Origin of the sequence: Bradyrhizobium valentinum, assembly GCF_001440405.1 — a bacterium.
Classification (GTDB): Bacteria; Pseudomonadota; Alphaproteobacteria; order Rhizobiales; family Xanthobacteraceae; genus Bradyrhizobium; species Bradyrhizobium valentinum.
In genome coordinates, this window is record NZ_LLXX01000118.1 from 54,182 (window position 1) to 110,589 (window position 56,408).

Here is a 56,408-nt window from a genome sequence, read left to right on the forward strand (position 1 = left end):
AATCGCGCTGACCGCGAAGGCGAACATCGTGGCATCGATGCCGGCGGGCGCGCTACCCATGAAGAACGGCTTGTCGCCGAGATAGGCCGCCATCGCATCGATCGAGCGGATTCCGATCGCGGTGATCTCGTCGGCGGAGTGACGGCCGATTCCCTGGCCGTGCAACGTTTTGCGCAGGCGGCGGCGGATCATCGAGACGACAACAGGCCGGACCGGCGCAGGCACGCTATTGAAGAAATTGACCGGCCCTTTGCGGAAATTGGCATCGATCATCCAGCGGAAGTAGACGCTGGCCCAGTACAGATTGTCCTCCGCCATTTTCTCGAACGCCCAGGCGATGGCGAGCTGCTCGGCGGTGAGGCCCTGGTCGAAATCGATGCCGTATTTCTTTTCGAGGTGCCAGCGGATCAGCGTGGAGTCGCCGAGCAACTGGCCGTCGTCCTCGATGTAGGGGATCTTCCCCTTCGGCGCCTTGGAAAAGCTCATCAGCGCCTTTTCGAACGGGAGCTTCGACATCCGCAACAAGGTCTCGGCCTTGGTCACGAATGGGCTTGCGTCGGGAAGGCCGAAATTGGGCCCGGAGCCATAGAGCGTGATCATGGAACCTCGATGGATTTTGTGGAGCGCGGTTGTCGCGCTCGGTTCGCGCACACCGGCAGATAATATCAGATCGTCCGCGGTGAAATCAGGGTTCCGTCGCGGTCGGCCCCGTCGGCAAGCTTGCAGATGTCCCCTTCGAGCCGAAGCTTGCCGCTCGCAAGCAACCGCAGCGCCTCGGGATAGATGCGATGCTCGATGCCGAGGATGCGCTGCGACAGCGTCTCGGCCGTGTCGTCATCGGCCACCGTGACCGCGCCCTGCATCACGATCGGGCCGGCGTCGGTTTCGGGAATCACGAAATGCACGGTCGCGCCCGAGATCTTCACCCCGGCCTGCAACGCCTGGCCGTGCGGATCGAGGCCCGGAAAGGACGGCAGCAGCGCGGGATGGATATTAAGCATCCTGCCGTACCAGCGCTGCACGAAATCGGCGGTGAACAGCCGCATGAATCCGCCGAGGCAGATCAGCTCGACGTTTTTTTCCTCCAGCGCCCGCTGCAGGACAACCTCGAAGCCGGCGCGATCCTTGCCGAACGGCTTGCTCTCGATGACCGTCGTCGGGATGCCGCTCGCGGCTGCCTTTTCCAGCCCGAGGGCATCGGGCCGGTTGGAGATGACGGCGACGATCTCGGCCGGAAAATCCGCAGCCTTCGCCGCATCGATCAGCGCGGCCATGTTCGATCCGCGCCCGGAGATCAGGATGGCGACACGGCGCTTCATTGCGCGAGATCGAGATGGCCGTTGTAGACCACGCGATGTTCGCCCGTAGCCGGGATCACTTCGCCGAGCACGGCGACGGTCTCGCCGCTTTCGGTCAAAACTTCCGTCACCTGCTCGATTGCGTCCGGCTTGACGATGGCGACCATGCCGATGCCGCAGTTGAAGGTGCGCAACAATTCGAGTTCGGCGATCCCGCCCAGCTCCGCCAGCCACTTGAACACCGGCAGCACCGGCAGCCGCGCCAGATCGATGCCGACGCCGAGATGCTTTGGCAGCACGCGCGGGATGTTGTCGGTGAAGCCGCCGCCGGTGATGTGGGCGAGCCCCTTGATCGCGCCGGTCTCGCGAATCGCGCGCAGGCAGGACTTCACATAGAGCCGCGTCGGCACCAGCAGCGCGCCGCCCAGCGTCATGACCGGCGAGAACGGCGCCGGCGCATCGAAGCCGAGGCGTGAGTTTTCCACGATCTTGCGGACCAGCGAGAAGCCGTTGGAGTGAACGCCCGAAGATGCCAATCCGATCACGGCGTCACCCACGGCGATATCGGCGCTCGGCAGCAGCGTGCCGCGCTCGGCAGCCCCAACCGCAAAGCCCGCGAGGTCGTAATCGCCGTCCTTGTAGAGCCCCGGCATTTCCGCGGTCTCCCCGCCGATCAAGGCGCAGCCGGACTCCCGGCACCCCTCGGCGACGCCGGCCACGATGGCCGCCGCGGCCTCGGGATCGAGCTTGCCGCAGGCAAAATAGTCGAGGAAGAACAACGGTTCCGCGCCCTGAACCACCAGATCGTTGACCGACATCGCCACCAGATCGATGCCGATGCCGCCATGCAGACCGGTCTCGATCGCGATTTTGACCTTGGTGCCGACGCCGTCGGTCGCCGCCACCAGCACGGGATCCTTGAAACCTGCCGCTTTGAGGTCGAACAGGCCGCCAAAGCCGCCTATTTCGGCGTCCGCGCCCGCCCGGGCGGTGGCGCGGACCATCGGCTTGATGAGATCAACCAGGCGGTTGCCCGCATCGATATCAACGCCCGAATCCGAGTAAGTTAGCCCGTTTTTTCGGTCGATCATGCCCAATTTCCGTATGATGACCGCTGGTTACGAGGAATTCCGCGATCCTGCAATGGCTCGCGAACGCTTCTCGCATATACTATGTAGATAAGGTCCGTAGATAAGGTCCGGCCGAACCCGCCAAGGGCCGGATCTAGGCCGGGAGCCGGGAAGCGACCGAGTTGAGCATTCCGAATATCATTACGCTGGGGCGCATCATTCTGGTGCCGGTCATCGTCTGGGCGATCGTTTCCAGCCAGATGGAAATCGCCTTTGCGATCTTCGTCATCGCAGGGGTCAGCGACGCCGTCGACGGCTTTCTCGCCAAGCGCTTCAACATGTCGAGTGAGCTGGGCGCCCTGCTCGACCCGCTCGCCGACAAGGCGCTCTTGGTTTCGATCTTCGTGGCCCTCGGCATCTGGGGTGCGGTGCCGCGCTGGCTCGTCATCCTCGTGGTGTCGCGCGATATCATGATCGTCACGGCCGTGATCGTGTCATGGCTGTTCGACAAGCCCATTCCGATGAAACCGCTGATGGTCTCGAAGCTCAACACGGTGGCACAGGTGGCGTTCGCGGCGCTGGTGCTGGCTTCGCTCGGTTTCAACTTCAAGCCGGCGCCATATGACGTAATCCTGATGGGTTTCGTAACGGTCTTTACTTTGGTTTCCGTCTCGCTCTATCTCGTCGAGTGGGTGCGGCACATGAGCACGATCGAAGCGCGCTAGATCGTTCTTTTTGTTTTGACGCGTTTTCTTCACGCGAACCGGTACCCACTTCGCTTGAAAACGCTATAAAAGATCCCGGCCTGGAGATTTGCGTGGCAGTCCGCGTTCAACCTCGTCAGCTTGCCTTTGCGCTGCCGCATGCGGAAAGCCTGACCCGCGACAATTTCCTCGAAGGGCCGGCCAATGAAGCCGCTCTCTCGCTGATCGAAAGCTGGCCGGACTGGCCGAACCGCATCATGCTGCTGGTAGGACCGGAGGGCTCCGGCAAGAGCCATCTCGCCGCGATCTGGTCCGAACAGGCTGGCGCGCGCTCGACATCGGCGCATGCGCTTAACCCCGCTGCCGTGCCCGGCGCGCTCGCCACCGGGGCGCTAGTGGTTGAAGACCTGAGGCCGGGCGACTTCGACGAACGCGCGATGTTTCACCTCCTGAACCTGGCGCGCGAGGACGGGGCCTTCGTCCTGATCACGGGGCGGGTTCCGCCGGCGGCGTTCGAGGTCGAACTGCGCGATCTCAGGTCGCGGCTGCGCGCTGCACCCCTCGTATCGCTATCGCCGCCCGACGACCTCTTGTTTCGCGGCCTGATCGTCAAATTCTGCGCGGATCGCCAGTTGAGCATCGACGAGACGGTCGTGAGCTACCTCGCAACCCGGATCGAGCGCTCCTATGCTGCGGCCCGGCGCGCGATCGACCTTCTGGATGCCGAGGCGCTGCGGCTTGGCCGGCCGGTGACCCGGGCACTGGCCGCGGAACTGCTGCGCAACGCCTGATCGGTCGGTGCGTGCTGCTTCCTGCCGCCTTGACGGCGGCCGTGGGCGGACCATCAATGTCATTGAAACGTCATGGGCGTATCACATGCTGTGGGCCGCATTCCCATAAAGTCAGCCCGCACCGCCAGAGATGGATCAAAGCCTTATGGAATTGGTACAAGCTGTTGAAATAAAAGAAAAAGAACCGATTGCCGAGGCTCCGCCCACGATTACCGCGAGTCCGGAGCGATTCATCAATCGGGAACTTTCCTGGCTGCATTTCAACCGCCGGGTGCTCGAAGAATCGGTCAATCCCGGCCATCCGGTGCTGGAACGGGTGCGGTTTCTGTCGATTTCCGCCAATAACCTTGATGAGTTCTTCATGGTCCGCGTCGCCGGCATCAAGGCGCAGGTCCGTGAAGGCATCGCCGAACGTAGCCCCGATGGCCTGACGCCGTCCGAACAGCTCACCTTGATCAACAGGTCGGTTTCGGAACTCGCGTCCGACCAGCAGGCGATCTGGCGCGATCTACGCAATATCCTGTCCGACACCGGCATCATACTGGTCGACGGCCACGACTTCACCAAGGCGGAGCGCGGCTGGCTCGAGGATCACTTCCTCCGCAACATCTTCCCGCTGCTGACGCCGCTGGCGATCGATCCGGCGCACCCGTTCCCGTTCATTCCGAGCCTCGGCTTCACCATCGCCCTGCAATTGTTGCGGACATCGGACGGCAAGGCGATGAACGCGCTGATCCGCATGCCTGGCAAGATCGACCGGTTCATCCGCATGCCCGCGGGCAAGGACGGCGCGGTGCACCTGATTCCGCTGGAACAGGCCACCGGCCTGTTCATCGGCCGTCTGTTCCCCGGCTACACCGTCAAGGGCCAGGGCGCCTTCCGCATCATCAGGGACTCCGAACTCGAAATCGAGGAAGAGGCCGAAGATCTGGTCCGCCTGTTCGAGACCGCGCTGAAGCGACGGCGGCGGGGTTCGGTGATCCGGCTGGAGATGGAAGCCAAGATGCCGGAGGAGCTGCGCGCCTTCGTGCAGCAGGCGCTTTCGGCTGCCGATGACGAGGTGTTTTTGGTCGACGGCGTGCTGGCGATGAACGAGCTCTCACAGCTCACGCGGCTCGACCGGCCCGACCTTGAATTCATGCCCTATGTGCCGCGCCATCCCGAGCGGGTGCGCGACCATGGCGGCGACATCTTCGCCGCGATCCGGCAGAAGGACCTCATCGTCCATCACCCCTACGAATCCTTCGACGTCGTCGTGCAGTTCCTGCAGCAGGCCGCGCGCGATCCCGACGTCGTCGCCATCAAGCAAACGCTCTACCGCACCTCGAACAACTCGCCGATCGTGCGCGCGCTTGCCGAGGCTGCAGAGGCCGGCAAATCGGTGACGGCCCTGATCGAACTGAAAGCGCGATTCGACGAAGAAGCCAATATCCGCTGGGCGCGCGACCTCGAACGCGCCGGCGTGCAGGTCGTGTATGGTTTTCTCGAACTGAAGACGCACGCCAAGCTGTCAATGGTGGTACGGCGCGAGGGCGGTAGCCTGACGACCTATGTGCATACCGGCACCGGCAATTATCATCCGGTCACCGCGCGCATCTATACCGACCTATCCTACTTCACGTCGGACCCGATCATCGGCCGCGATGCGGCACGGGTATTCAACTACATTACCGGCTATGCCGAGCCGAGCGACATCGAGCGGATGGCGGTGTCGCCGCTGACGCTGCGCAAGCGCATCATCGAACATATCAAGGGCGAGAGCAATCACAGCAGGCACGGCAAGCCGGGCGTGATCTGGATGAAGATGAACTCGCTGGTTGACCCCGATGTCATCGACGCGCTGTACGAGGCCTCGCAGGCCGGCGTGTCGATCGAACTGGTGGTGCGCGGCATCTGCTGTCTGCGCCCGGGCATTCCAGGACTTTCCGAGAACATCCGCGTCAAATCCATCATCGGCCGCTTCCTGGAGCACGGCCGTGTCTACTGCTTTGGTATGGGTCAGGGCCTGCCCGGCCCGAAAGCGGCTGTGTATATCTCGTCCGCCGACATGATGCCGCGGAACCTCGACCGCCGCGTCGAAATCCTTTGTCCATTGCAAAATCCCACGGTACATCAGCAGGTTCTCGAACAGATCATGGTCGCGAACCTGAAGGATACCGAGCAGAGCTGGCAGTTATTGCCGGACGGATCGTCAACGCGTATGAAGGCCGCGAAAGGCGAAGAGCCGTTCAATCTGCACAACTATTTCATGACGAATCCGAGTCTGTCAGGCCGTGGAAAGTCTCTCAAGGAATCTTCGCCGCGCCGCCTTACGCGCCGTACCGAACGTCAGCAATCGTCATAAGGGGTTTTGGCTGTGAAGCGGCCGCGCAAGCGCGCTTCCAGCGTCGCCGTCATCGACATCGGTTCGAACTCGGTTCGTCTCGTCGTCTATGAGACGATGGCGCGCAGCCTCGTCACCATCTTCAACGAGAAGGCGCTGTGCGGGCTCGGCCGCGAGGTGCAGAGCACCGGCCTGCTGGCCGAGGACGCGGTTGCCAAGGCGCTGACGGCGCTGCGGCGATTCCGGGCGCTGTGCCGCATCCAGCAAGTGGGGCGCGTCTTCGCCATCGCCACCGCCGCCTGCCGCGACGCCAAGAACGGTCCCGACTTCATCGCCAAGGCCGAGCGCATCTGCGGCGCGCACATTGAAATCCTCTCGGGGCCGCGCGAGGCAAAACTTTCCGCGCTCGGCGTCGTCTCCGGCATCCACAATCCCGACGGCATTGTCGGCGATCTCGGCGGCGGTTCGCTCGAACTGATCGACGTGCAGAAAAACCGGATCCATAGCGGCGTCACCCTGCCGCTGGGAAGCCTGGCGCTGCAGGATCTCTCGGACAAATCGCTGAAGCGCGCCGAGCGCATCGTTCGCGACGATCTATCCGACGTCGCCCAGCTCAAGGCCGGCCGTGGCCGCACCTTCTATGCGGTCGGCGGCACCTGGCGCGCGCTGGCGCGTATCCACATCGTCCAGAGCGGCTATCCACTGCGCGTGATGCACGGCTATTCGATACCTGCCGCCGACGCGCTCGATTTCGCCCGGCGGCTGCGCCGGCTGGCGGCCGCCAACATGCTCGCCGATATCGAGATGGTCGCGGATGCACGGCGTCCGCTCCTGACCTATGCGGCGCTGGTGCTCGAATACATCATCCGCGTCGGCCAGCCAAAGACGATCGTGTTCTCGACCTTTGGCGTGCGCGAAGGCCTGCTCTACGAAATGCTGCCGCCGCAGGAGCGCGCCAAGGACGGCTTCATCTGCGCCGCCCAAACCCTGAATGGGCTGCTGTCGCGGTCCGCGCGCCATGCCGAAGAATTGGTGGCATGGACCGATCGGTTAATGCGAGTCGTGAAGCTGCGCGAGACCGAGGAAGACCGCCGCCTGCGCCACGCCGCCTGCCTGCTGTCCGATATCGGCTGGCGCGTGCATCCCGACCACCGCGGCGAGGAAACGCTGAGCCTGATCACCAACGGCAATTTCGGCTCGATCAGCCACCAGGGCCGCGCCTTTGTCGCGCTGTCGGTATTCTATCGCTACGCAGGCCTCAGCGAAGAAAACGAACCGCCGACGCAGATCCGCGAACTGGTGCCGCCCGCGATGAACGAGCGCGCCCGCATCCTCGGCGCGGCGTTCCGCGTCGCGCATCTGATTTCGGCGGCGCGCACCGGCGTGCTGCCCGCGACGCATTTCCGCACCGGCAGCCGCAAGCTGATGCTGGTGTTCGAGCATCGCATGGTCGATCTCGTCGCCGACCGCGTCGGCAGCCGCTTCAAGCAACTGGCACGGCTGGTCGGGCGCGCCGGCTCGATCGTGCGAAGTTGATCTCATCGAATTGCGGCAAATTCGAACGAGGTATTGACGCCCCAGAACGGGCCAAAACCGTTTTGTAAGGGCCAGCGGACCATGGTTTGGCCGGCCAGTTCAACCTTGCCAACTTCCAGCATTGTGCAAATATGCAACCGTTTGGCGAAACCGGTTGCACTTGCCCGGCTGGCCAGTGCGGCGCACACCTCGCATTCGAAGTGGAGTTCGTCGTGAACAAGTCACTTCATCCAAGCGCGCCCCATCATCTGCCTGGTTTCGTCACCGCTCCCGGTGACACCGATATCCTGATGGTCGTGGTCGGCAATCGTCCTGACCGCTGCCGTTCTGATCGTCGGTAATCTCTGGTGCTGAGCGGAAACTAGACTTCGTGCTTTTGACGATGCAATTCCCAAAAGGGAGAGCGACATGCGTCAGGAATCCGGACATCCTCTCGATTGCAATTGCCTGGGCCGCAGAAATTTCCTCAAGGCGGCGGGCGGAGCGATGGCGATCGGAGTGAGCGGAAGCAGCATCTTCCTTGCAGATCGGGCACGCGCAGACGCTCTTACGAAGGAGTTGCGCGACAAGATGACACCCGAGCAAATCGTCCAGGCGATGAAGAACGGGAACAAGCGCTTTCGTATGGGCGAGAGGAAGGAGCGCAATTACCTTCGCGAGCAAAAAGCGAGCGCCAGGGGACAATATCCCGCGGCCGTTTTGCTGACATGCATCGATTCACGCGCGCCGGCGGAGGTCATCATGGACCTTGGAATCGGCGATATCTTTAACTGCCGGGTTGCGGGTAACGTCAGAAATGCTGACATCGTCGGTAGCATGGAGTTCGCATGTAAATTGGCAGGAGCCAAGGTGGTGCTTGTAATGGGCCACACGGCATGCGGCGCCATCAAGGGCGCAATCGATAATGCCGAGTTGGGCAATCTGACGGGATTGCTGGCCAAGATCAGACCCGCGATCGAGGCGACGGCCTATACGGGCGAGCGCTCGGCGAAGAACTACGGCTTCGTAGATGCTGTCGCGCGAAAGAACGTTGAGATGACCGTTGCCGATATCCGAAAGGACAGCCCCGTACTTGCTGAACTCGAAGCAAAGGGCGGCATCAAGATGGCCGGCGCGATGTACAACCTGGAGACAGGTGCGGTGGAGTTCTTCGACTGACGGCTCCGGTAGGCTGAACTGTGGATACTAGCCGTGTTGCTCTTCTCGATCGTGCGAAGGCGAGACGGACAGGTAGCGCGCCGGTTTTCAACATTGCTGGCCTGGTAGCGAGCGCCCGCGTGAACTCGGCGCTCCTCGAGCTCTCGCCCTCACCGCGTTGCCGGTCATATCAGCGACATCACGCGCGCCGCCAGTAGTGGCTCTCGCAGCGCCGCCTGCGGCTTGAGTAGCTGGGAGACTTCCACAGTCAGCCGATGCACCTCGGGATCCTGCGCGGCGAGCTTGGTCAAGGCCATGCCGTATTCCAGGCGCTGGGCGAGATCGGCAGGCCGAACACCGCGCGTGGCAGGGTAGACGAAATCGTTGACGGCAACGCCCCACGGCGTCGCGATAGTGTCCTGGATGGCAGCGAAGAAGTCGCGCGCCAGCCGCTCCATGGGAACACCTTCCATCAGCAAGCGGTCCAGAATCACGGCTTCCTGCGCGGCCACGCTCATGCCCTGGCCGAACACTGGATTAAAGCGGCAGAGGGCATCGCCTGTCGCGACCAGCCCCGCCGGAAAAAATTCAAGGCGCTCGAAATGCCGCCGTGTGCTGCAAGGCAGTTGGTAGCGGACGATATCAGTCAGCGGTCGGGCGTCCCTGACCGCGTCATAGATGGTCGGGGTGCGTAGGCTCCTGACGAAATCCATGAATCCCGCGCGGTCGCCCGGAGGCGCGTCGCCATGATTGCCTCCGATGGAAAGCAGCCATCGCTGCTTCTCGATCGGAAACAGGAACGCCCCGCGGCTGCTGGCGGGTGCGGACGGCAGCATGATATTGCCCAGCCAGTCGGCATCGTGATCGAGCGGCCGCTCGACGATGGTGCTCGCATATGCCTGATCAATGCCGATCTCGGTTTCTTCAGGCTTCTGCAAAGAAAGCTCTTCGAGCAGTTGTAGCGTCAGGCCGCAGCGGCCGGAGGCTTCAACAACTAGGTCGGCTTCCACCGTGACAGCAGGACCATCCTCGCTCTCATAACGGACCGCCTCGATCCGCATTGTATCGCGCGATGCGACAAGCCTGGTCACGCGGGAGCGCATGCAAATGCCGATATTCGGGGTTTGGAGAACGCGTCCTCGAGTAACGGCTTCGAGCAGCGGGCGCGACATGCTGAAAATATCGAAGCCGAGATCGCGAATTGGGAATGGGTCGAACCCGGGGCGCTCGAACCGGATGTCCTTCCCCGTACGGACCTTCACGGCGCCCGCTTCCGCCAGATCGTTCTCAAATCCCGGAAACAGCGTTTGCAGAGCCTTCAACCCGCCCGCGAGCAGCATGTGGGCATGCTGGGCCTGCGGCGTGCCGCTTCGTGGCGCGGCCTCGGCGGGAAGCATGTCCCGCTCGATGATCGTGACTTTCCCGAAATGCCTGGAGATAGCCTGAGCGGCCGTAAGGCCGGCCATGCCGGCACCAATAACCACGGCATGATTTCTTGCAATATCTGGCACAGCTTCCTCCTGGAAGGGAGTACGTCAAAGGATCGAAAATGAACCAACGGACACGTACGCCGACGGAGCTGCTCCCGGCAAACCAAGCTTATCTGATCTTTTTTGGGGCGTTAGTGAACGGCGTCACAGGTTTGGGTTGGGAGTGACCGGGCCGATCTAGCCCGGCCGAGCGCTGCCCTCGTACATGAACGTCATCGCCTTGGGTCCAGGCATATAGCCGGTCTCCACCCGATCAATCCTGAAGCCGGCACTTTCGATCATCGCGCCGATGGGTCGATTGAGATGACAACCGCCACTGATGCGTTTCCAAGCAGGCGTCAGCCAGTCCTGCCATCGCCGTACATTCTTGTCCGGCGCCATGCCATGCTCCACGAACAGGAGCTTGCCGCTCGGCCGAAGCACGCGCCGCATTTCGGTGAGCGCTATGGCGGCATCTGGAATGCTGCACAAGGTCCAAGTGGTCACAACGGTATCAACGCTGCGATCTTCAAGTGGAATGGCTTCTGCTGACGCTTCGACGAAGTTGACCTGCATGCCCGGATGCAGAGCATGACGAGCCATTGCCGTGAGTTGAGGAGACGGCTCCAGCGCCAGCAATTCGGTTACTTGTGGCCGATAGAAAGGCAGGTTCCGGCCCGAACCGATCCCGATCTCGAGCACGCGGCCTTCGGCCGCGCCGATCACCCTCTCGCGATACGGCCGAAGTTGCTTGTTCCGCATCGCGAGATCGCAAACCCTCGGCAGGATGACGTCGTTGTAGAAGCCCATGGCCCGCTTCCTTCAGCCGAGATTTGTTACTTTCGGAGTGATCGGCGGATGATGTTCACGAAACTCACCATCGCGCCAGCGATCACCACGCGGCTGATCGGCGGCACCGGCTCGATCGTAGAAGCTGAGAATTTTCATCCGCACGCCGCACCTCTTCATCCGCCTGCGCCGGCAACTTATAGTCTACGGCGCGCCCGTACAGATATCAGAAAATGTTGAAAGGGCTTTCAAAACAGAGCCTTGGCGCCACAACCCGACGCCACGATTAGCGGCTTGGTAACGGCGGGCTGGTAGGAACAAAGAGGCCGTCGTCAGGGGCCACCACTGGAAGGTATCCCCATGCATCCGAAGCGCGAGGCCCTTTCGGGCATCCTCACCGTCAAGACCACCCTCGCCCTCATCGTTGGCGTGCTCGCGGCATTGGTCCTGATCTCCTGCGCCATTGCCGGAACAGATGCCTGGCGCAGCTACGCGGCCGCCGTACGCGTCGCCGAGGTGAATGCAAACGCCGATCAACTGCTCAAGGGACTTGAGAGCATTCAGCTTGAGCGCGGCCAGACCAATACTGCGCTGCAGGCCCCTGCCCCGACAAATGCCGAGACGCGCGAGTTGATTCAGAAGCGCCGTTCGCAGGGCGATGCTGTGCTGGCTCCGGCGCTCAGGCAAATTGCCGCCACCGCGACGCCGGAAGGCAAGAAGCTGATTGCCGATCTCGAGCAGGCCTATGAACGTGTGAAGCAGCTTCGCCGCAGCGCGGATTCCGCCCTTCAGTCTCCGAAGGAGCAGCGCGATGCCGAACTGCTGAAGTCCTGGTATCCGACCGTCTCGGAGTTCTTGACCCAAATTCAATCGCTCTGGACCGTAGCCTCGCGCGAGATCAGCAAGGAAGACGCCATCGTCGGCGAGCTTACGATGGTCAAGCAAAGCGCGTTCCTGATGCGCGAATATGCCGGCCGCGAACGCGCCGTCCACGCCGGCAACATCTCGGCGAGCCGCGCGCTATCGACCGAGCAGCAGCGTGACATCGCCAACTGGCGGGGACATGCCCAGTCGAACTGGCAGACCATGCGCGATCTCACCGCCGGCGCGGCGTCGCCGCTGGTATCTGCGGTGGCCGCCGCGGAGCAAAACTTCCTCGGCAATTTCAAGGCTCAAACCGATACGGTCTACAAAGCCGGTGCGGCGGGCACGGCCTATCCGATGACGGTCCAGCAGTGGTACGACGCGTCGAATCCGGCGCTCGGATCCATCGTCCGGATCAAGGACGCCGCGGTCGATATCACCAACGGCCACGCGGGGGCCAAGGCTGCAGCGGCATGGACGCAGCTCATTCTCGTCGCCCTCGTCACGCTGTTTGGTATCGCTGTCGGCGTCGGTTCGATCTGGATCCTGTCGCGCCGCATCATCCGTCCCTTGACCGCGATGACGGCTGCCATGCGGCGCCTGGCCGGCGGCGACATGTCGATCGACGTACCGGCGCTTGCGCGCGCCGACGAGGTCGGCGAGATGGCGCGATCCGTCGCCGTGTTCCGCGACAACGCGATCAGAGCGAACGCACTGACGACCGAGCAACGGGCCGAACAAGAGAAGAAGGAGCATCGCCAGCAGGCGATGGAAACGCTGACGCAAGGCTTCGACCGGAATGCCACAAGCGTGCTCGATGCGGTTGCCGCCTCGATCGTCGAGATGCGCGCCACCGCCGAAAGAATGGCAGCTGTCGCGACCGAGAACACCAACAAAGCGTCGGCCGTGGCGTCGGGCGCGCAGGAAACGTCAAGCAACGTGCAGACGGTGGCAACAGCCACGGAAGAACTGTCCGCTTCCGTCAGCGAAATCAGCCGGCAGGTTACCCAGTCGGCGGCGATCGCGGCAAAAGCCGTGCAGGAAGCGCAAGGCACCAACGCCGAGATTCAGGGACTTGCAGCGATGGCTCAGCGGATCGGCGACATCGTCAAGCTGATCAACAACATCGCTTCGCAGACCAATCTGCTGGCGCTCAACGCAACCATCGAAGCGGCGCGTGCCGGCGACAGCGGCAGGGGCTTTGCCGTCGTCGCGGCCGAGGTCAAGAGCCTGGCCGAGCAGACGTCAAATGCCACGGACGAAATCGCCTCCCAGATCGCCGCGATCCAGGGGGCCACGCAAAAATCCGTCGTCTCGATCGAGGCGATCGGCAAGACGATCGGCGAAATCAGCGAGATCGCAACGACCATCGCGTCGGCCATCGAGCAGCAAGGCGCGGCGACCCAGGAGATCGCGCGCAATGTGCAGCAGGCTGCGGCAGGCACCCAGGAAGTGTCCGCCAATGTCGGCGGTGTGACCGAGGGCGCCGCAGCCACCGGTATCGCGGCAAACCAGGTCGAGGCCGCCGCCGGCAATTTGTCGCGGCAATCGCAGCAATTGCGTGAGCAGGTCGACGCGTTTCTCAGTCAGGTGCGCGCGGCATAACCCGGCTTCGCCGCCGGCACCGATTTCCCGAGTTCCGCGCCCTTCACCAGCGCGTAGATCGCCGGGATCACGATCAGCGTCAGCAGCGTCGAAGAGACCATGCCGCCGATCATCGGCACCGCGATGCGCTGCATGATCTCCGAGCCAGTGCCGGTGCTCCACATGATCGGCAGCAGTCCGGCCATGATGGCGACCACCGTCATCATCTTCGGACGTACGCGCTCGACCGCGCCCTCCATGATGGCATCGTAGAGGTCGCTGCGCGTCAGGGCGCGGCCCTCGGCTTCCCGCCTGCCTTTGATCTCAGCCAATGCATGGTTGAGGTAGATCAGCATCACCACGCCGGTCTCGGCGGCTACTCCAGCCAGCGCAATGAAGCCGACGGCGACCGCCACCGAAAGGTTGAAGCCGAGCCACCACATCAGCCAGAGCCCACCAACCAGCGCGAACGGCAGTGACAGCATCACGATCACCGTCTCGGTGACGGACCGGAAGTTGAGGTACAACAGCAGGAAGATAATGAGCAGCGTCGCGGGAACGACGATCTTCAGCCTTGCAGTGGCGCGCTCGAGGTATTCGTACTGGCCGCTCCACATCACGTAATAGCCAGGCGGGAACTGGATGCTGGCTTGCACGGCGCGTTGGGCGTCCGCGACATAGCCGCCGAGATCGCGGTCGCGGATGTCGACATAGATGTAGGTCGCCAACTGGCCGTTCTCGGTGCGAATCGAGGACGGCCCGCGCGCCGGCGCGACCTTTGCGACTTCGCCGAGCGGGACGGCGCCGCCGGCCGGCATCGGCACCAGCACGTCGCTAGCAATCGCCTCCGGACTGTCGCGCAAATCCCGGGGGTAGCGCATGTTGACGGAGAAGCGCTGGCGTCCCTCAACCGTCGTCGTGACCGTCTGCCCGCCAAGCGCCGTTGCGATGGTATCCTGGACGTCCTGGACCATGATGCCGTAGCGCGCCATCGCTTCGCGGTCCGGCGTGATCTCCAGATAATAGCCGCCGATGCCGCGCTCGGCGTAAGCGGACGAGGTGCCCGGGACCGCCTTCAGGACCTGCTCGATCTGCTTGGCGAGCTTGTCGATCTCGACCAGATCGGTGCCGATCACCTTGACCCCGATCGGGGTGCGGATGCCGGTCGACAGCATGTCGATGCGGGCCTTGATCGGCATGGTCCAGGCGTTGGAGACGCCAGGGAACTGCAATGCCTTGTCCATTTCCGCGATCAGGCTGTCGATCGTTACGCCGGGTCGCCACTCCTGCTTCGGCTTGAGATTGACGATGGTCTCGTACATTTCCGACGGCGCCGGATCGGTTGCGGTCGCGGCGCGGCCTGCCTTGCCGTAGACGGATTCGACTTCCGGAAAAGAACGGATGATCCGATCCTGGGTCTGCATCAGTTCAGCGGACTTGGTGACAGAGATGCCCGGCAATGTCGTCGGCATGTAGAGCAGCGTGCCCTCGTTCAGATTGGGCATGAACTCGGTGCCGAGCTGGCGCGCCGGCCAGACGCTCACGGCCAGAATCGCGAGTGCGAGCAGGACGACCAGTGTTTTGGCGCGCAAAACGCCCTTGATGACGGGACGGTAGATCCAGATCAAGAAGCGGTTGATCGGGTTCCTGTGCTCGGGAACAATTCTGCCGCGGACGAAGATCACCATCAGCGCCGGCACCAGCGTCACCGAAAGCAGTGCCGCGGCCGCCATCGCGAACGTCTTGGTGAAGGCGAGCGGGCTGAACAGCCGTCCCTCCTGCTGCTCCAGCGTGAAGATCGGCATGAACGATACGGTGATGATCAGCAGGCTAAAGAACAGCGCGGGCCCGACCTGCGCGGCGGCCTCGATCAGGATGTCCACCCGAGACTTTCCGGGCTCCGCCCGTTCAAGATGCTTGTGCGCGTTCTCGATCATGACAATCGCCGCATCCACCATGGCGCCGATCGCGATGGCGATGCCGCCGAGGCTCATGATGTTGGAGCCGATGTTGAGCAGCTTCATCGCGCCGAACGCCATCAAGATGCCGACCGGCAGCATCAGAATCGCAACCAGCGCACTGCGAACGTGCAGCAGAAACACGATGCAGACCAATGCTACGACGATGCTCTCCTCGAACAGCGTATGCTTGAGCGTGTCGATGGCGGCGTATATCAGGTTCGAGCGGTCGTAAACCGGCACGATCTCGACCGATTTCGGCAGGCTGCTGGCGATTTCCTTGAAACGCTTCTTGACGTTCTCGATGACGTCGAGCGCGTTGACGCCAAAGCGCTGCAGCACGATACCGCTCGCGACCTCGCCCTCCCCATTCAGTTCAGTGATGCCGCGCCGCTCGTCGGGGCCGAGCTCGACTCTCGCGACGTCGCGCAGCAGAACGGGCGTGCCATTGCTCACCTTGAGCACGACGTTGCCGAGGTCGTTGATGCCTTTCAGATAGCCCTTGCCACGAATGACATATTCGAACTCGGACAGCTCGACGGTTCTGCCGCCGACGTCGGCGTTGCTGGCGCGGATTGCATCGCGCATCTTCTGCATGGTGATGCCGCGGTCGCGCATGCGCTGCGGATCGAGAATCACGTTGTATTGCTTGACGAAGCCGCCGACGCTCGCCACTTCGGCGACGCCTTCGGCCTTGGCGAGCGCGAACTTCAGATTCCAGTCCTGAATCGTGCGCGTGTCGGAAAGGTTCAGCTCTTTCGACACGATAGCGTATTGGTAAACCCAGCCGACGCCGGTCGCATCCGGGCCGATGGTCGGCGTCACACCGGCGGGAATACGCGAGGCCGCGGCGTTTAGGAATTCAAGCACCCGCGAGCGCGCCCAATAGATGTCGGTACCGTCCTCGAAGATCACGTAGACGAACGAGACGCCGAAGAACGAGAAGCCGCGAACGACTTTCGACTTCGGTACCGTCAGCATTGCCGTCGTCAGCGGATAAGTGACCTGGTCCTCGATGACCTGCGGCGCCTGCCCCGGATACTCCGTGTAGACGATCACCTGCGTGTCAGAGAGGTCCGGGATGGCGTCCAACGGCAGATGGATGAGTGCATAGAGGCCGGCCGCGGCAGCGAATCCGGTGCCGAACAGCACCAGCAGCAGATTGCGGGCCGACCAGGCGATCAGGCGGGCGATCATTGCGGCGCTCCCTCGGCAAAGCCTTTGAGAGCCGCCTTCAGGTTACTCTCCGCATCGATCAGAAAATTGGCGGCAACGACGACGGGCTCGCCGTCTTTCAGCCCGCTGCGGATTTCGATTAGCCCGCCTCCCCGGCGGCCGACCTTGACGTCGCGAGGCTCGAACCGGCCCTCGCCCTTGTCGACCAGAACGACCTGCCGGGAGCCGGTATCGAGCACTGAGCTGTCGGGAACCGACACAACGGGCTCCGACCCGCCAATATCGATGTCGGCATCTATGTACATGTCCGGCAGCAACGCGAGGTCTGGATTGTCGAGTTCGACCCGAACGCGGGCTGTCCGTGTCTCGCGGTTGACTTGGGGGTAGATCACCGAGATTTTTCCGGAGAAGTCCCGCATAGGGAAGCTGCGTGCCCGAACGGTCACGCGCTGCCCGACCGCAAGCGAGCCGAGGTCGCGCTCGGCCACGTCGATCATCGCCCAGACAAGCGAGGTGTCGGCGACGCGGAAGAGCACGTCGCCTGGCTGGGCTCGCATGCCCTGGACCGCGTTGCGTTCCAGCACGATGCCGTCGCGCGGGGCCGACCACTCGACGGTCACAGGAACGACCCGCGTCCGCTCGATCGCAGTGATCACCGCGTCGGGCACGTCGAGGTTCATCAACCGTTGCCGCGAGCCACGTCCGTAGGAGGGCTCGCCCGCCGTGGTCCTGGACGTTAGTGTCGTCACATATTCGGCGGCTGCACTGGAAACTGCGGGACTGTAGATCTCCATCAAAGGCTGCCCCTTCTTGACGAAGGTGCCGGTCGTAACGTCGGCGACCGACTGCAGGTAGGTTTCCGCACGCATCGCGATGACGGAGACTCGGCGCTCGTCGAGCTGGATCGCGCCTGGCGCCCGCACGACCGTCCGGATCGGACGGAGGGCCGCTGGCTCTGATTTGACGCCGGTGCGTTGGATTTTTCCGGGCGAGACCTTGACCGAGCCGTCGTCGCTGTCCTCGCCCTCGTAGACGGGGATGTAATCCATCCCCATCGAGTCCTTCTTGGGCGTCGGCGAAACGTCCGGCAGGCCCATCGGATTGCGGTAATACTTGATCTTGCGATCGGCGGATGGCGCAGCCGCCGCATCCGTCGCAGGTTCGTCAAAACTGATGTCGGCGCCTGCGGGGACGGCGCGGTAGTCGCGGCCATCAGGCGTCTTCTTCGGTGTCAGCGAATAGAACGGCTTGCCGTCGGGGTCCTGATAATAGATTGCGGCGGCAGCCGGTTCGGCTTGTGCGACGACGTGAGCGTGCTTGGTCTCTCCACTCGACAGGATGAATGGACGCGCGACAATTCCGGCCACCACCGCAGCCCCGATAGCGGCCGCCGCAATGGCGATCTGGACTGACCGTTTCATTTGTCGGCCTGAATGATGAGTTTGTTTTCGACCGTGCCGGTTTCACCCTGTACCTTGGCGCCGAGCGACAATTGCCACCGGCCGGCCATGCTGAAATTTGCCTTGAACCGGTAGGTGCCCGGCTCCGATGCTGGCAGCGGGGTGAGTTTGGTCGCCATCTCCTGCATGCCATCGGGCGCCATATCGAGGCGGGTGGAGAAGATGACCGCGTCCGGAACGGGCTTGCCTGTCGTCTTGTCGACGAGCTTCACGGCGATGGTCTTATCGGGGCCGGTCTTGACGGTCGGTTCGACAAGTTTGAATTCGTAATTCTTGATATCCGCGAACGCGACGGTTGGACCGCACGTCAAGGCAGCGCCGATCAGCGCGAGCCGCAGACTGCGCGAAAATTGATTGAACTTCATAGTGATAACCTCGATCTCTGGTCAGCCGCCATGGCAGCATGGAGCGGACGCCACAAAGCGCCGCGCGATTTTGGCGTTACGCCAAAAGGTCCAGGGATCGGGGGGGTCTAGGAGGGGGTGAATAGTCGAGGCTTTCCACCTCGGGATCGCTGCCGGGACGTAGCGTTCGCAGAATGACCGGCTGGAGTTCGGCAACGCTCGCCGGCAGCGGCGCCTGCACTGTCGTCGACACGCAGAGCGCCATCAACGGGCAATCGGCGCAATCCACCGGCGCGGATTTCTCCGGGCAGCACGGCATGTCGTCGGACATGGAGGCTGCGTCACCGGCCATGGAGGTCAGCGCCATCGATGCCGACGGATTCGCATTCGCGCGCTGGGCAAGCGGGGCGAACACAAGGCCCGCGATCAAAAAGACCGCCAGCAGCCGGCAAAGGTGGATCGAACGTTTCACGAGGCCAGTCTCGCATAATCCCGCCCGTGATGGGAAGCCAAGTTCCATCACGAAACCGCGGGTTTCGTTAACATAATCCGGTTGCGATAAGTCCCTTTGCGTTGGATCAGCCAAGTCTCTCGGGGACCCGCCCTCATTATTGCGGAAGACCAGAACATTTTCGGCCGCTGCGGCTTGAAATAGCGGCCGCCGCGTTTGCGGCCGGCCGTCAAGCAAGGAGCCCGCCATGCACGCCCGCGAAATGATTGGCACCCACCCGGCCGTCCAGGGGCAGATCAATGATGCCCTGATCCGCTGCATCGAGGAATGCTATTCCTGCGCACAGACCTGCACCTCCTGTGCCGACGCCTGCCTGTCGGAGCGCATGGTGCAGGAGCTGACCCAGTGTATCCGCCTGGACCTTGATTGCGCCGACATCTGCAACATCACCGGCCGTATCATGACCCGCCGGACAGGTTCCGATGACGAAGTGATGCGCCGCATGCTCAGCGTATGCGCTGCCGCCTGCCGGCTTTGCGCGGAGGAGTGCCAGAAGCACGCCGCCATGCATGAACATTGCCGCATCTGTGCGGAAAGCTGCCGCCGCTGCATGGACGCCTGTTACGAAGTGGCACGCGGCATGGCGCACTAGCCGTCCGCAGTGATCGCGGACCCGATCAGCCCTCGCGCCTGAATACGCTGAACTGGAAGTTCTGCCGGGAATCCCAGGGCGTTGTGTGCTCATGCCGCTGCGTGTGGACCAGCTTGAACGTGGCGCCGAGCGTGCGTCCGAGGCTCGCACTGTCATAGCGTGCGACCGGCAGGCCGCTGCACTTTTCAGGGCCGTCGGGCGCGAAGGTGGCGATGATGGCGTGCCCGCCGATTTTCAGGCCGCGCTCGAGGCGGGCGATATAGGCGGCGCGATCGCTTGCGTCTGTGAGAAAGTGAAACGCCGCCCGGTCATGCCAGATGTCGTAAGCCCTGCCCGGCTCCCAGGTGGTGGCGTCCGCGACGATCCAGCTAACCCGTTCGGCGCCGGCACCAAGGCGGCTCTCAAGGCGGCTTTTGGCGGCAGCCAGCGCCGCGCCCGACAGATCGAGCACGGTGACATCCTCAAACCCCTGCTCGATGAGATTGTCGACCAGCCGCGAAGCGCCGCCGCCGATGTCGATGATCGCCGACGCGTGGGTGGCGCCCGCCTGCACGATCAATTCGAGCGAAGGCGCCGGGCTTTGCTGAAACCAGCTAACCTCGTTCTCGCCCTTCGTCGTGTAGACGTTCTCCCAATGGGCCTGACGGCCGGCATCTTCCATGAGCCTCACCCTCCCGGTCTGTACATGGTCATGCCGCCCGTCTTCGACAACGAGCCAACGATCATGGCCCCGGCGTTCGCGCCTGCAGTCCTGCTTCACGGGCGGCCACGGGACTAGATGATGCAACCGGCGGTTCCGTCGATGAGACCCCTTGTTGCGCCTCTTTTCCGGCTTGACTAACCCATATCTTCGCGGTTATGCGTCAATCAATAACCCACTGGTTATGGATTCAGATGCCGAACGCCCACGACATGCTCTTCAGAACACTCGCCGATCCGACCCGTCGGGCGATCTTCGAGCGCCTTTGCCGCGAAGGCGAGCAGACGGTCGGGGCCCTGACGGCCCGGGCCGGAATCTCGCAACCGGCCGTCTCAAAGCACCTTGGCGTTCTGAAGCAGGCCGGGCTGGTGCGCGACCGTCACCAAGGCCGGCAGACGCACTATAGCGCGCAGCTCGGCGCCCTGGCCCCGCTGATCGACTGGACGAGCCAAATGCACGGCTTCTGGCAGAACCGGTTCGATCACCTCGAAGATCTGCTCAAACGGATGGACCAATGACCAATACAGCAACTGAAACACGCACTGTTGTCGTCGAACGCGAGATGTCGCATCCGCCGGAAAAGCTCTGGCGCGCGCTCACGCAACCACACTTGATGGAGGAATGGCTGATGAAGAACGACTTCAAGCCTGTCGTGGGTCACCATTTCAATCTTCGCGGCGACTGGGGCGGCGTGCTGGATTGCGAGGTCCTTGCGATCGAGCCGAACAAAGAGCTGTCCTACACCTGGAATTTCAAGCATGAGGATGCGGCCTTCAATCTGCAGAGCGTGGTTACGTTTACGCTCACGCCAACGCGCACGGGGACCCTCCTGCGCATGGAGCAGTCGGGCTTCCGGCCGGATCAGAAGCAGGCCTATGGCGGCGCCCACGCCGGATGGCAGCAATTCTTCGCGAAGCTGGAAGAGCTCGTGGCGCGGGCGGATTGAACCGCCGCGTTACGCTCCGGCTCGTCTGCAAAAGTCTGCAAAGGAGGAACTGGAGCATGTGGATTCGGCAGATTCACCGCTGGCTGTCGATTGCCTTCACGGTGACCGTCGTCGCCAATTTCATTGCCATGGGACTGGGGGAGCCTTCCCCGTGGGTGGTATACTCCCCATTGCCGCCGCTCTTTTTACTGATGTTCACCGGCCTGTACATGTTCGTGCTGCCCTACGCCGCCAAATGGCGCAGCGGCTGACGTACCGGCGACAGGAGCGAACACAATGGCGCAAACGACGTCGAGAAGGCCGGCGAAGATCGCAAAGAAGGCCGCCGCCAAGCAGGCTACCGCAAAGCCTGTCCTGCTCTCAGGCGGCAATCCGCAGATCGCGAAAGGGTACGGCGACGCCCCCGTGCAGGCCTACATCACGGCCATGCCGGGCTGGAAGCGCGACGTCGGGCGCCACCTCGATGCGCTGATCGTGCGCACCGTTCCTGGCGTATACAAGGCCGTCAAATGGAACACGCCGTTCTATGGCCTTGAGGGTCAGGGCTGGTTCCTCGGTTTTCATTGCTTCACGAAGTACGTTAAAGTGACGTTCTTCCGCGGTACATCGCTGCACCCTATTCCGCCTGGCGAGTCCAAGCACAAGGAAGTGCGCTACCTCGACATTTACGAGGACGTCCCGCTCGACGAAGCACAATTCGTCGCCTGGGTGAAACAAGCCAGCCAGTTGCCCGGCGAACGATTGTGACTGAAATTACAACAGCCACGAAGAAAGCGACGACAAGCATGAAGAAGGCCGACGCAAAGGAAGCAAAAGAAGCGAGCTCTCCCTCTCAGCACATCGATGCGAGAATCAAGGAGCTGGGCGATTGGCGCGGTGAGATGCTCGCGCGCATCCGAAGCATCATCAAGCAGGCCGACCCTGAAGTGGTCGAGGAATGGAAGTGGCGCGGCGTTCCGGTGTGGGAGCACGACGGCATCATCTGCACCGGCGAGACATATAAGGCTGTGGTGAAGATGACCTTCGCCAGGGGCGCCGCGCTGGACGACCCAACAGACCTGTTCAACTCCAGCCTCGAAGGCAACACCAGGCGCGCCATCGATTTCCATCAGGGCGACAAGATCGATGAAAAGGCGTTGAAGGCGCTCATTCGCGAGGCCGTGGCACTGAATACGTCGAAGCGAGCGGCCCGCGCCCAGAAGAGACCGAAGAGCGCATGAAGCATCGGCGGACTTCGTGTCAGCGCACCGAGGCCGTTGTTATTGTGATCGCGATCTCGCCGCCTCAATCGCGTGCCAGATGCGCGAGGGCGTTGCGGGCATGTCGAGATGCCGCACGCCCAGCGGCGTCAGCGCGTTCATCACGGCATTCATGATGGTGGCGGGTGCTGCGATGGCGCCGGCCTGACCGCTTCCCTTGACGCCGAGCCGGTTGGCGCGGCTTGGGAAGTCAGCCGTCAGGCTGCCCTCGAACGCGGGAAGATCGTCAGCCCGCGGCAGCGCATAATCCATCAGCGAGCCCGAGAGGATCTGGCCTGTCTGCGCATCGAACAGCGCCTGCTCGAACAACGCCTGGCCGATGCCTTGCGCGACGCCGCCATGGACCTGCCCCAGCGTCAGGCGCGGATCGAGCAGACGGCCGTAATCATCTGATATCACGTAACGGTCGAGCCTCACCTCACCGGTCTCGGGATCAATCTCGACCTCGGCGATATGGCAGCCGTTGGGAAAGGTGTAGCGGTCGCACAAATGGGTCGCCTTGTGCGCAAGGCCGGGCGCAACATCGTCGCCGGGCGTCTGATAGGAGGCACGCGCCACCTCCTCGAGGCTGATCTCCTGCCCGGTCGCGGCCACGCGCAACATGCCGGCTTCATAGCTGACGGCATCGACACTGGCCTGCAGCAGGCGCGCGGCAAGCCGCCGCGCATTCTCGATCACCCCTTCGGCCGCCATCAGCAGCGCGGTGCCGCCCTGGTGCATGGAGCGCGCCCCGCCATGGCCGCCGCCAGAATCGAGATCGTCGGTGTCGCCCTGCCGAAACCGGAAGCGCGCGAGCGGCAAGCCAAGCGCATCGGCAGCGATCTGGGCGAACGTAGTCTCGTGGCCCTGACCGCTGGAATGCGTGCCGACCTTCAGATCGATCAGGCCGTCCTCGCTGAACTGCACCTCCGCCACTTCATTGGGCTGGCCGCGCGCCGTTTCGAGAAAGCAGGCAAGCCCAAGGCCACGCAGCCTGCCTCGCGCGCGTGAACTTTTTTGGCGCGCCTTGAATCCTTCCGCAGCCTCGACGGCGCAATCGATCGAGTGTGCAAAGCTGCCCTGCTCGACCGAGAGTCCCATCGCGCTCTGATGCGGAAAACGGCGAAAGATGTTCTTGCGCCGCAGCTTCAGCGCATCCATTCCGAGTTCGGTAGCGGCGATATCGATGCAGCGCTCGATCAGATAATTCGCTTCCGGCTTGCCGGCGCCGCGATAGGCGTCGATCGGCGTGGTGTTGCTGAACACACCTTTCGTCTCGAACGCAATCAGCGGGATATCGTAGACGCCGCCCATCGCGCTCCCCATCGCCATGGTCGGCACAGCCGGCGCCACCGTCGAGACATAGGCGCCCAGATTGGCGAAAACTTTCGTGTCGAGCGCCAGGAAGCGGCCATCGCGATCGAGCGCCAGGCGGGCCCGCACGAGACTGTCGCGACCATGCGCAGAGCCGGTGAAATCCTCGCTGCGGTCCCCGATCCATTTGACCGGGCGGCCGAGCCGGCGCGCCGCCCACAGCACCAGCACCCATTCCGGATAGAGAACGTTCTTCATTCCGAAGCCGCCGCCGACGTCGGGAATGCTGACGCGAAGTTTTTCTCTGCCGACGCGGAAAACACCGTCGGCGAGCAGGTCGCGGATCATATGCGCTCCGGCGGCCGAGGCGGTCAGGTGCAGGCGGCCGCTCGAAGCGTCGAACTCGCCGAGCGCACCGCGTGTTTCCAGCGGTGCGGCGACGACGCGGTTGTTGACGAGCTCGCATTCCACCACGTGGGCGGCGTCGCGGATCGCCGCTTCCACCGGGCCGATCTCGCCACGGTTGAACTGGAACGCGATGTTGCCCCTCGCCTCCGGCCAGATCGAGGGGGCGTCCGGCAGAGTTGCATCTGCGATCGAAACGACCGGCGGCAGCGGCTCATAGTCGACGACGATGGCCTCGGCGGCCTCGCGCGCGGCTTCGGCGCTTTCGGCGACCACGAATGCGACCGGTTCGCCGACATAACGAACGACGTCGCGCGCCAGTGCATGATAGGCCGGCACCACGAGCGGCGTAGTCATCGGGATACTGGTCACCGCGCACGGCAGCGGACCAATATTGTCGGATGCCAGTTCGGTTCCCGTGAGCACGGCGGCGACGCCGGGCATCTTGCGCGCCGCATCGACGCCGATCGCTGCGATCCGCGCGTGCGCATGCGGCGAGCGAACGACGACGCCATGAAGCGCGTTGGATGCCACGAGATCTGCGATGTAGCGCCCGCGTCCCCGCACGAAGCGCTCGTCTTCGATGCGATCGATGCTGCGCCCCAATAACGGTTCGGTCATGTGAAACTGTATGGAACCGGCCGCCGGCAAAGGCAATACCGTGTGCTTACCGCTGGTGCACGGACCACCAAAGCGGCGGGCACCTGGCACCGAGGCCTGCTGTTTCCTAACGTTGCCTCAGCTGTAATTCCATCAGAGCGAGTCTTTGCAGCACGACAGGATCGCGCTCGCCTTCATGGGCCGCGCGCAAGATCGCTTCGGCGAGAGCTTGAACGTGACTGGAATGGACCGGCTCGGGAAGCGACGCCACCGCGGCATCAAGCGCCACCTCCATCACCGAGATCACCTCGGGCGGAAAGGACGCATTGGAAAAATCCTTCATGGTGGTCGCGACCAAAAGGAGCGGCTGCCAAGATGCCTTGGTAGCGGGAATGCAAATCGGCAGGCCGCTTGAAGTTTGATGTGTCTATCCCTGGACACACATTGCATAATTTTCCCGAAATTGAATCGTTCCAAAAGATGAGCAAAATCGTCGTTCATAGGTCCGACACCCCGACGTGGCCTCACCACGCGCCGGCAAGCGTCAAAGCCGCAACCACCGTTTTCCGGCGTGCGCGACTACAGGGAAGCATCCTGGTGAAGATAGCGATCGTCAAACTGCGCCAATTCCGCAAGCTTCGCCTCGTCAAGCACCGCCACGCGCCCCCTGCTGATATCGATGATCCTTTCGTCGCGCAGTTGCCTGATGATCCGGTTCGCGTGAACCGGCGTGATACCCAGGGCCTCGCCAATTTGCTCCTGCGTCAGCGGCATTTCGAATGTGTCACCCGCCGCTCGGCCCGTGATGGCAAGGCGTCTGCGAAGTTCAACAACAGTGTGGGCAAGCCGGCTCGGCGCCGGCCGCTGGCCCACGTTGACGATCCACTCCCGAAATATCGCGGCGTCAATCAGCGTGTCGCGCCACAGCACTTCGGTGATGTTCGGCCTTGCCCGCGTCAGGGCGCGCAAGGACGCGTGACTAATAAAGCCGAGCGTGGAAGCGACCACCGCGATGAGATCGTGATCCATCCTGTGCAGATGCAGGTTCTGGAGGTCGGGAATTTCCCCGGCAATATGGATCGAGAGAATTTGCCGCTGGCCGCTGACAGTCGTTTTGGCGCGGACGCAAAACCCTTCGATAACAAGACAGCATTCCGTCGGGCGACTGCCGTCAGCTACGATCGCCCGTCCGGCTTCCCACTGGCGAACGGCAATCGGAAGCGCGCGGATTGCAGCAATGTCCGCGTCATCTAGTCCTGAGACGGTATTGAGCCGCCGCAACAGGGCCGCCAAAACCAGCTCCCGGTCCAAGTCTGTGTCTCCTCCAAATTTGAACGAATTCCGTGACCTGAACGAAACGGGCCGACGCGTTGCCGGTTCCCAACAAAGGTTAAGGAGGCGCCTCTCCCGACATGAAAGGATCAGGGCAACAGGGAGATCTGCCATGACGAAAAAGCGCAATCGCAGCCGCCCAGCGCTGCCGCTTCAAGAACGGCTCAGGCAAATTGCACTTAGCGCACGCGAAAAGGCCGCCGGCCTGCCGCCAGGGCATGAACGCGATCGTCTGTTGGAGACAGCGGTCGCAAACGAGGCCGCGGCCGCCATCGATCGTTGGCTGTCACCCGGTTTGCAGAGCCAAATAGACCGACCGTCCTCGGGCTGGTCCTCCACACGCTCACGGCCCCGTCCGGCTTCATCTGGCTCGCCCGGCGATGACGTGAATGATGTATAACGGATTTGCGAACTCGTCGGTGACCTCCAGCCGCCAGTCCTTGCCGCCGGGGCGCAGCTTGCCGTCGAGGTCCTGGATGATCTGTCCAGCGGTTACCGTTGCTTCCCGCCACGCGGCTTGCATGTCGGGCAGTTCTTCGCCTTCATGGTCCAGTTCTGCCTTGTCGTGATAGACGTTGAAAAAGTAACGCGGCATGAGGGATTCCTTACCGCATGGCGGCCCTCTTCCTCTCGGCCCGCACGCCTTTGAATTCCTATCGGCCGTATACAGTAAGAAGTCAGGACCTTGCGAAATGTTCCTTTACAGGAACCGGGCGCATTGCTGCGGCGTTACGCCGGCGACCGACGAAGGGGGAGCCAGTCCGTTCCTTGCGCGGAACGAATCAAAATTCCCGCACTTGAATCCTGGTTCTGTGGCGTGAGAGTTCGTTGATGCGTACGTCTTTCGGAACTCCATCGATCGTGCCCGACGGCGGGGAGCCTGACGTCTATGTCGTCGAGCATGATCCGGGCATACCCGGACGGGTTTGGGGCGGGGTGGATTCCAGGACAACCGGGTTCGAGACTGTTGTCACCGACCTCTTGGCCGGACAGTACACCAAGCCGATCCGCGTCGTCGCCTTCAACGTTGCAGGAGGCTGGTGCTGTGACGCGTCTGTCGAGATCGCGCATGAGCTGCGGCGACGCTGCGACCTGCAGCTTCGCGACATTCCGTTTTTCCTGCAGGACTTCGTAGACCGTTACGAAGGCCGCTATCGCGACGTTCAACTGCCGTTGCCGATGCGCCTGTTCTAGCGCCCGCGAACGGCGGCGGTCTCCCCCTCGCCGCCGGCGGGCTGGGAATTGCTTCGCTATGCAGTGGCGGAGTGCTCGGCGCCTTCCAGCCTTCGCCTGCGCCAGATCGATCCCGCCACGAGCACCACGGCAATGCCGATCAGCCCTAGCAGCACCTCGCCGCCGTGGCCGCCATTGGCAAAACGCAGCCCAAGACCAAGCGAGCTCAGCACGCCATCGAGGCCGACACCAACCGGGCCGTTGAAGAACGCATGCATCGCCGGCTGTATCGCGGGGTCGGTCGCCATCACCTCGCCGGCGACCCAGCCGAGCAGGCCCGCACCGGCCCACACCAAAGCGGGCAGGCGCGTGAGCAGCGCCATGATCAGCGCTGCGCCGGCGACGATCAGGGGAACGCTGATGGCAAGGCCGATGACCAGCAGCGGAATGCTGCCATTAGCGGCGGCGGCAACCGCGATGACGTTGTCGAGGCTCATGACGATGTCGGCGATCGCCACGATCTGCACGGCCGCCCACAGATGCGCAGCCGCATCCACGTCGCCCTCGCCCTCGTGTTCAGGCACCAGCAGCTTCGCTGCGATGAAGAGCAGTGCGAGGCCTCCGACCAGCTTGAGGAACGGCAGCGCCATCAACGTCACGACGATACCGGTGAAGATGATGCGCAGGAGAACGGCGACGCCGGCGCCAAGGATCATGCCCCAGAACCGCTGGCGCGGCGGCAGCCCGCGGCACGCCATCGCGATGACAAGCGCGTTGTCACCCGACAGCAGGATGTTGATCCACATGATCTTGCCGAGCGCGACCCAGAACGCCGGGTGCTGCATCTCGGCCTGGAACTGGGTGAAGAACGCCGAGATCGTTGCAGGATCGAAAATTTGCCACAGCCAGTTCACAGCGTTCCCCCCTCGGCTCTTCAGCCGTTACTGCGCGGCTATTGCTCGCCGCTATCCAAATTGTTCAGCCGACGATTTCGTTGCCCGAAAAGAATTGCGCGATTTCGATCGCGGCGGTCTCCGGCGCGTCCGAACCGTGCACCGAATTCTCGCCGATCGACTTCGCATGGACCTTGCGGATCGTGCCTTCCGCGGCCTTCGAGGGATCGGTGGCGCCCATCACGTCACGGTATTTGAGCACGGCGCCCTCGCCCTCCAACACCTGTACCACGACCGGGCCCGAGGTCATGAACTCGACCAGCTCGCCGAAGAAAGGACGTGCCTTGTGAACGGCGTAAAAGGTTTCCGCCTGTTCGCGGGTCATGCGAATGCGCTTCTGGGCCACGATCCGCAGCCCTGCCTTCTCGATCAACGCGTTGACGGCGCCGGTCAGATTGCGCGCGGTCGCGTCCGGTTTGATGATCGAGAAAGTGCGTTCAATCGCCATTGTGTTTACGTCCTTACAAAACGCTGGGTGGAGAGTTGCGGGGCTTATATCGGCGCCACCTCACGACGGCAAGCGGCCCGGTGACGCGGCCACCACCCATTTTTGGGGTGTTTTCGTGCGGTGGGCGCGCCGCGGGTGCGAAAGATTACTGCAATTTCACGGAGATGAACCCAGTCTGAAACTGCCGTGCCGCCTTCATTCAGCTTCGCGGCCGTAGACTTAGGGACGATCGAACGCAGGGCACGCGCGTCCGCCGGCCCAGGGCGTCACGGGACCCGATCTCACTGATGGTGCCAACTGGCGCCGAAACTTTGAGGAGACGATCATGTTACGCAAACTCTCGCTCGTTGCAGTGGCCGCAGCTTCGCTGGGTGCCGCCGCGCTGGCGCCGACAGCGGCTTCGGCCGGCGGCTGGCACCATGGCGGCTGGCATCATGGCGGCTGGCATCGTCACCACCATCATCATGGCTGGGGTGGCCCCCGCGTCTTCATCGGCGGCCCGGCCTATTACGGCGGCGGTTATGGCGGCTGCTACGTACGGCGCTTGGTCCCAACTCCCTGGGGCCCACGCTGGCGGCTGGTGAACCGCTGCTACTGACCTGATTTGAGCTTCCCCCTGACTGATGCCCCGGCCGCCGCGCCGGGGCTTTTTTTCAAAAAACCAATTTTGGAAGGTGATTCGACTACTTGCAGGCGAATGCATGCAGCCATGCACGGGAAACAAATCGCGCTGTTGTGACTTGATTCATCGACACCCTCAACCTTGCGAGTGCTGCGAGGTGGAACTCGTCAAGTGAGAGAGAGAGACTGCCCATGGATTCTCGAATCAACGGTGATTTCGTGCAACTCGACCACAAGACCTGCCAGTACATCTGCGACGCCGTGGGCGAACGGCTGCAGCAAAGCATGCGCCCGGAAACAGAACTTTCACCCCGGCTGCAAGAGCTGATGAATGAACTGCGTCGGCACGATGACGAGCTGCATTGAATGATGCTTCGCCGATAGAATTTGCCGATCAGTCGATAGATTTCTTCGATAATAAATAGGTTGCGTTTGCCCGCCGCTCCGGTGACAACCCCGCATGCTTTCAATAACAGACATTTCGGTCCGCATCGCCGGGCGGCTTTTGATCGACGACAGCACGGTGCAGATCGTGCCCGGCGCGCGCGTCGGCTTCGTCGGCCGCAACGGCGTCGGCAAATCGACGCTGTTTCATGCGATCCGCGGTGACCTGCCGGTCGAGTCGGGCAGCATCACGCTGCCGCCGCGCTGGCGCATCGGCAGCCTGGCGCAAGAGGCGCCGGACGGCCCGGAGAGCCTCATCAATGTCGTGCTGAAGGCCGATCTGGAGCGTGACGCGCTGCTCCGTGAAGCCGAAACCGCCGCCGATCCGCACCGGATCGCCGAAATCCAGACCCGGCTGGTCGACATCGACGCGCACTCCGCGCCGGCGCGCGCGGCGGCGATCTTGAGCGGCCTCGGATTTTCCACCGCGGACCAGGCTCGGCCGTGCTCGGAATTCTCCGGCGGCTGGCGCATGCGGGTGGCGCTGGCGGCGACGCTGTTCGCAGCGCCCGATCTGCTGCTGCTGGACGAGCCGACCAACTATCTCGACCTCGAAGGCACGCTGTGGCTGGAAGACCATCTGGCAAACTATCCGCGCACCGTCATCGTCATCAGCCACGACCGCGACCTGCTCGACACCTCGGTCGACCAGATCCTGCACCTCGATCGCGGCAAGCTGACCCTCTACAAGGGCACCTATTCCTCGTTCGAGGAGCAGCGCGCTACGCGGGAAATGCTGGACGCCAAGCACGCCAAGCGCCAGGCCGACGAGCGCAAGCGGCTGCAGGCCTTTGTCGATCGCTTCAAGGCGAAAGCCTCGAAAGCCCGCCAGGCTCAGTCGCGCGTCAAGATGCTGGAACGGATGAAGCCGGTCACCGCGCTGGTGACGCAGGACGTGCGCGAAATCACGTTCCCGACGCCGGAGAAAATGCTGTCGCCGCCGATCATCGCGGTGGATGACGTCTCGGTCGGCTACGATCCGAAAAAGCCGGTGCTCGACCGCGTCACGCTGCGCATCGATACCGACGACCGCATCGCCCTGCTCGGCTCCAACGGCAACGGCAAATCGACGCTGGTCAAGCTTCTGGCCAACAAGCTGGCGCCGTTCTCTGGTCGGATCACGCGGGCGGAGAAATTGTCGGTCGGATATTTCGCGCAGCATCAGGTCGACGAGCTCAACCTCGACGCATCGCCCTATGACCATATCCGCAAGCTGATGCCCGATGCGCCGGAAACCAAGGTGCGCGGCCGTACCGGCGCGATCGGATTTTCCGGAAAAGCCGGCGACACCCTGGTCCAGAGCCTGTCAGGCGGCGAGAAAGCGCGGCTGTTGCTCGGGCTCGCCACATTCTTCGGCCCGAATATGATCATCCTCGACGAGCCGACCAACCATCTCGACATCGACAGCCGTGCGGCGCTGGCCGAAGCGATCAACGATTTTCCCGGCGCCGTCATCATGGTCTCGCACGACCGCTATTTGATCGAAGCCTGCGCCGATCAATTGTGGGTGGTCGCCAACCAGACGGTGACGAGCTACGACGGTGACCTCGACGATTACAGGCGAATGGTATTGTCGATCGGCGACACGCGCAGCCCCTCGCGCGAGCGGCCCAAAGGGACCGCAAGACCGGAGCGAGGGAAGAGCGAAAGGCGAACACCGCTGAAGCAGCGGATCGCCGATGCGGAAGCCGAGATCGAGCGCATCAACGGCATCATCGCCAAGATCGACACCGCGCTTGCGTTGCCCGACCTGTTCACGCGCGATCCCAAGCAGGCCGCGCAGCTCAGCAAGGCGCGTGCCGGTGCGGAAAGCGCGCTGCTGCGTGCGGAGGAAGTCTGGCTGGAAGCCAATTCACAATACGACGAAGCGGCGGGCTAGGCCGTGGCTTCCTCGCCTAGGATCCTGCGTCCGCGGGCGACAACGCTTGCGCCACAAGGGCGCCCGGCCGGGCCCTCGCCTGCAGGCGGGACACCGCCTCGGCCAGCGGAACGTCGGCCTGTGAGCCCTCGCGCTCGCGCAGGTTCACTCGGCCGTCCCTCATCTCGCGCCCGCCGACGATGGCCATCACCGGCACCGCCATTTCATGCGCCGCCACGATGCGCCGCGAAAGGGTGTCGGCGCCGTCATAGGCAACGGCCCGGATCCCGGCATCCGCGAATGCCGCCAGCACGTCGGCGCCGTATCCGGCCTGGTCTTTCGAGATCGGCGCAACCGCGACCTGGTCCGGCGACAGCCAGAACGGAAGCACGCCGCCATGGTGCTCGAGCAGGATCGCGATCATGCGACTGAGCGATCCGAAGATGGCGTGGTGGATCATCAGGGGCCTGGCGCGGCTGCCGTCGGGAGCGACGTAGGACGCCTCGAGCCGCTGCGGCAGCACGCCGTCGAGCTGCACCGTGCCGCACTGCCAGGATCGTCCCAGCCGGTCGCGCAGCGCGAATTCCAGCTTCGGTCCGTAGAAAGCACCTTCGCCTGGATTGATTTGAGGCGCGAGGCCGCAGCGACGCGCGGCATCGCCGAGCTTCGCCTCCGACCAGTCCCAGGTCGCGTCGTCACCGGCGCGCACCGCCGGCCGCGTCGCTAGCGCCACCTCGTAGTCGGGAAAACCGAGGTCGCAATAAACCTCGTCAAGCAGGGCGATGAAGCGCGCGACTTCGCCCTCCACGTCCTGCTCGCGGCAGAACACATGCGCGTCGTCCTGCTCGAAGGCGCGCGTCCGCATGATGCCGTGGAGCGAACCGGAAGGCTCATTGCGGTGGCAGGCGCCGAACTCGGCATAGCGGATCGGAAGCTCCCGCCACGAGCGCAGCCCCTTGTTGAAGATCTGCACGTGGCACGGGCACGACATCGGTTTCAGCGCCATCGCCAGCTCGCCGTCGTCGATCCGGAACATGTGCTCGCCGAACTTGTCCCAGTGGCCGCTGCGGCCCCAGAACTCCCGCGGCAGCAGTTGTGGCGTCCGGACCTCGGCATAGCCAGCGCGGCACATCTTGCGCCGGAGATAGTCCTCCAGCACCCGGTAGACCGCGTAGCCGCGCGGATGCCAGAACACCATGCCCGGCGCATCTTCCTGAAGGTGCCAGAGCTTGAGCTGCACGCCGAGATTTCTGTGGTCGAGATCGTCCATGGCTATGTTCCTTGTGATGGGAAAAAGCGCGGACGGGGACCATCAAAAACCAGAAAGGCCCCGTCCGTCGCCGGCGGGGCCTTTTCTGGGTGAAGTACGCTTGTCTCTAGCGCGCGCAACCAGCAGGCGATCCGCCGTAAGCGGTCGCCGTGGTGGTCAATGCGGCTGATCGAAGCTTGTTCATGCTCTGTATATGGTCGTAAAACGCTCAGCCGTCAACGCCAGCCGCTTGGCTCACAGCATCAGTCTGGCGGGCTTGCACGCGTTTTCTTAACGCGAACCGGCATCCAGTTCGCTCGAAAACGCTATAGCCAACGCGAGCGCGCAAGCACAGGGTTACGTCGCGGCCGGCTTCTTCTTCGGCTTTGCGCCCTTGGCCGGCGCCACCGACTCCGGTGCACGCTCGATCGACGTCAGGCGTCCCGCGGTGAACGTGTAGATGCCGGCCCGCTGGCCGCGCGAATAGCTGACGACCGCCACGCGATCACCGCGCGGGTTGTTGGAGAGGCCGACATTGTCGGGCGCACCGATGCCGCGCACGACGTCGCATTCGGTATGACCGAGCGCCACCGTTCCGGTCGTCGAGGGCGGCGGGCTGCCGGCAGCACCGTCCGCCAACGCGTTGGCACCGGCGCCCGGCGCCCCCATGCCGGGACAGGCTCCGTCGGCACTGACGAGTTCATCCGGCGTGACCGGCTTGGTCGGGGACAGCGGAGGCGTTTCGATCGACACGTTTTTGATGAACACGCGTCCGGTGCGCGAAAACCAGTCCGCGTCCCTCGACATCAGGTCCGACGCACCCGAGCAACCCGCAAGCGCGGGCCCGAGCAACAACAACGTCAGCAGTGGCTTTCGATCGATCGTTCCGCGTCGCACGCTAGACCCAGGCTCCCACCCCTTACTGCAACCACTTGTCCGACCATCACTTTGCGGCACGACCATGGCTGCCCGCAAGGTCCGGCGCAGAAACCGCAGATTATCATTGATTCCCAGGGATCGCTAATTTCATCGCTAATTTCCAAGCATCGCTATTGCCGCCGTTGCCACCGACCCCGCTCGTCGGCCTGCCAATAAGTCACTTCGAACCCGCGCGCCTTGCAGTCGGCCCAGGTGCCACGCGCCGCGGTCAGCGCATCGGCATCATCACCGTTGAAGACCAGCACCACCCGCTCGTAGCTGTTGCAATCGACCGGCAACGCCGCGTTGTCGATCAGGAACCTGACATTGGCCCGATTCGGGTTGCCCTCCTCGATCGAGAGAATGATGGGTTGGTCCTGCGCATCGCCGGCGCGCCAGGTAGCGTGCGGCAGGAACGAATCGTCGCTGTAGGTCCACAAATGCGCATCGAGCGCCTCGGTGCGCTCCGGCGAGGTCGATTGCACGACCACGCGCCAGCCTCGCTCGAGCGATTTTTCCAACAACGGCGGCAATACACTCTCGAGCGACATGCCCTGCAAATGATAGAACAGGATTTCCGTCATCCACCTGCAACCGAATTACTTCGTGGCTTCGTAATATTCCGCGACCAGCCGGTCGAGCAAGCGAACGCCATAACCGGAACCCCAACTGTGGTTGATGTCGGTTTTCGGCGCGCCCATCGCGGTTCCCGCGACGTCGAGATGTGCCCACGGCGTGTTGTCGACGAAACGCTGCAGGAACTGCGCAGCGGTGATCGAACCGCCGTGGCGCCCGCCGGTATTCTTCATGTCGGCAAATTGCGAATCGATCAGCTTGTCGTATTCCGCGCCGAGCGGCATGCGCCAGACGCGCTCGCCGGTTTCGGTTCCGATCTTGCTCAACCTATCAGCCAGTTCGTCGTTGTTGGAGAACATTCCGGAATATTCGGTACCGAGCGCGACCATGATCGCGCCGGTGAGCGTTGCGAGATCGACCATGAATTTGGGCTTGAACTTCTTCGCCACGTACCAGAGCACGTCGGCCAGCACGAGCCGGCCTTCGGCATCGGTGTTGATGATCTCGATCGTCTGCCCCGACATCGAGGTGACGATATCGCCGGGGCGCTGGGCGTTGCCGTCGGGCATGTTCTCGACCAGGCCGATGGCGCCGACCGCGTTGACCTTAGCTTTACGGGCAGCCAGCGCATGCATCAGCCCGACCACGCAGGCGGCGCCGCCCATGTCGCCCTTCATGTCTTCCATACTGGCGGCGCCCTTGATCGAAATGCCGCCGGTATCGAAGCAGACGCCCTTGCCGACGAAAGCGACCGGCTGATCGCCCTTCTTGCCGCCGTTCCAGCGCATGATCACCGTGCGGCCGGGCTGCGTTGAGCCTTGTGCGACGCCGAGCAAGGCGCCCATGCCGAGCTTCTTCATCGCCTTGACGTCGAGCACCTCGACGTCGATCCCGAGCTTCCCAAGCTGGCTCGCACGCCGCGCGAATTCGACCGGGTACAGCACGTTCGGCGGCTCGTTGACGAGCTCGCGCGCGATAATCACGCCGTCCACGACGTGGGACGCCGGCGCGAAGGCCTTTCGCGCAGCGGCGACATCCTCGACGGCGATCGAAACGTCGGCACGAAGCGTCCCATTCTCGCCGTCTTTCTTCTTGGTCTTGTAGCGGTCGAATTTATACGCGCGCAGCCGGATGCCCGACGCGATCGCGGCGGCAGCATCGCCCTGCATCGCGCCATCAGGCAGTTCGGCGATCACGGTGACCGCTTGGCTGGCGCTGTTGAGCTTGCCCGCCGTCACGCCGCCGAACTTTAGAAAATCCTTCTCCTTGATGTCGGACGCCTTGCCGACGCCGACCACGATCAGGCGCTCTGCCTTGATTCCCTCCGGCGCCGGAATATCGAGCGTCGACCCGCTTTTGCCCTTGAACTGGTTGGCGGCCGCCGCCCGCTTGACGGTGTTGGCGGCCGTCCCCAGCGCCTTCCGCGTGGCTTCGCCGAATTTCAATGTGTCATCGCAAAACACCACGAGAACGCCACGGGGCGCTGCGGAAAAAGCGACAAAGCCGACCTTGACGGCGTCGGACATAGGTAAATCCTCCAGAATTCAGGGCGTCTTGCGGGTCCGGAATCGGCCCGTACGATGGAATATTCTCTTCGGTAGCGGCCCCAAATCGCTGGGGACCTGATGTTTTCGGCACTATGACCCGCAAGCCGCGGCGCTGCCAAGCGCCGCAGTGACCGGAAGGCCACATGGGTCAATTATTAACCGTGTCGAGGGCACGCCACGGCCCGGCCATTTTGTTGACGGATCAAAGGGATGGTAGTGAGAATGTAGACTGCTGGTATTGGCGGCCCGACCAAAGGGGAACCCTAAAAGCAGGGTTGGTCGGAAGCCGCTCTTCGGGTGCGCAAGGTGGGATCGTGCGGTAACGATGGGGTCGATCGACAGGTACATTTTCCGCACGACGCTCGCGTCGTTTGCGCTGATCCTGGTCAGCCTCACCGGCGTGATCTGGATTACGCAGGCGCTGCGCGGGATCGACCTGATGACGAGCCAGGGCCAGACCATCATCACGTTCCTCGGCATCACCAGCCTGGTGATTCCGGCGCTTGTTCTGGTCATCGCGCCGATCGCGCTGATGATTGCGATCTCGCACACGTTGAACAAGCTCGCCACCGATTCCGAAATCATCGTAATGAATGCCGCCGGGTTTTCCCCATTCCGGCTGTTCCGTCCGTTTTTCTTCGCCACTTGTGTGGTGGCGATCCTGGTCACCTTTATCGGTGCCTATCTCGCTCCCGACGGCCTGCGCCGGATCAAGCAATGGGACGCTGAGATCACGGCCGATGTGCTGACCAACATCCTGCAGCCCGGTCGTTTCGCCCAGCTCGATCAGAACCTGACGATTCGCATCCGGGAACGGCAGCCGGGCGGCGTGCTCGCCGGCATCTTCGTCGACGACCGCCGCGATCCCAAGGAGCGCGTCACCATCATTGCCGACCATGGCACGGTGCTGAAGAACGAGAACGGCTCCTACCTGGTGCTGGAGGACGGCAACCTCGAACGTTTCGAGGCGGGAAAGCGCGATCCGGCGCTGGTGGCTTTCGCCCGCTATGCCTTTGACATGTCGAAATTCTCCAATCGCGGCCGCGACGTCGCGCTGGGAATTCGCGAACGCTATCTCTGGGAGCTGGTTTCGCCATCGGAGGACGATCCGGTTTTCAAGCAGCTTTCCGGGCAGTTTCGCGCCGAGTTGCATGATCGCTTCCTGGCGCCGATCTATCCCTTCGTGTTCGCAGTCCTGACCTTTGCATTCCTCGGCACGCCGCGCACCACGCGCCAGAGCCGCAATTTTTCGATCGGCGGATCGATCCTGGCAGTGTTTGGCCTGCGCATGGCGGGATTCGCCTGCTCGGTGATGACGGTGAAGACGCCGGGCATGGCTCTCGTCCAGTACGCGATGCTGTTCGCCGCGATCGGCGGCGGGCTGTGGATGATCATCGGCGGCGTCGTGGTGGAGCCGCCGGCTGCGTTGATGGAGGCCATCAACAAGTCGAACGCGCGCCTTGCGCGGTTCTTTGGACGGCCCGCCACAGCATGAGCATGATGACCAACACGCTCGGGCGATACTTTGCCGGCCGCTTCCTGGTCGCGGCGGTGGGCGTGTTTGCGAGCATTTTCGTGCTGCTCGTGCTGGTCGACTACATCGAAATGGTCCGCAAGACCTCCGGGCTGGTATCGGCCTCCGCGATTACGGTGGCGCAGACGTCGCTTTACCGGGTGCCGCAACTGCTGGAAAAGCTGATGCCGTTCTGCGTCCTGATCGGCGCGATGACCTGCTATCTGGCGCTGTCGCGGCGGCTCGAACTGGTGGTCGCACGTGCGGCCGGCGTATCCGCCTGGCAGTTCATCTCGCCTGCGCTGGCAAGCGCGATCATCCTCGGCACCGTGGCGACGGTCGCCTACAATCCGATGTCGGCCAACCTGCGCGAGCTTTCCAAGCGGATGGAGGCTGAGCTGTTCGGCTCGGCGCCCGGCGCCGGCATCCAGGATGCATCCGGCTTCTGGCTCAACCAGATCAACAGCGATGGCCAATCGATCATCAATGCGGCGCGCAGCGAGCAGCAGGGTGTCCGGCTGACCGGACTGACCGTGTTCCGGTTCGACACCGATCTCCAGTTCAAGGAGCGAATCGAAGCGCGCGAAGCCTCCCTTGAGGAAGGCCGCTGGGCGTTCAAATCGGTACGTAGATACTCCTTAGATAAACCTCCGGTTGATCAGGAGAACTATTACCTCTCGACCACCCTCACCCCGGCCCAGGTTCGCAACAGTTTCTCGACCCCCGAAACCGTGTCTTTTTGGCAACTGCCCGGCTATATCCGCTCTTCCGAAAGCTCCGGCTTCGCGACCGCAGGCTACCGTCTGCAGTACCATAAGCTCATCGCACAGCCGTTTTTGCTGGCTGCAATGGTGATGTTGGCGGCTTCCGTCAGCCTTCGCTTCTTCCGGATGGGCGGCGTGCAAAAGATGGTTTTGAGTGGCGTGGGCGCAGGCTTTCTGCTCTACGTTCTATCGAAAGTTACTGAGGATTTGAGCAAGGCTGAGTTGATGCATCCCATCGCTGCGGCGTGGTTGCCCGTCTGTGTGGGTGGCCTCACCGGCTTTTTGGCCTTGTTGTACCAGGAGGACGGGTAGTGGCCGTTGTCGCCGCCCGCCAATTGAGGTCGCCTGCGTTCAGGCGGCGCACCAATGTGCGCCGCTATCGAGCCCGCTTGGCTGCCTTTGGCGTCCCTATGATTGCGCTGCTCGCCGGATTCGTTTTCGCGGGCTCGATCGAGCTTGCCCTGACGGTGCCGGCCTCGGCGCAAAGCTTCACGTACAATCCACGGCCGCCCAAGCCGCCGCCGCGCCCCGTCAACAATGACGGCAAGATGCTCGTGCAAGCGGTCGAGGTAGACTACGATTACAACAACCAGCGCGTGTCGGCGGTCGGCAATGTGCAGATGTTCTACAACGGCACCAGCGTGGAGGCCGACAAGGTCATTTACGACCAGAAGACCAAGCGGCTGCACGCGGAAGGCAACATCCGCCTGACCGACGCGGAAGGCAAAGTCACCTACGCCAACATTATGGATCTGAGCGACGACTACCGGGATGGTTTCGTCGACTCGCTGCGCGTCGATACGGCGGATGACACGCGCATGGCGGCGACGCGCGCCGACCGTTCCGCGGGCAATTACACCGTGTTCGAAAACGGCGTGTATACCGCGTGCGCGCCGTGCAAGGACAATCCGAAGAAGCCGCCGCTGTGGCAGGTCAAGGGTGCCCGCATCATCCACGACCAGACCGACAAGATGTTGTACTTCGAGAACGCGCAGCTCGAATTCTTCGGCGTGCCGATGGCGTATCTGCCGTATTTCTCGACGCCCGATCCGACCGTCAAGCGCAAGACGGGCTTCCTGATGCCCGCCTACAGCTCCAACTCGACCTATGGCTACGCGGTCGAAACCCCGTTCTACTGGGCGATCGCGCCGGACTACGACGCGACCTTCAATCCGCGCTTCACCACAAGGCAGGGCGTGCTGTTCCAGGGCGAATTCCGTCAGCGGCTGATCAATGGCTCCTACCAGATCCGCGGCTACGGCATTAATCAGCTCGATCCCGGCGCCTTCGCCGGACAGCCGGGCGACCGTGACTTCCGCGGCGGTATCGACACCAAGGGCCAGTTCGCGCTCAACGACAAATGGGTCTGGGGCTGGGACGGCGTCCTGCTGTCGGACTACCTCTTCTTCTCGGACTACCGGCTGGCCCAATACAGGGATCCGCTCGGCTCGTTCCTGAGCCTGCCGACGGAAGCGATCTCGCAGCTTTACTTGACCGGCGTCGGCAACCGCAGCTTCTTCGATGCGCGCACGATCCATTACCTCTCGTTCTCCGGCAGCCAGGACAAGGTGCCGGTGATCCATCCGGTGATTGACTACAACAACGTCATCAACCACCCGGTCCTCGGCGGCGAGGTCAGCTACAAGACGAACTTCACCAGCCTGTCGCGCACGACCGCGGCCTTCGACCCGATCACGACGTTGGCGAACACCAACGGCCTGTGCCTGAACGCATCGGCCGATCCGCTGGCCCGTATCCCCTCGCAGTGCCTGTTGCGCGGCATGCCCGGCACCTATACGCGGCTGACGGCTGAAGCGCAGTGGCGGCGCTCGTACACCGATCCCATCGGCCAGATCTGGACGCCGTTTGCGATCATGCGCGCCGACGCCATCAGCGCCTCGATCTCGAACCAGCCCGGCGTTTCGAACTTCCTTCCGGTCGGCGACACCGAGGCGGTCCGCCTGATGCCGGCGGTCGGCCTCGAATACCGCTACCCCTTCATCAACGTTCAGCCCTGGGGCACCACCACGATCGAGCCGATCGCGCAAGTTATCGCGCGTCCCAACGAGACCTTCGCCGGCAGACTGCCGAACGAAGACGCGCAGAGCATGGTGTTCGACGCCAGCAACCTGTTCGCCGTCGACAAGTTCTCGGGCTATGACCGTGTCGAAGGCGGCGGCCGCGCCAATGTCGGCGTCCAGGCGACCACGCAGTTTGACCGCGGCGGCAGCATCAACGTGCTGTTCGGCCAGTCCTACCAGTTGTTCGGCCTGAACTCGTTCGCGGTGCACGATGCCACCAACACGGGGCTGGAATCCGGCCTGCAGAACACCCGGTCGGACTACGTCGCCCGCGTCAATTATTCGCCGAACCGGACCTATACGTTCAGCGTGCGCTCGCGCGTGGATGAGGCGACGCTGAACGTCAATCGTTTCGAAGCCGAGGGACGCGCCTCGTTCGATCGCTGGTCGGTCAGCATGTTGTACGGCAACTATGCCGCCCAGCCGGAACTCGGATACCTGACCCGGCGCGAAGGCCTGCTCGGCACCGCCTCGATCAAGGTGGCTTCGAACTGGGTGGTGTCGGGAGCGGCGCGCTGGGATCTTGAAGCCAACAAGTTGAACCAGTACATCATCGGCGCCGGCTATGTGGACGATTGCTTCGTGCTGGCAGCCAACTACGTCACGTCCTATACCTATCAGGCTGGGACGACGCCGCCGGTGCTCAACCACGCTTTCATGCTGCAGATCGGCCTGCGAACCATTGCGAATTCGTCCTCGTCGTCCGGCAGCAGCGGCATTCAGTAGCGTGAGGCCCGACCTTGCCGGACAGTACCCAGCGCATCGCGGTACGAATTGGTTGATACGGCTGACATGACCATGACGATCATTGCGCTTCCCACTCGCCGACTTTGGTCCCTGATCGCCGGCTGTGCCGTCGCGATTGCCGTGCTCGCCGGCGGCGTTTCACCGCTGCGGGCACAGTCCGTGGTCGTGATGGTCAATGGCGAGCCCATCACCAGCCTCGACATCGAGCAGCGCACCAAGCTCAACTTCCTGACCACGCGGAAGCAGATGCCCCGGCAGGAAGTGATCGACGAGCTGATCAACGAAAAGGTGAAGATCAAGGAAGCCAAGAGATTCGGTGTCGATCCTACCGCGAGCGATATCGATCAAGCCTATGCGCAAATGAGCCAGCGGATGCGTCTGTCGCCCGAACAACTGACCAAATCCCTGGAGGGCGGCGGTGTCCGGCCGGAAACGCTGAAGGCCCGCCTCAAGGCCGAGATGGTCTGGGGCAGTCTGGTGCGCGGCCGCTTCAAGGAGAGCCTGCAGGTCGGCGAAAAGGAAGTTGCCGCCGCCGCCCAGGAAGGCGGCGAACCGACCCAAACCGAGGCATTCGAATACAAGCTGCAGCCGATTGTCCTGATTGTGCCGCGCGGCTCGGCACAAAGCGCGGTCGACTTGCGGCGCAAGGAAGCCGAAACCCTGCGCGAGCGCGTTCAGACCTGCGAACAGGCCAACTCCTACTTCAAGTCGATGCAGAATGCCGCGATCCGCGGCCTCGTCACCAAAACGTCGGCCGACATCCCCGGCCCGCTTCGCGAACTCCTGGACAAGACGCCGGTCGGCCGTTTGACCCCGCCCGAAATCACCAAACAGGGCGTGGAGATGGTGGCGCTGTGCGACAGGAAGCCGACCAAGATCGACACGCCGAAGAAGCGGGAAATTCGCGAAAAGATGTACACCCAGAAATACGAGGCAAAGTCGAAGTCTTACCTGGCCGACATCCGCAAAGCCGCGATGATCGAATATCGTTGATGGCCAAGGATCTGAAGGCGACGCCCCTTGCGCTGACATCCGGTGAACCTGCGGGCATCGGCCCCGACATCGCCCTCGCCGCCTGGCTGCGGCGCAGCGAATTGGACCTCCCGCCGTTCTATCTGCTCGGCGATCGCGCGTTCTTTGCCGACCGCGCCAAAATTCTGGGACTGCAGCTCGAACTCGCCGATGCCGTCCCTGAGGAAGCCAGCGCGGCATTCGCGAAAGCCTTGCCCGTGGTGGCAACGGGCGAAACAGCCACGGCGCGCCCCGGACAACCCGACGATACCAGCGCGAACGCCGCCCTCGCCTCCATTCGCCAGGCCGTCGACCATGTCCGGACGGGGCGAGCCGGCGCCGTCGTCACCAACCCGATCGCCAAGAGCGTGCTCTACCGCGCCGGATTCCGTCATCCCGGCCACACCGAGTTTCTCGCCGAGCTTGCCGCCAATGGCGGCAGCGTGCCCCAGCCCGTGATGATGCTGTGGTCGCCGGCGCTCGCCGTCGTTCCCGTGACCATCCACCTCTCGCTGCGCGAGGCGCTGACCCAGCTATCGAGCGAGCTGATCGTGACGACCGCCCGGATTGCGGTCGCGGATCTGAAAGCGCATTTCGGGCTGGCCCAGCCGCGGCTCGCAATATCGGGCCTCAATCCGCATGCCGGCGAAGACGGCTCGCTCGGCAGCGAAGACATCGACATCGTCGCGCCTGCCGTCGAAACGCTGCGTGCGGAAGGTATCGACGCCAGGGGTCCCTTGCCGGCGGATACGATGTTTCACGCCGCGGCGCGCAAGACCTACGACTGCGCCGTCTGCATGTATCACGACCAGGCGCTCATCCCGATCAAGACGATTGCGTTCGAGGACGCCGTCAACGTCACGCTAGGCCTGCCGTTCATTCGCACCTCGCCGGACCACGGCACGGCCTTCGACATTGCCGGCACCGGCAAGGCCAACCCGTCCAGTCTCGCCGCGGCACTGCGGCTCGCCGCGCGCATGGCGACGACCAAGCCTTTATGAGCGCGATCGACGATCTGCCGCCGCTGCGCGAGGTCATCCGCGAACATTCCCTGTCGGCACGCAAATCCCTCGGCCAGAACTTCCTGCTCGACCTCAACCTCACGGCGCGGATTGCACGCGCCGCGGGCCCGCTCGAAGGCTTAACCGTCATCGAGGTCGGCCCCGGTCCCGGCGGACTGACGCGCGCGCTGCTGGCGCTGGGCGCCAAGCGCGTCATTGCGGTCGAACGCGACGAGCGCGCGCTGGCCCCGCTCGACTATATTGCCAAGCGCTATCCCGGGCGGCTCGAAATCGTGCATGCCGACGCCCAGCGTTTCGATCCGCGCCCGATGCTGGGCGGCGAGCGGGCCAGGATCGTCGCCAACCTGCCCTATAATATCGCGACCGCGCTCTTGGTGGACTGGCTCTCGATCGAGCCGTGGCCGCCCTGGTACGACATGATGGTGCTGATGTTTCAGCGCGAGGTCGCCGAGCGGATCGTAGCAAGAGAGAATGACGAGGCCTATGGCCGGCTCGCGGTGCTCGCCAACTGGCGTACTGAAACCAAAATCCTGTTCGACATTTCTCCGGCCGCTTTCGTGCCGCAGCCCAAGGTGACCTCCTCGGTGGTGCGGCTGGTGCCGCGCAGCGCCCCTGAAACCTGCGACCGCCGTGCGCTTGAACAGGTGGCGGCCGCGGCCTTCGGCCAGCGCCGGAAAATGCTTCGGCAGAGCCTGAAATCGCTGTCGGTCGATCCGGCCAGGCTGGCCGGGGCTGCACATATCGAAGCAACGAGGCGCGCCGAAACCATTCCGGTCTCGGGCTTTGTTGCCATGGCCCGTGAATTGACCGATATACGAAGCACAAAATCGTAAACGTCCTGAAGAAACGTGCTCAAGGAGAAACGCCATGGCGCGAATGGTCCGCCAGTCCCTCGTCAAATTCGATGCGCCATTATGCGAAACTATCGTCGACACGCCGAAGCCGATTGGACGCGAGGTCCTCGTCCGCATCGAACGTTGTGGTCTCTGCCATTCCGACCTGCACATCCAGGACGGCTATGCCGATCTCGGGGGCGGCAAGCGGCTCGACACCACGCGCGGCATGACGCTGCCGTTCACGCTCGGGCACGAGATCGCAGGTGTCGTCGATGAAGTGGGTCCCGATGCCTCGAAGGACCTGATCGGAAAGAAGCAGGCGGTATTCCCCTGGATCGGCTGCGGCCAGTGTCGCGACTGCGCCAATGGCGACGAGAACCTCTGCGTCAAGCAGCGCTTTCTCGGAGTCTCGATCGATGGTGGCTTTGCCACCCACGTACTGGTGCCCGACGCCAAATATCTCTTGGATTACGATCCGCTGCCGGTCAATCAGGCGGCGACACTGATGTGCTCGGGGGTAACGGCCTATGGCGCGCTGAAGCGGCTGGCCGATCGTCCGCGGCAGCGCAATCTGTTGCTGATCGGGCTCGGCGGCGTCGGCATGATGGGGCTTTCGTTCGCGCAGGCGATGTTCAAGCAGAACATTACGGTCGCCGATCTCTCCCCTGCCGCGCGCGAAACCGCGCTGCAGAACGGTGCTGCCGTCGCCTACGATCCGGCCGAGCCCGAAATCGTCAGGCGCATCCTGAAAGAAACCGAGGGCGGCTTCGACGGCGTCGTTGATTTTGCGGGTAATGAGAAATCAATGGCGTTCGCCGTGGCGACCATTGCGCGCGGCGGAAAGATCGTGGTCTCCGGCCTGATGGGCGGCAATTTCAGCCTGCCGATGGTGCAATGGGTCTACAAGCGCATGACCATCGAGGGCTTCATGGTCGGCACGCTCGCCGAGGCCAAGGAGTTGATGGCGCTCGCCCGCGCCGGCAAGATCAAGCCGACGCCGATGAAGGAAGAGCCGATGGCCGACGTCCAGAAATGGATCGACGAGCTGCGGGCCGGCAAGGTCGTCGGGCGTATCGTGCTGAAGAACTGAGAGCCGGTTCGCCCGCCTCATTGAGATGACGGTGCGTTCGTCCCGCGCCGTCACTTTGGCTTGAGCATGATCTCCGCGCGCGTGCGCAGAAAGCACGAGCCTAACCGGCGAGCGCCGCGCGTTCCAAGTTATCGTCCGCGCTCCAGCTCCTGCACAAAGCGGGTGTCGGTGTGCCGGCCCTCATACGCGTCATCGATGCGCTTGAGCAGCTCATCGCCTTTCTTTGGCTCGACGGCCAGCAGGATCGCGTCGATCTTCGCCTCCATCCGGTCGTCGCCTTCCTTTGATTGCGGCGAGCCTACGTGCAGGAGGATGGCGAGCCCGGCAACCTGCCACATCAGTTGCAAGAATTCGGATTGCCAGTTTTCCAAGGTGTCTCGCATCATCTGCATCGTATAGGCGCCAATCTCGATCGGCTGCTGGTGCGCCTGCTGCTCGTCGACGTAGGCAAACCAGCCGAAGATCCAGTGGCCGGAGAGCGTGATGACGAACAAGGCGCCCGTCACCCAGGCGAATCCAAAGCGTTTCCAGATTGAATGTCGGGTCATGATCAAGGACATCCTTTACTTAAGGTTAGCCCTTCAATGGCGGCGACGTGGTCGTGTTCCGAAGACAACCGCGGCATCAGCGAAGTATTCACCGCCGCGGTCCGCGATGCAGCCGGCCTTGTTCTCCAGGCCAAGTTTCACCTTCGCAATAGATCGGCCAAAGCACTAAGCTGCACTGCGAACGGCCTCAGCGCGGGGGAAGAGCTGAGGCCGTCTTCGCCGGATCTGTGCCGGGGCAACCCGGCACCAAAACTCAATTTTTCCCGGCCAGTTTAGTTCCAAAGCGCTCAGCTTGCTGCACGGTCGATCGTAGCCAAGGCTTCGAATTCGGCTGCTCTCTCCAGGTGCTCTGAGACGCTGCGCATCTCATCCTCGTCATTTCGGAGGCTGCAGACCCGGTGATTTCAGCCACTGGCTCATATGCGCTGCGGTTTCAGCGAGCCGGGCCCGCCTCAATAGCAGTTCCTGAGCGGTCCCGACGGGAACTTCTCGGTTTTGGCTCAGGTGGCGGCATTTGAGTTGAGGGACCGGCAGCGGCTTCATTGAAGCCGCTCATCGCAAATAAATTGTCGGGTACCGTGTCATGCGGCACGGGCGGCTCGACCTTTACCGCGTTTCCGTCTTTCGCGCTGAGACCAGGAGCATCATCGGCCGCTCCAGCTCTTCCGCCAATTCGGGCGAGCGCTCGATCTGTTCGCGCGTCGGGGCGAATTCCTCGACCCGGCGCAACTCGAAGCCCGCATCAATCAGCGTGTTGAGCGTCGTGCCAAGGGTCCGGTGATACTTCAGCACATCGTTGGCGAACCAGTCCGTGCGGCGCTCGCCCTCGACCGAGTAGCCGTTAACCGGCCAGGTCTTGCGGCCGTCTTCGTCGGCGATCCAATGCGGATGCGCCGCAGCCATGAAGATCGGATGCTCGATCGTGAAGACCAGATCTCCGCCGCCGACCAGCGCCTTGTGGATCATGCGCGTGAGGCGCCGGAAATCCTCGACATAGTGAAAGGTCAAGGCGCTGTAGACGAGGTCGAAAGCCGCTTCGGGCAGTTCGAGTCTCTCGAGATCGGCGAGCAGATATTCGATGGCCGGGTCCGAGGTATCGAGCTTGGCGCGCGCGATCATGTTCTGCGACAGATCGAGGCCAAGCACCGAGACCGCGCCCTGCGCGCGCATCCAGCGCGAGACCCAGCCGAAGCCGCAGCCCAGATCGGCCGCGCGCTTGCCGGCTAGCGCGGGCAGCATGGCCTGGACAGCCGGCCATTCAGGCGCGCCACCCAGCCCATGCACTTGGCGAGGCAACTGGCTGTAGCCCGCGAAGAAATCGGGATTGTCGTAGATATTCTGTGCCACGTTTATCTCCATGATGGAGGTCGGCATTGGCGATGATGTCCGTAGACCTTCTCGGTCCAGTCCGACGGGCGCGCCAGCGTCTTTCGTCCTATCCGACTTATCCTCGGAAGCGAAGCGCATCCACAATCAATGAGAACGCCGGGGAAACTTGTCGCCGGCTGGGATAGTACAGGTGATACCCGGAGAATGGCGGGCACCAATCCGAAAGAACGCGGACAAGTTGCCCCCTCGAAATATACGGCTGCACGTGGCCTTCGGTGAGGTAGGCTAGCCCGAAGCCCCGCAGAGCTCCTTCCAGGAGGAGGCCCGCGCTGTTGAACACAAGCTGGCCTTCAACACGAACGTTGACCTCTCGCCCGTTCTTCTCGAATTCCCAGGCGTAAAGGCTGCCGCCATGGGTCGGCAGGCGAAGGTTGAGGCAGTTGTGGCCTGTCAGGTCCTGTGGTGTCCGGGGCCGCTTGCGATCAGCGAAATAAGACGGCGAGCCTACGACGGCCATTCGCAAATCGGGACTGACCCGAACCGCGATCATATCCTTTGCAACAAGTTCGCCTGGCCGGATACCTGCATCTACCTGCTGCGCCACGATGTTGGTGAGCCCGTAGTCGATAATCACCTCGACGTGAATCTCAGGATACTTCGGTAGGATCTTGCGCAAGGCAGGCAGCAAAATTTCTGTGGCAGCATACTCTGTCGCGGTAAGGCGGATGGTCCCGGCCGGCCTTTCGCGGAGTTCGCTCAGTGCAGCAAGCTCTGCGTCCATCTCGTTGAACTTGGGACCGATACTTAGGAACAGCCGTTCTCCGGCCTGCGTTGGTGTCACGCTGCGCGTCGTCCGGTTCAACAGCCTGAGGCCTAATCGGTCCTCCAGGCTGCGAATGATCTGGCTGAGCGCCGATTGGGTCATTCCGAGCTTCGCGGCAGCCCGGGTGAAACTGCGCTCCCGCGCCACCGCAAGGAAGGCGAGGAGGTCGCTCGCGTCTTCGCGTTTCATTGATAAGCCTGATTAATGATTGCAGTTAGCTTCTATCACCTAATCAAGGAACGACGGAAGGCTTAGGTTCGGATCAGCAATCGGGCCCGGCGGCGTTTCGGTAAGGAGACAGGGTCAATGTGGACTCCAATGAATTCCTCGATCCGCCTACTCGCCAGGAGCTGTGAACACGTTCGTATCGCTCCCGTCTCTGCGCGCATCCACCAACGAGGAGAGTGTCCATGAGAGTGCTTGCCGCTGCGGCCCTATTCTGCCTGTTTGGTCAAGCGATGGCGCAGACACCGACAACCCCGGAAGGAGCAAAGCCGATGCTCACATCCCAGGACATTCGGGCCGTCGCGCCCGCGCTCGAAAGATACGCGCAAGGTATCGTGCTGGGTGACCTCTGGAAGCGGCCCGGTCTTTCTCCCCGGGATCGTAGTATCGTCACCGTCGCCGCGCTCATTGCCCGCGACCAGACGGTCGAGTTGCCAAACTATCTCAATCTCGCGATCGACAATGGCGTAAAGCCCGCGGAGATCTCGGAGATCATCACGCACTTGGCCTTTTATACCGGTTGGGCGAACGCAATGAACGCGATTCCGCCCGCGAGGGAGGTTTTCGCGAACCGCAACATCGGAGCGGACCAGGTCCCGCCGGCTTCCGGGCCGCAACTTCCCCTGGACGAGGCGGCGGAGTCACAGCGCGCGTCGCGCGTCGAACAGCAGTTCGGCCAGATCACTCCGAGCCTCGTCCAATACACGACCGACGTGCTGTTCCGCGATCTCTGGCTGAGGCCGGGCCTGGCTCCGCGGGACCGCAGTCTGGTCACGGTCAGCGCTCTCGTCGCAACCGGACAAGTCGCTCAAATCACGTACCACCTCAATCGCGCGATGGATAACGGATTGAAGCGGGAAGAAGCCGGGGAGCTGCTCGGCCATCTCGCCTTCTATACCGGCTGGCCGAACGCGTTCTCCGCCGCGCCGGTCGTCAAGGACGTGATCGAGAAGCGGCCTCGCTAGGATGACGGTCAGCACATACTCGCGCCGGGGAGCAGTCGCCGCTGTCGCGGCCGGTCCGTTCGCGTGGACCCGCTGTTTCAGGCGCGCGGGCGACGGAGAGTGAAATGGAGATCCGGCAACTTCTCGCCCTCGGTGCCGCTATACTGGCGCTAGGATGTGCGCCAGCTATCGCTCAGGATAGCAAAGAGCCTTACGTGCGAGTGGCGGAAATCGAGATCGATCCGGCTCGTCTCGAGGTCTACAGGGCGGCAGTGAAAGAGCAGATTGAAGCGGCTCTCCGGCTCGAACCCGGAGTGCTGGCTTTGTATGCCGTGACCGACAAGGAGAATCCAGCTCGCGTCTTTGTCTTCGAGATGTACGCTGATGTGGAAGCGTACAACGCACACCTCGAAACCGATCATTTCAAGAAATACAAGGGCACCACTCAGGACATAGTGAAGTCACTCAAGCTTCGCGACACGGTGCCAATCCTGCTCGGCGCCAAGCCCAGATAAGGAGGTCAATGTGGCTATGGCCTTCATCGGCGCGTTTCAACGCCCGAACTAATGTTACCTTGCCGGACAGGCAAATCACTTGCGTGTTTTCCGGACTCCTCTGTCCAGAATTGCGGTCCAGTACGCTTAACTTGCCGGTGATGGTCGCGAAGGCATGGCTACCGATGACCGTGCCTTGTCGACGCCGCCGACGATCGCGAGCCTCATCGCCCACGCCACACGATGCGTGACCCAGTCGCTGTCGTGCAGCCTGTGCTCATCCGTCGGGTCGACCATCCGGTCGAACGAGACCTGCTCAACCTGATACAAGCCCTTCATGAATGCGAACCGGCGGAACACATTGACGCCGGCGTCCCGCGCCAGTTCGCTGATCGCCCCGACCATCGCGATCGCCTTGTCCTTCTTGGCCGGGGTCAGCACGGCCGGCACATATTGGAGGTCCATCAGGATGACGTCGGCCTGTGTCTGGCTGCGCAGTTTGACCAGTCCATCGCGGATAGCGCTGGTGGTTTCGTCGAAGGACGGAGGTGGAGGATTGGAGTTCGGGCTTTGCCAGACCGCATTCGTTCCAACCTGCCAGATCACCAGATCGGGCTTCTCGGCGATGACGTCGGTATCGAACCGCTCAAACTCGATCGGCGCTTCCTGACCGCCGATCCCCTTGTTGACCATGGCGATGTTAGCCTTCGGATATCCGTTCTGGAGGAACGACAGCAGGCGCCCCGGATAGGCCGCGATATCGCCTCTACCCGCCGTCGTCGACGATCCGATCGCGACGATCTTGGCCTGTCCTCGGGCGAGACTCTGCGCAAAGTGGGTCAGGCCGTGCTCGAATGGAATTGGCTCAACCGGAATCTGTGAGGGATCGCCGTCCATGGGTCACCAGTTTGTTGCAGCCGAGACAACGTGGAGTAGAAGAATAGCGCGCCACCGCGAGATCGCCTAGCCAGCGCGGAACTACGGTGACAGTCCAGAACTGTCACCGTAATCTTGCTTCCACTGATATTGCTGCTTCAGCGCCTTCCCTTCCGACGTCACGTAGCGCTAGGCAAACCGGCCACGGCACGCGAGACCGTAGATGTGCTGGGTGGACTTAGGCTCGCCCGAGAGTAGTATGGATAAATTCACTCATTCATTGTACCAAGGATACGATTAGAGATGTCGAAAGCGCTCTTCATTTTCATAGTACCGACTCTCGGCGGGCTGTTCTTCATCGGTGTTCTTGCCTTGGTGGTGAATTTCTTTGCGTCGATGCTCGGCCGTACGCCGTATCAGAAAAGCGTGACCAGAATAACTAAGGAGCGTGACGAAGCTCAGCGAGAGAATGCGATTAGATCGGATATCTCTGAAAAGGAAAAGGTGGCGTACGAGGTACGAATTGATCAAGAGTTTGCGCGATCGTTGGATGCAGTAGAAAGGCTCACGTCAGTTGCAAACCAGACCGCACGGTGGGCGTTTGCAGCCAGTGGGACAGCGGGTCTCATATTGCTCGCTATGCATTACTTCGATGTACTGAAATGGATGTTGGCCTCGGCTAGCTTTCTGACGACAGCAGCTTTTGCGGCGGAGACTCCGAAGCCTGAGCTTACCGGCTTGCTGCCGTACGTTGCCGCGGGTGTCATTGCGCTTATGGCAGTGTCATTTCTCATCGCGTTGGGTACTCTCATGATCCTCAAAGACACAAAGGAAAATCAAGCGCGTATAAAGGCAGCCGATAATCTTGTGAAGACGTTCGGTGGCTTTTTCACCGGGCTAGCGACAACTCTTCTTCGTTGAAGAAGAAGGCACCCGTCGAGACTGGTGCTAGTTTTAATGCGGCAAAACAGGTTGCCGCGATTTGATTTGAGCCGAGCGTCTCAATTGGTGCACTAAACTTGCCAATGATGCCCACGAAGCCACAACGTCTCAATTGAATGCACCATAACAACAAATTCTTCAAGAAGGCGGCCTCGAAGATTATGCGAGCAGCGCTGCCTTGAGATCTATGTCTGTCGGATACGACCTTTACCGATAACTCTCGGAGACGCCAGAATCGCACGCAGAGCGTTTACAAACACGCCCGTATCCAAGAAGTAATTCGGGTAAGCTTGACGAAGGGAATTCATTGAATCCACGGACACCAACACGGCATCAGAATTTGGACTGGTATCCTTTATCTTTTTCTCGACTTCCAAATACTTTGCGGTCGCCTTTTCCGATTCGCTCTGTTTAAAGAAATCTCGACTAAGTAATAGTGGGTATTCTTGGATTGTTTCGATTCATAATACTGAAGCGCCGCGCCGAAGGCCTGTAGCCTGCTTGCTACTTCCAAAGATTTCGCATGCTCGCGGATTTCTTTGACAAGCTCTGAGTATCCGCTTGGAGTGCCGGGGACCGGCGCAGTGTTTTCTCGGAACGCCAACGCCGCTCCCATCAGGGCAAAGAATCTAAGCCACTCTTGCTCGCCAACACTTGACTTCAAAGCTTGACGAACAAATGCGCCGACGGTCTCAACAGCCGTCGCCCACGCGTGTTGCAATTGCGACCGCAGCTGCATCTCGATCTTCAGCGAGTTGTAGTCCTGCCTTCTGTCGGAATGATATCGATAAATTAGGTGCACGCCGCGGTACCCGGAATCCTTTGGCGTGTCGATGTAGTTGTCAGTCTCATGCAGGATATGTTTTAGGTCGCTCTCTGCGTAGCTCTCGCATAATTTTGCAACGCCCTGCGCGGTTGCAACGATAGCGCGACAACCTCCAATGTCCTGCATTTGAGAGAGGGTCATGGTCGGAAAGCGACGAAGCTTGGCTTCGATTGAGGCTAGACGCTTAATCCTCTGTGCGGTGATCGCTTTGGGATCAATAATCTTTGCTCGGCGCTTGAGACCGATATGAAAGGTGTTGAGCGGAAAGTTATGCGATGAGCGCCAGTTGTTGATTATGTCCAGCGCCGCAAAATAGTCCTTCGCCCACGCGTGATGTGCGTCATTCCCGGTATGCTCTTCGCCCCTCTCTGCCGCAGACCAATCAAAGGGCGGCACCTCGGCAAGGAGCATTTTCCCACCCCAGTTAACGCGCTTCTTGGCGTGCTTTGGAACAGCCCAATCCATTTCCGGAAGCCATAAATCGTCATCGCACCCATCCCAACGATCGGCGCACAATGCAACGGACGGCCATAGCGAATCGACCGCGCCACCCACGGTAGCACCGGCTGGCTGGGTACTGCTCGGATTACGGTGACAGTGAAATTACGGTGACAGTGCTGGACTGCACTTAACTTGCCATGAACCCCCATCCGCAACGTTTCAATTGAGTGCACTCAACAGTCTGCACCCTCACGCGATTTTCTCCCGCGCCCCAATCACTGATTTGCCCGACATGGCAAGAAACTTATTTCGCGCCTCGTGAAGTTTTTCTCTTAACGCGGTACCCAAATCAAATCTACAACTCCCGCTATCCCGTCCCGAGAAGAGGGGCGTTGGCCATCGTCACGAACGTTGGGACGGGTTGCGGTGGACGCGGCAGCGTCGGGCGCGAGAGGTGTTCGCAGGGCGGTTCTTCCGTGAGCGGGCACACCGCGTAGACGACCGACGCTTAAACGCCTCAGTCGAAACTTCTTCCGGCAGCATGCGGGCCGGTCGAGGCGTATGGCGCGAGGAAGCTGCGGACGGCAAAACCGTGTGGTCCTGGCACCCGTTGCTGGTGTCAAGCCGGCGGAGGTTTGCAAAGCCCAACCGGGCGATGCGAGCCGCCAATTCGCCGGCGACGGAGGCAAGAGGAATTCGTCTCCGGGGAGAGCACGGCATAAGCCGTAAAACCATCGCGCAGGGAAGGCCGGGTGTTCCGGCGCACCTGCGGTCCGCCGTGTGCATTTTTGCGCACGACTGCGGGTGCTGAGGGCACCCGGCTTTCCCTGCGCCCTCTGCTTTCAAGAGGGCATCGCAGATCGCACAACTTCGGGCGCAGCGCGCCGCGAGATCGCAATGTCGTATCCAGCGTCGGCCGCCTCTATCGAAAACATCGCTCCAGGGTTTGAACTGGGCCAGTACCGGCCGTTTTTCGGGCCGCAGTGGCTCCGGTTCGTTCGTGCGATCGGACGGCTGTACCGGACGCTGGACCGCTTCTAAACAGTAGACCGCCCGAGCGGCAGAAAGGCCCCTATTTTCCACCGATTTTTCATGGCTTTAGCCTGCCCCAATTGCGGCAGCGCGCGAGCCCCAATTATACCCCATCCGCTCCGGATTTGTGGCGCATTGCCACCCAAGTCTCTGACCAGATTGGCGGCAATCAAGCGTCGCGTAGCGTAGCGTTGCCGGGGATACAGATGTCGAACCGTTCCGTGAAATTCGTCCCGGCCCTCTTTGCCGGTATTGTGGCAGGAGCCAATCTGGCCACCGTGACGGATCTCTCGGCCCAAGTCATAGCAACGGCAGCGGAAGCCGCCACGCCAGCGACCCAGGCCGCCGCCGACGGTTGCCTCGCCGCGCCGAAGGGCGCGACCCCCTCGGGCAGTCATTGGTACTATCGCATCGACCGCGTCACCAAACGGCAATGCTGGTATCTCCGGGAGGAGAGCGAGAAGGCCGACGACAAGTTCGCGCGCGCCGCCCCGCCGGCCTCGTCCCAGGCGCCGTCGTCGGCAGCCGCAGAACCGGCTCCGGCGCAGGCGCCAGCGATCACAAGCAAGTCGGTCGCCGACGCGCGTGCCGAATGGATCTCCCAGCAAAACCGCACTGATCCAAATTCGCCCGCCAAGGTCGAGCGAACGGTGGGTGCAGCCCCGGCGCCGACCGCTCAGAATGTCCAGCGCGCGAACGTGCCGAACGTGCTCGCGCCGGCACCGCTGGCGACGATGCGCTGGAACGACGCTCCCACCGCGCGTGCTTCAAGCAATCCAGCCGATCTCCAGGTCGCCGCCGCCAACGCGCCCGCAGACCAGCCGCCGCAGGCCGTGGAAGCGCAGCAGCCCGCAACAGATCAGGTTACCGCTGCCTCAGCGGAGCCGGCGACGGCAAAGCCGACCGCATCGTTGCAGATGCTGCTTCTGGTGATGGCGGCTGCCCTCGCGCTGGCAGGTCTCACGGTTAGCGCGATCGTCAGGATCGGCCGCATGCGGGCACGCCGTGCTATGCGCCGCAAACGGCGCGCGATGTGGGACTCTGCAAAGATCATGCGGCGTTCGCCGCCACCGATGTTCCATGACGAGGAGGCCCGGCTGCAGCGAACCGAAGGCGTGCACCATCCGCGCGTGCCCCAGGAAAGGACAACACGCGTGCCCAAAGAGCGGCCACGCGTACCTCAGGAGCGGCCACGCGCACCTCAAGAGCGGCCGCGCGTACCTCAAGAACGGCCGCGAGCACCCCAGGAGCGGCGACACGCGCCCCAGGATCGGGAGCGGGAACGGCAGGTTACGGAAATGCTGTCCCGGCTTGCCCGCAGCGCGCAGACTTAACTGAGACGAAAGCGGCGGCTATTTTTCCAACTGGCGCCGCAATCCGAGAACGAAGTCTGAAAGGCCTACTTGCCGTTCTCGCTTCAACTGTTCCGCGCGCAGGATTGATTTCACGGCTTCGAAGGCAATTCCGATATTGTCATTGACCACAATGTAATCGTAGGCATCGAAATGGCTCATCTCGTCGCCGGCCTTTCTCATACGGCCGCGGATGATCTCTTCGGAATCTTGCGCGCGTGTGTGCAGTCGTTGTTCGAGTGCGGATACTGACGGCGGAAGAATGAAAACACTGACCACATCTTTCGGCGACCGGTCGCGCAGTTGTTGAGTGCCCTGCCAGTCGATATCGAACAGCACGTCCTGCCCGGACGATAATGCCGCTTCGACCGGCGCGCGCGGCGTACCGTAGCGGTTGTCAAATACGGTTGCCCACTCCAGCAGTTCGCCGTTGGCGACCATCGTCTCAAATCGTGTATGATCGACAAAGAAGTAGTCCTTGCCGTGAACCTCACCGGGCCGCTTCGGCCTCGTGGTAGCCGACACTGACATCTGCAGCGCAGGTGTCTCGGCAATCAGCATGCGCGACAACGTGGTCTTGCCCGCGCCCGAAGGCGATGACAACACGAACATCAGCCCGCGCCGCTCAACCCCGTCGAAACCAGAAGCCACCATCCATCACTCCAGATTCTGGACCTGCTCGCGGAATTGCTCGACCACGTTCTTCATCTCGAGCCCGGTCTGGGTCAATTCCAGATCGTTCGATTTGGAGCAGCAGGTATTGACCTCGCGGTTGAATTCCTGGGCGAGGAAGTCGAGCCGCCGTCCGACCGGCCCGCCCTTGCCGATCATTTCGCGGGCCTGCGCGACGTGCGAGGCGATGCGGTCGAGCTCTTCGCGAATGTCGGCCTTGGTCGCGATCAGAATCGCTTCCTGATTGAGCCTATCAGGGTCGAAGCGCTCGGAAGTCTCCAGCAGCGCCGCCACCTGCTCGGCCAGGCGCGCCCTGATCGCCTCCGGCTTGCGGCCGGGCGCGGCCTCGGCCTTTTTCGCCAGTCTCTCGATCTCGTCCATGCGCTGGATGAGAATCTGTCCAAGCGTCACGCCCTCGCGGCGCCGCATCTCGACCAGATGAGCGAGCGCCTGCTCGAAGGCGGCGGCCGCCGCATCCCTTGCCGCCTTGTCTTCCGCCTCGTCACTTTCGGGATCGACGACCTCGATGACGCCCTTGATGCCGAGCAGCCCGTCGATGCTGGGCGCCACCGCGTCGATTTTTCCGGCGAGTTCGCCTGCAACCCTTACAATCGCGGACAGCACGTCTTCATTGATGCGCACGGTGGAGACCGCATTGGCGCGTTTGACGCTCAGGTTGGCGTACACCGTGCCCCGCGACAGCACCTCCGCGGCGCGCTTTTTGGCAAAGGCTTCCAGTTCATCCCAGCCGGGCGGCAGCCGCAAGCGCAGGTCAAAGCCCTTGGCGTTGACGGACTTCAACTCCCATTCGAACGTATAGGGGCCGCTGGCGCCGTGGCTCCGGGCAAAACCGGTCATGCTCGATAGCGCCATCGCGTAATACTCTCCAAAAGACAGGGATTTCGAGACTCG

At 62.4% G+C, this 56,408-nt stretch carries 56 protein-coding genes; 27 read left to right on the forward strand and 29 right to left on the reverse strand.

Going from position 1 to position 56,408, the window contains the following annotated elements:
• The 3 genes from CP49_RS17305 to purM all read right to left on the reverse strand — a co-directional run.
• A partial coding sequence (locus tag CP49_RS17305) for a glutathione S-transferase family protein (RefSeq protein WP_197423144.1) occupies positions 1 to 600 on the reverse strand: 600 nt, incomplete at its 3' end.
• A 65-nt stretch (positions 601 to 665) separates the two neighbouring features.
• Positions 666 to 1,319, reverse strand: a complete 654-nt coding sequence (purN, locus tag CP49_RS17310; protein WP_057851407.1) for a phosphoribosylglycinamide formyltransferase — start codon at positions 1,317 to 1,319, stop codon at positions 666 to 668.
• Positions 1,316 to 2,389 carry a phosphoribosylformylglycinamidine cyclo-ligase gene (gene purM / locus CP49_RS17315; RefSeq protein ID WP_057851408.1) on the reverse strand — a complete coding sequence of 358 codons (1,074 nt, stop codon included), beginning with the start codon at positions 2,387 to 2,389 and terminating at the stop codon, positions 1,316 to 1,318. The genes purN and purM overlap by 4 nt, the downstream gene beginning before the upstream one ends.
• A gap of 161 nt (positions 2,390 to 2,550) precedes the next feature.
• Here purM and CP49_RS17320 point away from each other — a divergent pair, with 161 nt between their 5' ends.
• From CP49_RS17320 to ppx, 4 genes are all read left to right on the forward strand, one after another.
• Positions 2,551 to 3,093, forward strand: a complete 543-nt coding sequence (locus tag CP49_RS17320; protein ID WP_028346428.1) for a CDP-alcohol phosphatidyltransferase family protein — start codon at positions 2,551 to 2,553, stop codon at positions 3,091 to 3,093.
• A 92-nt stretch (positions 3,094 to 3,185) separates the two neighbouring features.
• Entirely contained in the window at positions 3,186 to 3,863 is a 678-nt protein-coding gene (locus CP49_RS17325) for a P-loop NTPase family protein (protein ID WP_057851409.1), read from the forward strand.
• Positions 3,864 to 4,008: 145 nt separating this feature from the next.
• On the forward strand, positions 4,009 to 6,207 hold the full coding sequence (locus CP49_RS17330; protein WP_057851410.1) for an RNA degradosome polyphosphate kinase: 2,199 nt from the start codon (positions 4,009 to 4,011) through the stop codon (positions 6,205 to 6,207).
• 12 nt (positions 6,208 to 6,219) lie between these two features.
• The gene (gene ppx, locus CP49_RS17335) at positions 6,220 to 7,722 is read left to right on the forward strand and encodes an exopolyphosphatase (protein ID WP_057851411.1); all 1,503 of its coding nucleotides are present in this window, start codon (positions 6,220 to 6,222) and stop codon (positions 7,720 to 7,722) included.
• A 2-nt stretch (positions 7,723 to 7,724) separates the two neighbouring features.
• Here ppx and CP49_RS44730 read toward each other — a convergent pair whose 3' ends face one another.
• The gene (locus tag CP49_RS44730; RefSeq protein WP_156438491.1) at positions 7,725 to 7,910 is read right to left on the reverse strand and encodes a hypothetical protein; all 186 of its coding nucleotides are present in this window, start codon (positions 7,908 to 7,910) and stop codon (positions 7,725 to 7,727) included.
• Positions 7,911 to 8,130: 220 nt separating this feature from the next.
• Between CP49_RS44730 and CP49_RS17345 the strand changes: the two genes are divergently transcribed.
• Entirely contained in the window at positions 8,131 to 8,880 is a 750-nt protein-coding gene (locus CP49_RS17345; protein WP_057851413.1) for a carbonic anhydrase family protein, read from the forward strand.
• A gap of 164 nt (positions 8,881 to 9,044) precedes the next feature.
• Here the strand turns inward: CP49_RS17345 and CP49_RS17350 are convergent, their stop codons facing one another.
• The 3 genes from CP49_RS17350 to CP49_RS48660 all read right to left on the reverse strand — a co-directional run bounded on the left by CP49_RS17350 (position 9,045) and on the right by CP49_RS48660 (position 11,276).
• A complete protein-coding gene (locus CP49_RS17350; RefSeq protein WP_057851414.1) occupies positions 9,045 to 10,325 on the reverse strand; it encodes an NAD(P)/FAD-dependent oxidoreductase in 1,281 nt (426 codons plus the stop codon).
• Between the two features lie 201 nt (positions 10,326 to 10,526).
• Positions 10,527 to 11,138: a class I SAM-dependent methyltransferase gene (locus tag CP49_RS17355; protein WP_057851415.1), complete on the reverse strand. Its 612-nt coding sequence runs from the start codon at positions 11,136 to 11,138 to the stop codon at positions 10,527 to 10,529.
• Between the two features lie 12 nt (positions 11,139 to 11,150).
• On the reverse strand, positions 11,151 to 11,276 hold the full coding sequence (locus CP49_RS48660) for a hypothetical protein (protein ID WP_276326516.1): 126 nt from the start codon (positions 11,274 to 11,276) through the stop codon (positions 11,151 to 11,153).
• Positions 11,277 to 11,477: 201 nt separating this feature from the next.
• Between CP49_RS48660 and CP49_RS17360 the strand changes: the two genes are divergently transcribed.
• A complete protein-coding gene (locus tag CP49_RS17360; RefSeq protein ID WP_057851416.1) occupies positions 11,478 to 13,586 on the forward strand; it encodes a methyl-accepting chemotaxis protein in 2,109 nt (702 codons plus the stop codon).
• Here CP49_RS17360 and CP49_RS17365 read toward each other — a convergent pair.
• From CP49_RS17365 to CP49_RS44735, 4 genes are all read right to left on the reverse strand, one after another.
• Positions 13,568 to 16,720, reverse strand: coding sequence for an efflux RND transporter permease subunit (locus tag CP49_RS17365; protein WP_057851417.1), 3,153 nt, complete (start codon positions 16,718 to 16,720; stop codon positions 13,568 to 13,570). The two genes, CP49_RS17360 and CP49_RS17365, sit on opposite strands and share 19 nt — an antisense overlap.
• On the reverse strand, positions 16,717 to 18,120 hold the full coding sequence (locus tag CP49_RS17370) for an efflux RND transporter periplasmic adaptor subunit (RefSeq protein WP_057851418.1): 1,404 nt from the start codon (positions 18,118 to 18,120) through the stop codon (positions 16,717 to 16,719). The genes CP49_RS17365 and CP49_RS17370 overlap by 4 nt, the downstream gene beginning before the upstream one ends.
• Positions 18,117 to 18,524 carry a FixH family protein gene (locus CP49_RS17375; protein WP_057851419.1) on the reverse strand — a complete coding sequence of 136 codons (408 nt, stop codon included), beginning with the start codon at positions 18,522 to 18,524 and terminating at the stop codon, positions 18,117 to 18,119. The genes CP49_RS17370 and CP49_RS17375 overlap by 4 nt, the downstream gene beginning before the upstream one ends.
• A gap of 76 nt (positions 18,525 to 18,600) precedes the next feature.
• Complete coding sequence (locus CP49_RS44735) at positions 18,601 to 18,975, reverse strand: hypothetical protein (RefSeq protein ID WP_156438493.1); 375 nt, start codon at positions 18,973 to 18,975, stop codon at positions 18,601 to 18,603.
• 226 nt (positions 18,976 to 19,201) lie between these two features.
• On the opposite strand from CP49_RS44735, the gene CP49_RS17385 reads away from it, so the two are divergent.
• Positions 19,202 to 19,606 carry a four-helix bundle copper-binding protein gene (locus CP49_RS17385; RefSeq protein ID WP_057851421.1) on the forward strand — a complete coding sequence of 135 codons (405 nt, stop codon included), beginning with the start codon at positions 19,202 to 19,204 and terminating at the stop codon, positions 19,604 to 19,606.
• A gap of 25 nt (positions 19,607 to 19,631) precedes the next feature.
• On the opposite strand, the gene CP49_RS17390 is transcribed toward CP49_RS17385, so the two are convergent.
• Positions 19,632 to 20,267 (reverse strand): class I SAM-dependent methyltransferase, encoded by a 636-nt coding sequence (locus tag CP49_RS17390; RefSeq protein ID WP_057851422.1) that lies wholly within the window; start codon positions 20,265 to 20,267, stop codon positions 19,632 to 19,634.
• Positions 20,268 to 20,500: 233 nt separating this feature from the next.
• Between CP49_RS17390 and CP49_RS17395 the strand changes: the two genes are divergently transcribed.
• The 5 genes from CP49_RS17395 to CP49_RS17415 are packed head-to-tail and all read left to right on the forward strand — an operon-like array spanning position 20,501 to position 22,472.
• The gene (locus CP49_RS17395) at positions 20,501 to 20,824 is read left to right on the forward strand and encodes an ArsR/SmtB family transcription factor (protein ID WP_057851423.1); all 324 of its coding nucleotides are present in this window, start codon (positions 20,501 to 20,503) and stop codon (positions 20,822 to 20,824) included.
• Entirely contained in the window at positions 20,821 to 21,252 is a 432-nt protein-coding gene (locus CP49_RS17400) for an SRPBCC family protein (RefSeq protein WP_057851424.1), read from the forward strand. Before CP49_RS17395 ends, CP49_RS17400 begins: the two co-directional genes overlap by 4 nt.
• Positions 21,253 to 21,308: 56 nt before the next feature.
• On the forward strand, positions 21,309 to 21,503 hold the full coding sequence (locus CP49_RS17405) for a hypothetical protein (RefSeq protein WP_057851425.1): 195 nt from the start codon (positions 21,309 to 21,311) through the stop codon (positions 21,501 to 21,503).
• Positions 21,504 to 21,528: 25 nt separating this feature from the next.
• Positions 21,529 to 21,999, forward strand: a complete 471-nt coding sequence (locus CP49_RS17410; RefSeq protein ID WP_057851426.1) for a DUF1801 domain-containing protein — start codon at positions 21,529 to 21,531, stop codon at positions 21,997 to 21,999.
• A gap of 38 nt (positions 22,000 to 22,037) precedes the next feature.
• Complete coding sequence (locus CP49_RS17415; RefSeq protein ID WP_057851427.1) at positions 22,038 to 22,472, forward strand: DUF1801 domain-containing protein; 435 nt, start codon at positions 22,038 to 22,040, stop codon at positions 22,470 to 22,472.
• 39 nt (positions 22,473 to 22,511) lie between these two features.
• Here the strand turns inward: CP49_RS17415 and CP49_RS17420 are convergent, their stop codons facing one another.
• The 4 genes from CP49_RS17420 to CP49_RS17435 all read right to left on the reverse strand — a co-directional run bounded on the left by CP49_RS17420 (position 22,512) and on the right by CP49_RS17435 (position 26,736).
• Positions 22,512 to 24,830 (reverse strand): xanthine dehydrogenase family protein molybdopterin-binding subunit, encoded by a 2,319-nt coding sequence (locus tag CP49_RS17420; protein WP_057901852.1) that lies wholly within the window; start codon positions 24,828 to 24,830, stop codon positions 22,512 to 22,514.
• 106 nt (positions 24,831 to 24,936) lie between these two features.
• A complete protein-coding gene (locus CP49_RS17425) occupies positions 24,937 to 25,152 on the reverse strand; it encodes a hypothetical protein (protein ID WP_057851554.1) in 216 nt (71 codons plus the stop codon).
• Positions 25,153 to 25,388: 236 nt separating this feature from the next.
• Complete coding sequence (locus CP49_RS17430; RefSeq protein ID WP_057851429.1) at positions 25,389 to 26,120, reverse strand: Crp/Fnr family transcriptional regulator; 732 nt, start codon at positions 26,118 to 26,120, stop codon at positions 25,389 to 25,391.
• A 382-nt stretch (positions 26,121 to 26,502) separates the two neighbouring features.
• Positions 26,503 to 26,736, reverse strand: coding sequence for a DUF6894 family protein (locus CP49_RS17435; RefSeq protein ID WP_057851430.1), 234 nt, complete (start codon positions 26,734 to 26,736; stop codon positions 26,503 to 26,505).
• 236 nt (positions 26,737 to 26,972) lie between these two features.
• Here CP49_RS17435 and CP49_RS17440 point away from each other — a divergent pair, with 236 nt between their 5' ends.
• A complete protein-coding gene (locus tag CP49_RS17440; protein ID WP_057851431.1) occupies positions 26,973 to 27,335 on the forward strand; it encodes a hypothetical protein in 363 nt (120 codons plus the stop codon).
• Positions 27,336 to 27,391: 56 nt separating this feature from the next.
• Here the strand turns inward: CP49_RS17440 and CP49_RS17445 are convergent, their stop codons facing one another.
• Together CP49_RS17445 and ndk are read right to left on the reverse strand one after the other, a co-directional pair.
• Positions 27,392 to 28,228 (reverse strand): TerC family protein, encoded by an 837-nt coding sequence (locus CP49_RS17445; protein ID WP_057851432.1) that lies wholly within the window; start codon positions 28,226 to 28,228, stop codon positions 27,392 to 27,394.
• Positions 28,229 to 28,292: 64 nt separating this feature from the next.
• Positions 28,293 to 28,715, reverse strand: a complete 423-nt coding sequence (ndk, locus tag CP49_RS17450) for a nucleoside-diphosphate kinase (protein WP_057851433.1) — start codon at positions 28,713 to 28,715, stop codon at positions 28,293 to 28,295.
• A gap of 325 nt (positions 28,716 to 29,040) precedes the next feature.
• Here ndk and CP49_RS17455 point away from each other — a divergent pair, with 325 nt between their 5' ends.
• The 3 genes from CP49_RS17455 to CP49_RS17460 all read left to right on the forward strand — a co-directional run bounded on the left by CP49_RS17455 (position 29,041) and on the right by CP49_RS17460 (position 31,659).
• Complete coding sequence (locus CP49_RS17455) at positions 29,041 to 29,313, forward strand: hypothetical protein (RefSeq protein ID WP_057851434.1); 273 nt, start codon at positions 29,041 to 29,043, stop codon at positions 29,311 to 29,313.
• A gap of 215 nt (positions 29,314 to 29,528) precedes the next feature.
• Positions 29,529 to 29,702, forward strand: a complete 174-nt coding sequence (locus CP49_RS46115) for a hypothetical protein (RefSeq protein ID WP_197423145.1) — start codon at positions 29,529 to 29,531, stop codon at positions 29,700 to 29,702.
• 94 nt (positions 29,703 to 29,796) lie between these two features.
• Entirely contained in the window at positions 29,797 to 31,659 is a 1,863-nt protein-coding gene (locus CP49_RS17460) for an ABC-F family ATP-binding cassette domain-containing protein (protein ID WP_057851435.1), read from the forward strand.
• Positions 31,660 to 31,675: 16 nt separating this feature from the next.
• On the opposite strand, the gene thrS is transcribed toward CP49_RS17460, so the two are convergent.
• From thrS to CP49_RS17480, 4 genes are all read right to left on the reverse strand, one after another.
• Complete coding sequence (gene thrS, locus CP49_RS17465; protein WP_057851436.1) at positions 31,676 to 32,908, reverse strand: threonine--tRNA ligase; 1,233 nt, start codon at positions 32,906 to 32,908, stop codon at positions 31,676 to 31,678.
• Between the two features lie 336 nt (positions 32,909 to 33,244).
• Positions 33,245 to 33,784 (reverse strand): hypothetical protein, encoded by a 540-nt coding sequence (locus tag CP49_RS17470; protein ID WP_082646072.1) that lies wholly within the window; start codon positions 33,782 to 33,784, stop codon positions 33,245 to 33,247.
• Positions 33,785 to 33,936: 152 nt separating this feature from the next.
• Positions 33,937 to 34,389, reverse strand: a complete 453-nt coding sequence (locus CP49_RS17475) for a DNA polymerase III subunit chi (RefSeq protein ID WP_057851437.1) — start codon at positions 34,387 to 34,389, stop codon at positions 33,937 to 33,939.
• A gap of 15 nt (positions 34,390 to 34,404) precedes the next feature.
• Entirely contained in the window at positions 34,405 to 35,907 is a 1,503-nt protein-coding gene (locus CP49_RS17480) for a leucyl aminopeptidase (protein ID WP_057851438.1), read from the reverse strand.
• A gap of 346 nt (positions 35,908 to 36,253) precedes the next feature.
• On the opposite strand from CP49_RS17480, the gene lptF reads away from it, so the two are divergent.
• The 7 genes from lptF (at position 36,254) to CP49_RS17515 (ending at position 44,992) form a co-directional block, all read left to right on the forward strand.
• Complete coding sequence (gene lptF, locus CP49_RS17485; protein ID WP_057851439.1) at positions 36,254 to 37,423, forward strand: LPS export ABC transporter permease LptF; 1,170 nt, start codon at positions 36,254 to 36,256, stop codon at positions 37,421 to 37,423.
• A complete protein-coding gene (gene lptG, locus CP49_RS17490; protein ID WP_057851440.1) occupies positions 37,420 to 38,517 on the forward strand; it encodes an LPS export ABC transporter permease LptG in 1,098 nt (365 codons plus the stop codon). Before lptF ends, lptG begins: the two co-directional genes overlap by 4 nt.
• Before the next feature lie 98 nt (positions 38,518 to 38,615).
• Positions 38,616 to 41,012: an LPS-assembly protein LptD gene (locus CP49_RS17495; protein ID WP_082646073.1), complete on the forward strand. Its 2,397-nt coding sequence runs from the start codon at positions 38,616 to 38,618 to the stop codon at positions 41,010 to 41,012.
• Between the two features lie 72 nt (positions 41,013 to 41,084).
• Entirely contained in the window at positions 41,085 to 42,026 is a 942-nt protein-coding gene (locus tag CP49_RS17500; RefSeq protein WP_057851557.1) for a SurA N-terminal domain-containing protein, read from the forward strand.
• Positions 42,026 to 43,045, forward strand: coding sequence for a 4-hydroxythreonine-4-phosphate dehydrogenase PdxA (gene pdxA / locus CP49_RS17505; protein WP_057851441.1), 1,020 nt, complete (start codon positions 42,026 to 42,028; stop codon positions 43,043 to 43,045). Before CP49_RS17500 ends, pdxA begins: the two co-directional genes overlap by 1 nt.
• Complete coding sequence (rsmA, locus tag CP49_RS17510; RefSeq protein WP_057851442.1) at positions 43,042 to 43,899, forward strand: 16S rRNA (adenine(1518)-N(6)/adenine(1519)-N(6))-dimethyltransferase RsmA; 858 nt, start codon at positions 43,042 to 43,044, stop codon at positions 43,897 to 43,899. The genes pdxA and rsmA overlap by 4 nt, the downstream gene beginning before the upstream one ends.
• A 34-nt stretch (positions 43,900 to 43,933) precedes the next feature.
• Positions 43,934 to 44,992, forward strand: coding sequence for an alcohol dehydrogenase (locus CP49_RS17515; protein WP_057851443.1), 1,059 nt, complete (start codon positions 43,934 to 43,936; stop codon positions 44,990 to 44,992).
• Positions 44,993 to 45,120: 128 nt separating this feature from the next.
• On the opposite strand, the gene CP49_RS17520 is transcribed toward CP49_RS17515, so the two are convergent.
• From CP49_RS17520 to CP49_RS17530, 3 genes are all read right to left on the reverse strand, one after another.
• Positions 45,121 to 45,552: a DUF6766 family protein gene (locus CP49_RS17520; protein ID WP_338060363.1), complete on the reverse strand. Its 432-nt coding sequence runs from the start codon at positions 45,550 to 45,552 to the stop codon at positions 45,121 to 45,123.
• Between the two features lie 594 nt (positions 45,553 to 46,146).
• Positions 46,147 to 46,887: a class I SAM-dependent methyltransferase gene (locus CP49_RS17525; protein WP_057851559.1), complete on the reverse strand. Its 741-nt coding sequence runs from the start codon at positions 46,885 to 46,887 to the stop codon at positions 46,147 to 46,149.
• Between the two features lie 97 nt (positions 46,888 to 46,984).
• Positions 46,985 to 47,881: a LysR family transcriptional regulator gene (locus tag CP49_RS17530; protein WP_057851444.1), complete on the reverse strand. Its 897-nt coding sequence runs from the start codon at positions 47,879 to 47,881 to the stop codon at positions 46,985 to 46,987.
• A 221-nt stretch (positions 47,882 to 48,102) separates the two neighbouring features.
• Here CP49_RS17530 and CP49_RS17535 point away from each other — a divergent pair, with 221 nt between their 5' ends.
• Complete coding sequence (locus CP49_RS17535; protein ID WP_057851445.1) at positions 48,103 to 48,882, forward strand: carboxymuconolactone decarboxylase family protein; 780 nt, start codon at positions 48,103 to 48,105, stop codon at positions 48,880 to 48,882.
• Between the two features lie 104 nt (positions 48,883 to 48,986).
• Positions 48,987 to 49,376, forward strand: a complete 390-nt coding sequence (locus CP49_RS17540) for a putative quinol monooxygenase (RefSeq protein ID WP_057851446.1) — start codon at positions 48,987 to 48,989, stop codon at positions 49,374 to 49,376.
• 126 nt (positions 49,377 to 49,502) lie between these two features.
• On the opposite strand, the gene CP49_RS17545 is transcribed toward CP49_RS17540, so the two are convergent.
• Positions 49,503 to 50,252, reverse strand: coding sequence for an SGNH/GDSL hydrolase family protein (locus CP49_RS17545; protein ID WP_057851447.1), 750 nt, complete (start codon positions 50,250 to 50,252; stop codon positions 49,503 to 49,505).
• Between the two features lie 282 nt (positions 50,253 to 50,534).
• On the opposite strand from CP49_RS17545, the gene CP49_RS17550 reads away from it, so the two are divergent.
• Entirely contained in the window at positions 50,535 to 51,152 is a 618-nt protein-coding gene (locus CP49_RS17550) for a hypothetical protein (RefSeq protein WP_057851448.1), read from the forward strand.
• A 376-nt stretch (positions 51,153 to 51,528) separates the two neighbouring features.
• Here the strand turns inward: CP49_RS17550 and CP49_RS17555 are convergent, their stop codons facing one another.
• Positions 51,529 to 52,554, reverse strand: coding sequence for a RelA/SpoT domain-containing protein (locus CP49_RS17555; RefSeq protein ID WP_156438495.1), 1,026 nt, complete (start codon positions 52,552 to 52,554; stop codon positions 51,529 to 51,531).
• Positions 52,555 to 53,678: 1,124 nt separating this feature from the next.
• Here CP49_RS17555 and CP49_RS17560 point away from each other — a divergent pair.
• Positions 53,679 to 54,806, forward strand: coding sequence for a hypothetical protein (locus CP49_RS17560; RefSeq protein WP_057851450.1), 1,128 nt, complete (start codon positions 53,679 to 53,681; stop codon positions 54,804 to 54,806).
• A gap of 18 nt (positions 54,807 to 54,824) precedes the next feature.
• On the opposite strand, the gene gmk is transcribed toward CP49_RS17560, so the two are convergent.
• Together gmk and CP49_RS17570 are read right to left on the reverse strand one after the other, a co-directional pair.
• Positions 54,825 to 55,478: a guanylate kinase gene (gmk, locus tag CP49_RS17565; protein WP_057851451.1), complete on the reverse strand. Its 654-nt coding sequence runs from the start codon at positions 55,476 to 55,478 to the stop codon at positions 54,825 to 54,827.
• A 3-nt stretch (positions 55,479 to 55,481) separates the two neighbouring features.
• A complete protein-coding gene (locus tag CP49_RS17570; RefSeq protein WP_057851452.1) occupies positions 55,482 to 56,369 on the reverse strand; it encodes a YicC/YloC family endoribonuclease in 888 nt (295 codons plus the stop codon).
• Between the last annotated feature and the right edge of the window lie 39 nt (positions 56,370 to 56,408).

Bases quoted from the DNA above. Each gene is read 5' to 3' on its own strand.
- pdxA (WP_057851441.1), top strand. From the start codon at position 42,026: ATGGCCAAGGATCTGAAGGCGACGCCCCTTGCGCTGACATCCGGTGAA.
- CP49_RS17425 (WP_057851554.1), bottom strand. From the start codon at position 25,152: ATGAAGGATTTTTCCAATGCGTCCTTTCCGCCCGAGGTGATCTCGGTG.
- CP49_RS17330 (WP_057851410.1), top strand. From the start codon at position 4,009: ATGGAATTGGTACAAGCTGTTGAAATAAAAGAAAAAGAACCGATTGCC.
- CP49_RS17400 (WP_057851424.1), top strand. From the start codon at position 20,821: ATGACCAATACAGCAACTGAAACACGCACTGTTGTCGTCGAACGCGAG.
- gmk (WP_057851451.1), bottom strand. From the start codon at position 55,478: ATGGTGGCTTCTGGTTTCGACGGGGTTGAGCGGCGCGGGCTGATGTTC.
- CP49_RS17475 (WP_057851437.1), bottom strand. From the start codon at position 34,389: ATGACGGAAATCCTGTTCTATCATTTGCAGGGCATGTCGCTCGAGAGT.
- CP49_RS17515 (WP_057851443.1), top strand. From the start codon at position 43,934: ATGGCGCGAATGGTCCGCCAGTCCCTCGTCAAATTCGATGCGCCATTA.
- CP49_RS48660 (WP_276326516.1), bottom strand. From the start codon at position 11,276: ATGAAAATTCTCAGCTTCTACGATCGAGCCGGTGCCGCCGATCAGCCG.
- CP49_RS17495 (WP_082646073.1), top strand. From the start codon at position 38,616: ATGATTGCGCTGCTCGCCGGATTCGTTTTCGCGGGCTCGATCGAGCTT.
- CP49_RS17570 (WP_057851452.1), bottom strand. From the start codon at position 56,369: ATGGCGCTATCGAGCATGACCGGTTTTGCCCGGAGCCACGGCGCCAGC.
- CP49_RS17395 (WP_057851423.1), top strand. From the start codon at position 20,501: ATGCCGAACGCCCACGACATGCTCTTCAGAACACTCGCCGATCCGACC.
- CP49_RS17550 (WP_057851448.1), top strand. From the start codon at position 50,535: ATGTCGAAAGCGCTCTTCATTTTCATAGTACCGACTCTCGGCGGGCTG.
- CP49_RS17435 (WP_057851430.1), bottom strand. From the start codon at position 26,736: ATGCCGCGTTACTTTTTCAACGTCTATCACGACAAGGCAGAACTGGAC.
- CP49_RS17405 (WP_057851425.1), top strand. From the start codon at position 21,309: ATGTGGATTCGGCAGATTCACCGCTGGCTGTCGATTGCCTTCACGGTG.
- CP49_RS17520 (WP_338060363.1), bottom strand. From the start codon at position 45,552: ATGTCCTTGATCATGACCCGACATTCAATCTGGAAACGCTTTGGATTC.
- CP49_RS17365 (WP_057851417.1), bottom strand. From the start codon at position 16,720: ATGATCGCCCGCCTGATCGCCTGGTCGGCCCGCAATCTGCTGCTGGTG.
- ndk (WP_057851433.1), bottom strand. From the start codon at position 28,715: ATGGCGATTGAACGCACTTTCTCGATCATCAAACCGGACGCGACCGCG.
- CP49_RS17535 (WP_057851445.1), top strand. From the start codon at position 48,103: ATGAGAGTGCTTGCCGCTGCGGCCCTATTCTGCCTGTTTGGTCAAGCG.
- CP49_RS17540 (WP_057851446.1), top strand. From the start codon at position 48,987: ATGGAGATCCGGCAACTTCTCGCCCTCGGTGCCGCTATACTGGCGCTA.
- CP49_RS17350 (WP_057851414.1), bottom strand. From the start codon at position 10,325: ATGGCCGGCCTTACGGCCGCTCAGGCTATCTCCAGGCATTTCGGGAAA.
- thrS (WP_057851436.1), bottom strand. From the start codon at position 32,908: ATGGACGATCTCGACCACAGAAATCTCGGCGTGCAGCTCAAGCTCTGG.
- CP49_RS46115 (WP_197423145.1), top strand. From the start codon at position 29,529: ATGGATTCTCGAATCAACGGTGATTTCGTGCAACTCGACCACAAGACC.
- lptF (WP_057851439.1), top strand. From the start codon at position 36,254: ATGGGGTCGATCGACAGGTACATTTTCCGCACGACGCTCGCGTCGTTT.
- CP49_RS17345 (WP_057851413.1), top strand. From the start codon at position 8,131: ATGCGTCAGGAATCCGGACATCCTCTCGATTGCAATTGCCTGGGCCGC.
- CP49_RS17545 (WP_057851447.1), bottom strand. From the start codon at position 50,252: ATGGACGGCGATCCCTCACAGATTCCGGTTGAGCCAATTCCATTCGAG.
- rsmA (WP_057851442.1), top strand. From the start codon at position 43,042: ATGAGCGCGATCGACGATCTGCCGCCGCTGCGCGAGGTCATCCGCGAA.
- lptG (WP_057851440.1), top strand. From the start codon at position 37,420: ATGAGCATGATGACCAACACGCTCGGGCGATACTTTGCCGGCCGCTTC.
- CP49_RS17460 (WP_057851435.1), top strand. From the start codon at position 29,797: ATGCTTTCAATAACAGACATTTCGGTCCGCATCGCCGGGCGGCTTTTG.
- CP49_RS17440 (WP_057851431.1), top strand. From the start codon at position 26,973: ATGCGTACGTCTTTCGGAACTCCATCGATCGTGCCCGACGGCGGGGAG.
- CP49_RS17390 (WP_057851422.1), bottom strand. From the start codon at position 20,267: ATGGAAGATGCCGGCCGTCAGGCCCATTGGGAGAACGTCTACACGACG.
- CP49_RS17500 (WP_057851557.1), top strand. From the start codon at position 41,085: ATGACGATCATTGCGCTTCCCACTCGCCGACTTTGGTCCCTGATCGCC.
- CP49_RS17415 (WP_057851427.1), top strand. From the start codon at position 22,038: ATGAAGAAGGCCGACGCAAAGGAAGCAAAAGAAGCGAGCTCTCCCTCT.
- CP49_RS17355 (WP_057851415.1), bottom strand. From the start codon at position 11,138: ATGGGCTTCTACAACGACGTCATCCTGCCGAGGGTTTGCGATCTCGCG.
- purN (WP_057851407.1), bottom strand. From the start codon at position 1,319: ATGAAGCGCCGTGTCGCCATCCTGATCTCCGGGCGCGGATCGAACATG.
- CP49_RS17410 (WP_057851426.1), top strand. From the start codon at position 21,529: ATGGCGCAAACGACGTCGAGAAGGCCGGCGAAGATCGCAAAGAAGGCC.
- CP49_RS17455 (WP_057851434.1), top strand. From the start codon at position 29,041: ATGTTACGCAAACTCTCGCTCGTTGCAGTGGCCGCAGCTTCGCTGGGT.
- CP49_RS17375 (WP_057851419.1), bottom strand. From the start codon at position 18,524: ATGAAGTTCAATCAATTTTCGCGCAGTCTGCGGCTCGCGCTGATCGGC.
- purM (WP_057851408.1), bottom strand. From the start codon at position 2,389: ATGATCGACCGAAAAAACGGGCTAACTTACTCGGATTCGGGCGTTGAT.
- CP49_RS17385 (WP_057851421.1), top strand. From the start codon at position 19,202: ATGCACGCCCGCGAAATGATTGGCACCCACCCGGCCGTCCAGGGGCAG.
- CP49_RS17370 (WP_057851418.1), bottom strand. From the start codon at position 18,120: ATGAAACGGTCAGTCCAGATCGCCATTGCGGCGGCCGCTATCGGGGCT.
- CP49_RS17480 (WP_057851438.1), bottom strand. From the start codon at position 35,907: ATGTCCGACGCCGTCAAGGTCGGCTTTGTCGCTTTTTCCGCAGCGCCC.
- CP49_RS17360 (WP_057851416.1), top strand. From the start codon at position 11,478: ATGCATCCGAAGCGCGAGGCCCTTTCGGGCATCCTCACCGTCAAGACC.
- CP49_RS17560 (WP_057851450.1), top strand. From the start codon at position 53,679: ATGTCGAACCGTTCCGTGAAATTCGTCCCGGCCCTCTTTGCCGGTATT.
- CP49_RS17530 (WP_057851444.1), bottom strand. From the start codon at position 47,881: ATGAAACGCGAAGACGCGAGCGACCTCCTCGCCTTCCTTGCGGTGGCG.
- CP49_RS17420 (WP_057901852.1), bottom strand. From the start codon at position 24,830: ATGACCGAACCGTTATTGGGGCGCAGCATCGATCGCATCGAAGACGAG.